The following is a 56314-nucleotide window of genomic DNA, read 5'->3' as shown; positions in this document are numbered from 1 at the left end:
CTGGCCCTGGATGTCGCGGTAGTCGCACAGCTTCAGCGTGACGCGGTCGGACAAGCCTTCGGCCTGCATCCGGTGGGCGGCGAAGTCGTGCTGGGCGCGCGAGACGGTGACGGCGGTGACGTTGGCGCCGTATTCCACGGCGGCGAAGCGGGCGAAGTCGCCCCAGCCGCAGCCGATCTCGAGCAGGCTCTGGCCCGGCTTCAGGTCCATGGCCTCGGCCAGGGCGGCGTGCTTGTTGCGCTGGGCGGCGGCGAGGCTCTGGCCCGGCTGGGTGAACAGGGCGGAGGAGTAGTTCATCCCCGCATCGAGCCAGAGACGATAGAAGTCGTCGCCCAGGTCGTAGTGGGCGTGGATGTTGCGGCGCGAGCCCGAGCGGCTGTTGCGGTTCAGCGCATGGGCCACCGCGTTCACCAAACGCACCGCCGGATTGCCGCCGAGCAGGCGCGCCATGTGGTCGTAGTTGGCCGAAAACGCGGTCAGCAGCTTGGCGAGGTCGGGGCTGTCCCATTCGCCGGCGATGAAGCTGTCGGCGAAGCCGATGTCGCCGGAGGCGAGCACGCGGCGGACGAAACGGGCGTCGTGGACCTCGATCCGGGCGTCCAGTCCGGGCGACGCCCCTTCAATACGGTGCGCGCGTCCGTTGGGGCCGACCATGGTCAGCGACCCCATGCCCCAGCAGCGGCCCAGCGCCGACACCAGGGTGTTGAAGCTGAAGGACCGTCTGCGGCCGAAGGCGGGGCGGATCGAGGCGTTGGGTATGGCGGACAGGCTGCTCATGGGATTAGGCGCCGATCTGCGGGGCGATGGCGCGGGTGATTCCCACCCCGGCGGCCGAGGCGACGGCGCTGGCGAAGCCGCCCCAGGCGAGATCGGCCAGCGTCACCTTCAGCGACCAGACGCGCATGACCGCGTGGCAGGTCAGGTCGTAGGCGCCGTAGGCGACCAGGCCCAGAACCAGGCCCGAGCCCAACGCCTTGCGCCAGCCATCGTCCAGGCCTGGCTGGACGCAGAAGTAGCCCAGGCCCGCCACGTACAGCAGGTAGAAGGCGATCGCTGGCCCGATCCTGATCTTGTCGGCGAGCAGGGCGTTCAAGTCGGGCCGATACAGGCGCGGCCCCACCAGCGCGAGCCAGCTTCCGTCCAGCAGCAGGAACACCACCCCGGTGGCGACATAGGCGACGACGAGTTTGACCATGGGGGTTTCCGTCCGCCTCCGCCTCAAGACCGCACGGGGCTCAGGCGATAGTGACTGACGCCCCACTCGCCGCCGTCCGCGTGTCCGAACAGGCCGGCGGTGGCCAGGAAGAACAGCCGCCAGCGCCGGCTCCAGAGCTTGGCGTCCGCGCCGTAGACCTGGCGCAGGATCGCGCCGATCTCCTCGGCGTGGCGGTCGTAGTTGGCGAGCCACGCCTCGGCCGTGTGGGCATAGTGCGCGCCGCTCCAGCGCCAGCCGGATTCCAGCGTGAACAGGTCGCCGAACTCGCGGATCAGACCGTGGCTGGGCATCACCCCGCCGGTGAAGAAGTGTTGGGCGATCCAGTCCGCCGGGTCGGTGACGTCGAACCGATAGGGTGTGGTGCGATGGCTGAACACGTGCAGGAACAGCTGGCCGTCTGGCCTCAGCCAGCCGCGGACCCGGCCGAGCAGGGCACGCCAGTTGGCCATGTGCTCGAACATCTCCACCGAGACCATCCGGTCGAACCGCAGGTCGGTGGCGAAGTCGTTCATGTCGGCGGTCACGACCGTCAGGTTGACTAGGCCGCGCGCCCGGGCCTCGCCTTCGATGAACCGCCGCTGGGAGGCGGAGTTGGACACGCTGACGATCCTGGACTTGGGATAGGTCTGCGCCATCCACAGGCTGAGCGAACCCCAGCCGCAGCCGAGCTCCAGCACGTCCTGCCCGTCGCGCAGGTCGGCATGGGCGCAGGTCTCGGCAAGGGCGGCGACCTCGGCCGTTTCCAAGGTCTCGCGGCCGGTCGGGAACAGGCAGGAGGAGTACTTCAGACGCGGTCCCAGCACGCGCTGGAAGAAGGCGGCCGGCAGTTCGTAGTGCTGATCGTTGGCGGCTTGCACATGCTCGGCGATCGGACGTTTCGTCATGGCCTCGGCGAACGCGGCGTCGACGCCGGGTTCGGTGATGGACAGGTTGCGGCGCGCATTGCCCACCAGCGCCCGCACGACCGCACGGCGCAGGACGTCGGGCACGGGCGCGCCCTCGAAAGTGCTGATCGCGGTGGAGATGGCGCTCATTTGACGGCGTCCTTTGGCGGTCGGGGCAGGAAGGTGCTGACCCGGGCTTGGTAACGGCGATAGGCGTCGCCTTTCGAGCGGACCATCGCGGCTTCCAGGGGAGGTACGCCTGTACCGAACCGAAGGATGCCGAACATCACCAAAGGCGCAATCACCGATGTCCAGCTCCAGGGATGGGCGGGGGCGATCGCGATCACCGGGTAGGCGATCCAGCCCAGGGCCTCGAACAGGTAGTTGGGATGGCGCGACCAGCCCCAAAGCCCGGCGTCGCATACCTTTCCCGTGTTGGCGGGGTCGGCCTTGAAGGCCTTCATCTGGCGATCGGCGAGCGTCTCGCCGGCGATGGCGCAGACGAGGATGGCGGCGCCGATCAGGTCGCTGGCCATCAGGCCGGGGTCGGGCCTGCGCGCCGCCAGCAGCACGGAGAGGCTCAACAGGGTGGTCGCGGGCGCCTGCACGATAGCCAGGCCGAACATGCGCCGTTGGAAGACGTCGCCCCATTCGCTTTTCAACGCCGCATAACGTGCATCCTCCGCCCCGCCGGAGACGCGCACGGCGACATAGGTCCCGAGCCGCAGCGCCCAGATCGCGACAAGGGCCGCCACCAAGGCTTGCCGCCAGCTGGGGAGTTCGTTCTGGCCGAACGGCGCCAGGGCGGCCAGCGCGCAGATGCCGCCCGTACCGTAGGTCCAGAACACGTCGGTCCAGCCGCTGTTGCGCGCCAGGCGCTGATAGGCCCAGGCGGTGGCCATGATCACAGTCATCCCCGCGAGCACGCAGAACAGGAGCAGAGTCATGCCGCCGGCGTCGTGGCGACGGTGTCGTCGGCGTGGGAGCGGATGAACCGCGTGGCGTCCTTCAACACGGGGGCGAGGAAACGCAACGGCGCCGCGATGGCGCCCACGACCAGGGCGTGGTTCAGGCCCTGGTAGTATCTCTCCTCCACCGGACCGCCTTCGGCGCGGACCTTGGCGGCGAGGCGGGTGGTGTTGGCGGGCTTCACCACCTTGTCGGCGGTGTCGGTAGCCAGGAACAGCGGCGGATTATGGCCGTCCACATAATTGATCGGCTGGGTCGCGGGTCGTTGATCCACCGGACCGAAGATGGTCCTGAGTTCGTTGCTGCGCAGGGGCAGGAAGTCGTAGGGTCCGGCCAGCCCCACCACGCCGCGCAGGTCGCGCCGAGGCTCCATTCCGACCGCGCCCAGCCACCGCCGGTCGAGCGCCAGCATGGCGGCGTTGTAGGCGCCGGCCGAATGCCCCATCAGGAACAGCTTGTTCGGATCGCCGCCGTATTCGCGCGCATGCAGCTTCACCCACGCCACGGCCTGGGCGTTGTCCTGCAGGAAGGTGGGCCAGCGGACCTCGGGGAAGATGCGGTAGTCCGGGATCACGGTGACGAAACCCTGGGCGGCGAGCGCCGCGCCCACGAAGGTGTAGTCGGCCTTGCGGCCCTCGTCCCAGCCGCCGCCATAGATGAACACCACCACCGGCGCCGATCCCAAGGCGCTGTTCGGCCGATAGATGTCCAGGCCGCCGCGCGGACCCTGGGCGTAGGCGAGGTCGCGGGTGATGGCGACGCCGCCCTTGGGCTCGATGGCGTTCAGGATGGCGACGCTGGAACAGGCGGTGAGCGCACCGGCCATGGCCGTCAAGGCGATCCAGGTCCGGGCGATATGTGACGAAGCGGTCCTCAACGGCTCTCCAACCTTCACGCAGCAAGTCTCTCGCTTCGAAATGCAGTTACGCGCGGAACGTCCATGTGGATGAACTCCGCATCTGGATTTCCGCTGCTTTCGTATATCGCTTTAAGGCGGGACTGAGCCGCCGTGACTTGGAGACGACAATGGCGGCTGCGAATGCTCCAGGACCTGCGCCGCTGAAGGTCGCCGTGATCGGATCGGGGATTTCGGGCCTATCCTGCGCCTGGCTGCTCGACCAGCGCCACGAGGTCACGATCTACGAGGCGGCTCAGCGTTTGGGCGGTCACGCCAACACCGTCGATGTCGTCGGCGCCGAGGGACCCACCCCGGTCGACACCGGCTTCATCGTCTACAACGAGGCCAACTATCCCAACCTGACCGCGATGTTCCGCCACCTCAGGGTCGAGACCAGGGCGGCCGAGATGTCGTTCGGCGTATCGCTGGACGACGGGGCGCTGGAATACGGCAGCAAGCACCCGCTGGCGATGCTGGCCCAGCCCGCGAACCTGCTGCGGCCGCGGTTCTGGTCGATGATGAAGGACCTGGTGCGCTTCTACCGCACCGCGCCGTCTATCCTGGCGGCGCCGGACACAGCCCTCATCACCCTGGGCGAGCTGCTGGACCAGGGCGGCTACGGCCGGGCCTTCCAGGACGACCACCTGCTGCCCCAGATCGGCGCCATCTGGTCCACCTCGGCGGTGGCCGCGCGGGATTATCCCGCCCAGGCCCTGATCCGCTTCTTCGAGAACCACGGCCTGCTCAAGCTCACCAGCCGTCCGCAATGGCGCACGGTGGCGGGCGGCTCGCGCGTCTATGTCCGCAAGCTCGCCAGCGGCTTCACCGGCCGCATCCGCACTGAGGCGCCGGTCAGCCAGATCCGCCGGACGGTTTCGGGCGTGCTGGTGCGCGACGCGAACGGGATCGAGGAACGATACGACCGGGTGGTGATCGCCACCCATGCCGACCAGGCCCTGCGCATGCTCGGCGATCCCAGCTCGGACGAGCGCACGGTGCTCGGCGCTTTCCGCTACAGCCAGAACCTGGCGGCGCTGCACGCCGATCCCTCGCTGATGCCGCGCCGGCGCGTGGCCTGGTCGGCCTGGAACCATCTCGGCCGGCGCGATGACGCCGACAGTTTCTGCGTCACCTACTGGATGAACGAGCTCCAGGGTCTGCCCAGGCAGCGCGACCTGTTCGTCACCCTCAACCCCTGCCGCCCGCCCAGACCCGAGACCGTGCTCGGCCGCTTCGACTACGACCATCCCCTGTTCGACACCGCGGCGCTGGATGCGCAGAAGCGGCTCTGGTCGCTGCAGGGCCACGGCGGCGTCTGGTTCTGCGGCGCCCACTTCGGGGCTGGGTTCCACGAGGACGGCCTGCAGTCCGGGCTGGCGGTGGCCGAGCAACTGGGCGGCGTGCGCCGGCCGTGGCGGGTCGCCGACGAGTCCGGGCGCATCCATCTGGAGCCTGTTCTGGCCCAGATGCAGGAACTGACGGCGTGAACGCGCCGGCCTCGGCCCTCTATGTCGGCCAGGTCGGACATGCGCGGCTGCGGCCTCGGCGGCACGCGCTGCGCTATCGCATGTTCATGCTGCTGCTGGACCTGGACGAGGCGCCGGCTCTGGCGAGGCGGCTGCGCTGGTTCTCGCTGAACCGCTTCAACCTGCTGAGTTTCCACCCCCGCGACTACGGCGATGGGTCGCCGACGCCGCTTCGCACCCAGGTCGAGGGCCATCTGGATGCGGCGGGGCTGTCGATCGGCGGCGGCCCGATCCGGCTGCTCTGCCTGCCGCGCATGCTGGGCTATGTGTTCAACCCGCTCAGCATCTACTTCTGCTATCGGCACAACGGCGAACTTCACGCCATCCTCTACGAAGTCAGCTCCACCTTCGGCGAGCGGCACAGCTATCTGATCCCGGCTGTCGCGGGCGCCTCGGGGACGATCCGCCAGAGCGCCGAGAAACGGCTGCACGTCTCGCCCTTCCTGGACATGGCGTTGCGCTACGATTTCCGCATCCAGCCGCCGGGCGACAAGCTCAGCGTGGTGATCGACGCGGTCGACGCCGAGGGCCTGATCCTGACCGCCAACTTCTTCGGCCGCCGTCGTGAACTCTCGGATCGCGAGCTGGTGAAGGCCTGGCTGGCCCATCCCCTGCTCACCCTGAAGGTGATCGCGGTCATCCATTGGGAAGGCGTGAAAATCCTGCTGAAGGGTATCGGCCTGCGGGCTGGGCCGCCCGCGCCCGAGGCGCCCGTCAGCCTGGGCGTGGCCGAGCCGGTTCAGGCCGAGCGGCGATATTCCAGGTAGGAGCCGTCCGGCGCCTTGCCGCGTAGCGCGGTCCACACGCCCTGGGCGTCGTACCAGTCCACCAGCTCCGCATCGCCGTCGAGCGCGTAGCGCGTGGCCGCGACCGCCCGGCCATCGGCCAGCTCGACGTGTCCATCGCTGCGCGAGACCCGCTCGTGGATCAGGGCGCCGGTCTGGGGGTTGAACAGGGGCGCTTCGAGCACGGCTGCGTTCCAGTGCGTCAGGGGGTGCGTGTCGGCCGAGGCGGTCACGGTGCGGCCCGCGCCAGTAGAGATGCTCACTCCGCTCGCGGTGCGGATCGCTGTGACCTGGTCGTGCTTGCCGTTGGCCACGGTGCTGGTCTCCAGGCGGGCGAAACGGCCGCCACGCCAGGTCTCCGTCGCCTGGTGGTGATAGTGGAACACCGGGATCGGCCCGAGCTTGACCAGCATGAGCGCCTCGACGGCGACGACGAGGTCCTGATCGCCGCCCCGGAACTCCACCGTGTGCCTGCCGATGTTCTGGCGGTTGCGCCAGATGTCGAAGCTCAGCCGGCGCCCCGTCATGCCGGTGGCCCCCGTCCCGTTGGATTGGGCGAGCGCCCAGGCGGGTGTCAGCACGCAAAGGCCCGCGCCCAACAGCCCGCGTCGCGTCGTCCTGAGAAGCTCACCCATTCGTCATTCCCGCTCGGCTGCCGACACCGCCAGCTACGGGCGCAGGGGTGAAGCGGATGTTACGAGCTCAGGTATCGGCCGTGTCAGGTCGATGTATCGGCCTCGAACAGGGCCCGCAGCTCGTCCGCCGCCTGGGTCGCCGTCTGCATCAATTGCTTCTCGTCGTCGTAGAAGGCGTGCTGGTTGATCAGCATCTGTTCGTCCCGTTCGCGGAACGTGGCCACCGTCCGGCGCGCCTCGGCCTCGCTGAAGTCGAGGCTGCGGAGCACCAGTTCCGTTAGCCGTAGGCTGGAGAAGAAGGTCTCGCGCACCAGGGCGTTGACGCCCAGGTCCATCAGCAGGTGGGCGTGGCGCCGGTTGCGGGCGCGGGCCAGCACCTTGGCCTGAGGGAAGTGCTCGCGGGCCAGTTCGGCGATCTTGAGCACCTGGGCGGGATCGGGCAGGGCCAGCACGATCACCTTGGCGGTGTCGGCCCCCACCGCACGCAGCAGGTCGAGCCGCGTGGCGTCGCCATAGTAGGCGATGTGGCCGAAGCGGCGCACCAGATCGATGTTTTCGGCCTCCGCGTCCAGGGCGTTGAAGGCGATCCCGCGCGCCACCAGCACCCGCCCCACGATCTGCCCGAAGCGGCCGAAGCCGCAGATCACCACCGGCGCCGGCGCGACGTTGCGCACGTCCGTCGTTTGCTTGGGCGTCTTCTTCAGCAGGCCGGGGATCAGGAAGCGCTCCGACAGGGCGAACAGCACCGGGCTGATCAGCATCGACAGCGCCACCACCAGGGTGGTCCGATCCGCCGTCGGATGGCCGAGCGCGCCCACCCCCACCGCCGCGCCGAACAGCACGAAGCCGAACTCACTGCCCTGGGGCAGGGCGAGGGCGAAGCGCACCGCCGTCGGCATGATCTGACCCCGGATGCGGCCGAGCCCGAAGGCGATGACGATCTTCACCGTCAGCAGCACCACCACGCCGATCAGGATGTTGACCGGCTCGCGGATCGCCAGGCCGATATTGGCCGACATCCCTACCGACATGAAGAAAAAGCCGAGCAGCAGGCCCTCGAACGGCTCCACGTCGGCCTGCAGTTCATGGCGATATTCGCTCTCCGCCAAGATCACCCCGGCGGCGAAGGCGCCCAGCGACAGCGGCAGGCCCGCCGCGCCCGCGATCGCCGCCGCGCCGGTGACCACCAGCAGGGCGGTGGCGGTGAACAGCTCCCGCGTCTTGGCCCCGCCGATGGCGGCGAACACCGGGCGTAGCACGAAGCGTCCGCCGACCAGGATCACCGCCACGCCGCCCGCGGCCTTCAGCACGGCCAGCCAGATCGGCCCATGGCTGTGCTGGCCGGCGAGCAGGGGCGTCAGCGCCACCAGCGGCACCGAGGCGATGTCTTGGAACAGCAGCACAGCGAAGGCGTCGCGCCCCGACATCAGCGACAGCAGCTGGCGCTCGCCCAGCATCGGCAGGACGATGGCGGTGGACGACAGTGCGAGGCCCGCGCCCAGGATCAACGCTGCGTTCCAAGGCGCGCCGGCCGCGTGCGCGATCAGCGTCAACACGGCGCCGGTTACAGCCATCTGCGCCCCGCCCAGGCCGAACACGGCGCGGCGCATGGCCCAGATGCGCGGCAGGCGCAGTTCGAGGCCGATGATGAACAGCAGCATCAGCACGCCGAGCTCGCTGATCTCGGAAATGCTGTCGACGTCGGTGACGACCCTCAGTCCCGACGGCCCGATCAGCACGCCCGCCAGCAGGTAGCCTAGGATGCTGCCGACCCCTAGCCGCCTGGACAGGGACACGAGCAGCACCGCTGCGGCCAACAGGGCGACGAGGGTGACGAGCATGAAGGCCAAGCTCGCATGGATGGCCGCGTGGGCCAACTCGGCGGGGGCGAACTGGGCGTCCGCCGCCGCGCCTCAGATCTTGGACAGGGCCGCCGTCGTCTCGGCGCCTAGCACGACGACAAGTTCCGCTGCGGGCAGGGACCGTGCGAGCGGCGCGCCCTGGCCGGCCCACTGTGCGCCGTACTCGCCGTCGCCCTTGGCTTTCGCAGCGGCGTTCAGCGCCTTTCCGGCGTCATAGGCGATCGGATAGGCGGGAGTGGGCGTATCGCGCAGGGTTTCGCCCAGGGCTGTGATCCGATTCGCCAGACAACGCGCCGGCCGGCCGGAGATCGCCGAGGTCATGGTCGTATGCCGAGCGCCAGGACCGAACAGGGCCGCGCGATAGGCGGCGTCCGCGCCGGATTCCGGGCAGCCGACGAAGGCGGTGCCAAGCTGGGCCGCGCTCGCGCCGAGCGCCAAGACGGCGGCGATCCCCGCGCCATCCATGATCCCGCCGGCGGCGATGACCGGCACGTCCAAAGCCTTCACCAGCAGACGGGTGAGCGCGAAGGTTCCGAGCCGGTCGTCGGGGGCGGCGGGATCGAACACGCCTCTGTGCCCTCCGGCTTCGAAGCCCTGGGCGACGATCGCGTCCACGCCCGCGCGGACGGCGGATTGGGCCTCGTCCAGGCTGGTGGCGGACGCGAGGAGAAGGGCGCCGGCCCCACGCAGGGCGGCGATGCGTTCGGGCGACGGCAGGCCGAAGTGGAAACTGACCACGCGCGGCCGGGTCTCGACCAGCATGGCGAGCATGGCGTCGTCGGTGACGAAGCTCCGATAGATCTCGTGCAGCGCGGGCGGAGGCTTGACGCCGAACGCGGCGAAGGCGGGCGCCAGCCGGGCGAGCCAGGCGGCTTCACGGTCTGGATCGGGCGTCGCCGGGGCGTGGCAGAACAGATTGACGTTGAAGGCCCGATCGGTCGCCACCCGAACCGCCTCGATCATGGTCCTTCCACCTTCGGCGTTGGTCGCGCCCAGCGCGATGGAGCCCAGCGCGCCGGCCTCGCACACGGCGGCCGCCAAGGCCGGGGTGGACGTACCGGCCATCGGCGCCTGCACGATCGGCGACTCGATGGCCAGACGCTGTAGAAAGGCGTTCATCGACAGCGTTCCTGTTGGGCGGCCTGGGCGCGTATCACGTTCTTCGATCCGTTCGACGCGTGGTTAACGCTTGTCATCGTCCGGCTGTAGGCTTGGTCCTAGTGTGATCTTCTACTTGAACAAGGCTTGGAGGAAACGGAAATGTCCAATCTGATATTCGTGAACCTGCCCGTCGTGGACCTCGGCCGCGCGACCGCCTTTTACGAGGCCCTGGGCGCGTCGAAGAACCCACAATTCAGTGATGACACCGCGTCGTGCATCGTCTTTTCCGATATCATCCACGTCATGCTGCTGACCCATGACAAGTACCGCGAGTTCACCCCCAAGACGATCGTCGACGCCAGGACCAGCAGCGAGGTGCTGATCTGCATCTCGGTCGAGACCCGCGAGGAGGTCGACGCCCTGGTCGCCAAGGCGGACGCGGCGGGCGGCAAGCTCGATCCGTGTCCCAAGCAGCAGTATGACTTCATGTACGGCCGCAGCTTCGAGGACATGGACGGCCACATCTGGGAAGTGATGTGGATGGACGTCACGACCATGACGGCCATGTCCGACAACGGCTGAAGGCGCTGGGCCGTTCGGAGACCGGTGTCGGCGTCGGTGGGCTGAAATGCGGCGGCCTGGGAACGCCAGCGCTGACATAACGTTCAGTCGCCAGCAAGACGTCGAACGGCCTTCCGCTGGATCGGCGCGTGTCTGCGCGACGGGGGCGGATGGCGACGGACGACAAGGCCAAAGGCGACGACGCCGACGCGGGCCCCAAGGACCCGCGAAGCTACGACGCCAACGCTTCGGGCGAGGGCTCGGACAAGGGTGGCGACGATAAGGGCGGCGAGCATAAGGACGATAAGGAGAAGCCGAAAAAAGGGCTGCTTCAGCGTCCGGTGACCTTGGTCGTCCTGATCGTGGTCGGGATCGCGCTGATCGTCCTGATCTTCCTCTATTGGCTGCACGCCCGCAATTTCCAGTCGACCGACGACGCCTTCATCGACACCCATATCGTCCGCGTCGCGCCGCGTATCTCCGGTCGCGTGAGCAAGGTGCTGGTGGACGACAACCAGATCGTCCGCGTCGGCCAGAAGTTGATCGAGATCGATCCGCGCGACCAGGAGGCCAGCCTCGACCAGGCGCGCGCCAGCGACGCCCAGGCTGACGCCCAGATCGCCCAGGCCCAGGCCCAGCTCGCCCAGGCCGACGCCCAGGTGAAGACCGCCCAGGCCACCTATGCGCAGAACCTGGCCATGGTGACCGGCGATCAGGCCCAGGCCACCAATGCGGCGCGCGACTACACCCGTTACCTGACGCTGAAAGGCGTGAACGCCTCGGCCGTATCGCAGCAGCAGCTCGACCAGTCCGAGGCCCAGGCCCACAGCACCGCCGCCCAGCGCGACGCCGCCGCGCGTCAGGCTCAGGGCGCACAGAGCCAGATCCGGGCCGCCCTGGCCCAGGGCAAGACGGCTATGGCCCAGATCGCCGCCGGGCAGGCGCAGAAGAAGAACGCCGAGGCGACCATCCGCTCGGCCCAGTTGAACCTCAGCTACACCGGCGTCGAGGCCTCGGTGAACGGCACGGTGGCCCAGAGCTCGGTGCAGGTTGGCAACTACCTGAACGCGGGCGCGCAGATCATGGCCATCGTGCCCCTGCGAATCTGGGTCACCGCCAACTTCAAGGAGACCCAGCTCGACCTGATGCGGGCCGGACAGTCGGTGGCGATCAAGGTGGATGCCTGTCCGCGCGCCCGGATCACCGGCCATGTGGACTCCATCCAACGCGGTTCCGGCCAGGCCTTCGGCCTGCTTCCGCCCGAGAACGCCACCGGCAACTTCGTCAAGGTGGTGCAGCGGGTGCCGGTCAAGATTCTGATCGACAGCTTCCCGCGCGACTGCCCTCTTGGACCCGGCCTGTCGGTCGATCCCAAGGTCCGGGTCCGCTAGGCGTGGCCGAGGCCGGCGCAGCGGCGTCAGGCGGCTGGACCCCCGCCCGTTCGGTCGCCGGGGGGCGCAATCCCTGGGCGATCCTGTCGGTGATCTCGATCGCCACCTTCATGACGACGCTGGACAGCTCCATCGCCAACGTCGCGCTCGACCATATCGCTGGCTCCACGGGGTCGAGCTACGACGAGGCCACCTGGGTGCTGACCACCTTCCTGGTCGCCCAGGCGGCGATCACGCCGATCAGCGGCTGGCTGGCCGACGTGGTGGGGCGCAAGCGCTACTACATGTTCTCGGTCTTCCTGTTCACCTTCGCCTCGTTCCTGTGCGGCATCTCCCAGGACCTGACCGTGCTGATCATGGCGCGCATCCTCCAGGGGATCGGCGGCGGCGGGCTGGCGCCGGTGGAGCAGTCGATGCTGGTCGACACCTTCCCGCCGGCCAAGCGCTCGCTGGCCTTCGCCGCCTACGGGGTGGTGGTGGTGGCGGGGCCGACCATCGGGCCGACACTAGGCGGCTGGCTGACCGACAATTTCGACTGGCACTGGGTGTTTCTGATCAACATCCCGGTGGGCGTCCTGTCGCTGATCCTGGTCCATCTTTTCGTGGACGAGCCCAAGGCTTTGGTCGAACAGCGCAAGAAGCTGACCAAGGCGGGATTGAAGTTCGATTTCGGCGGGTTTGGGCTGGCCGCCCTGTTCCTGGGCGCGCTGGAGATCACGCTGGACCGGGGCCAGCGGCTGGACTGGTTCTCCAGCCCGGTGATCCAGATCACATCGGTGGTCTGCGTGCTGTCGCTCTGCGCCTTCATCCCGTGGGAGCTGACCCGCAAGGACCCGGTGGTGAAGATCAGGCTGTTCTTCCAGCGCAATTTCGCGGTGGCTTCGCTGCTGCTGATGGTGGTGGGCTTGCTGATCTTCGGCACTACCCAGTTCATCCCCCAGCTACTGCAGCAGGTGCTGGGCTACACCGCCACCGACGCCGGGCTGGCGCTGACGGCGGGCGGGGCGGCGATCATGATCATGATGCCGGTGGCCGGCATCCTCGGCAACAAGGTCGACCCGCGCCTGCTGATCGCCTTCTCGCTGATCGTCCAGTCCTTCGCCCTGTGGAACATGAGCCACCTGGACACCCAGATATCCTTCGCGGCGGCGGCCAAGGCGCGGATGATCCAGGCGGTCGGCCTGCCGTTCATGTTCGTGCCGATCACCGCGGTCGCCTATGTCGGGCTGAAGCCGGAGGAGAGCAACCAGGCCTCGGCTTTGATGAACGTGATGCGAAACCTCGGCGGCTCGATCGGGATTTCGATGGTGCAGACCCTGACCGCCCAGCGCCAGCAGTTCCACCAGGCCCGTTACGTCGAGACCCTGAACCCGCTGAACCCCAGCTACGTCAACGGCTTGAACCAGATATCTCAGACCTTGCAGGCCAACGGCCAACCCTCGGCGTTCGCTCCGCAGCAGGCGCTCAGCCAAATCTATGGCAAGCTCACCCAGCAGGCGGCCATGCTGTCCTATATCGACGCCTTCCACGTGCTGATGCTGATCACCCTGGGATGCCTACCGCTGCTGCTGTTGATGCAAGGGCCGGGCAAGACCAAGCCGCCGGCGGGAGCAGGGCATTGATGAACCGCAGGGGAAGCAAGGGCGGATCGGCTGGCGTTCGGCTGGCGATGATCGGCGCAGTGGCGTCGCTGGCGGCCCTGTGCGCGGCCTGCGCGGTCGGCCCCGACTACCACCGGCCGGACCTGCCGACGCCGGCCGCCTATCAGGACACGGGCGATCGGACGAGCAGCCCGCTCAGCCAGGCCCTATCCACGCCAGCGCCCGAGGCGCAGACCGTCGCCTGGTGGACCCAGTTCGGCGATCCGGTGCTCGACGACCTGATCGCGCGCGCCCTGAAGGACAACCTCGACCTCCAGACCGACTACGCCCGTATCCGCGAGGCGCGCGAGCAGGAGGCGACGACCGCGGCGGCCAGCCTGCCGCACGTGGGCTCGAGCTTCAGCGTCGCCCGGATCAACGACAACGCCAGCACGTCGCCGCTGGGCGCTCTCCTCGGAGGCGGGGCCGCCGGCGGTGGAGCGGCGGCCGGAAGCGGCCCACCTTCGCACATCAACAGTTTCGCCGCCGCCTTCGACGCCACCTGGGAGCTGGACCTGTTCGGCGGGACCCGCAGGGGCGTGGAGGCGGCGCGCGCCAGCACGGAGGCCGCCGTCTGGGCCAAGCGCGACGGGGAGGTCTCGCTCACCGCTGAGGTCGCCACCGACTACTTGACCCTACGCGCGCTGCAGGCCCGCATCGCCATCGCCGAGCAGGAGGTGGCGCGCCAGAAAGACACCTTCCTGATCATCCACCAGCAGGCCCAGACGGGTTTCGTCACTCGGCTGAACGTCAACCAGCAGGACGCCCAGCTCCAGGGCGTCATCGCCTCCATCCCCGATCTGGAGGCCCAGGCGCGCGGGCGTATCCACGCCATCGGCGTGCTGCTCGGCGAAAATCCGGAAGCGCTTGAGCCGCAACTGTCCGTCCCCAGCGACAAGGCGTTGCCTGGCGTGCCGGCGGAGCTTCCGGTCGGCCTGCCGTCGGAGCTGCTGCGTCGGCGGCCCGATGTCCGCGAGGCCGAGCGGCGGCTGGCCGCCTCCACCGCCCAGGTGGGCGTGCAGGTCGCCAACCTCTATCCCAAGTTCAACATCCTGGCGCTCGCGCCCTTCGCCAGCAACACCTTCCAGGGCGTGTTCAACGCCAATAGCGCCACCTCCATCGGCGTCGGTGCGATCCAGTGGCCGATCTTCCAGGGGGGGCGGGTCCGCGCCGGCATCCGCAGCGCCCGGGCGGAACAGGACGAGGCCTACTTCGCCTACAAGAAGGCGGTGCTGGGCGCGCTGCAGAACGTGGAGGACGCGCTTTCGCGTTACCAGGCGGACCAACGTCGTATCGTGGCGCAGAAGGCCTCGGTGGCGGCGGCGGAGAATTCGCTGCTGATCGCGCGCCAACAATATGGTGTTGGCCTGGTCACCTTCCTGAACGTTCTCAATGCCCAGCAGACGCTTCTTAATGCGCGTGATCAGTTGACCCAGGCCCAGGGGCAGATCGCCACCGACCTGACCTCGCTCTACAAGGCGCTCGGAGGCGGCTGGAGCGCGAACGAGGGCAAGCTTCTGACGCCTGCGGGCCTTTCGGTTCCGTAGACCGGTCGGCGCTTCAGTGCAGGCGGCCCTGGCTGGCGGCGAGATAGGCGAGGGCGGCGGGGGTCAGCTCCAGGTCCCCCTGCTCCATCCGCTGCATTGTGCTCGTGGGCGCCATCAGGTCGCCGGCGGCGGCGTCCAGCACCCGCACGATCTGGTCCTGCTCGTCGTCCCAGATCACCGCGACGTCCCCGAGCCGGGAGGCTTCGCGGCCGAGGGCCTCGCAGATCACCGCATCGTCCATGCGCCGGGCGCTAAGGCGGAGCAGGGAGCGATTGCCGCCCAGGTCCTTGATCAGGTCCGCGTATTGGATGACCGCGTTGATCAGGTCGCCGGAGGGCGGCGCGGGCCGCGTCATGATCTGACGCCTGGGCGCATTGCGTTGGGCGCTGGTGGGGAAACGACGGCTCTGGGCGCGGGCGGCGGGCATGGGAATCCTCGTCGGCTTAGGACGAGATGGTTATGCACAGCCCATACGACATATTCGGACGTGTGCGTCTTGCTAGGGTCTGCATAGGCGCGACGCCGAGGTCGTGAACGAAAAAACCCCGCCGAAGCGGGGTAAGTTCATAGGGAAGAAACGCCCAGGAACTGGACGAGCCCTCACTTGGTCAGACCATCGACCAAAATCAAGGGGGCCGTCCGGAAGGGGGCGACGGCTTATGCGGCAGGCGTGGCTTTGCGGTTTTCGACGAACGGATCGGCTTCGGCCCGCCGATCGAACCGCTCTCTCGCGGCGTCGATCTCCGCCAGATGGGCCTGCGCCCACGACCCGAGCGCCAGAACCGGCTCCGACAGCGAACGGCCGAGATCGGTCAGCTCATAGTCCACGCGCGGCGGTATGGTCGGGAACATGGTGCGGGTGACCAGGCCGTCCCGCTCGAGGCCCCTGAGGGTCAGGGTCAGCATGCGTTGGGAGACGCCGCCGACCATGCGCTTGATCTCGTTGAACCGACGTGGCCCGCCCCGCAGCAACATGACGACGAGCACACTCCACTTGTCGCCGATCCGCGACAGGATCTGGCTCACCTTGCGGCAGTCGGTGTGGTCGATCAGCGGGCTCTCGGTAGTCACCTGGGTGTGCTCCGGTATCAGGAATGTGCCTTCTTGCGGCGCGATGGCAGGCACGTACTTAGTCCTGGTTACAAACCAGTACCAGGACGGTCTCCCATGAAACTGTTGCATATCGATACCAGCATCCTCGGCGCGAATTCGGTCAGCCGGCAGATCGCCGGCGCCGTCGTAGACCGCTTGCGCCAGGCCAATCCGGGACTTGAGGTCTCGACCCACGACCTGGCGGCCGAACCGCTGGCGCACCTGTCGCTTTCCAACCTGCCGAGCGACCACCCCATCGCGGCGTCGATGGGCGGCGCCCAGGACGAACGGGCCGCCAGCCAATCCGCGCTCGACGCCTTCCTCGCCGCCGACGTGGTGGTGATCGGTGCGCCGATGTACAACTTCACCATCCCCAGCCAGTTGAAGGCCTGGATCGACTGCATCCTGATCCCGGGCAAGACCTTCCAGTACGGTCCCGAGGGCGTGAAGGGGTTGGCCGGCGGCAAGCGTGTGATCATCGCCATCTCGCGCGGCGGTCTCTACGGCCCCGGCGCGCCTGCAGCGGCGGCGGAGCACCTGGAAACCTACCTGCGCACGGTGTTCGGCTTCATCGGCGTCGCCGATCTGGAGATCATCGTCGCCGAAGGCATCCAGATGGGCCCCGAGCATCGCAGCAAGGCCGTCGAGGCGGCGCTACGAGCGGCGACCGAACTTCGCGCCGCGTAGGACATACACCCTGTATTTGGGCGCGGCGGGGATGGACAGACCATCACCACCGCGCTCATGAACAAGCCGCCGTTTTCGCGGCGTCTTAGCTCACGACTGTGAGGCGGTATGTCCAGCTCGCGAGAGACTTCGGGTTCGGCGCCAAGTTCGAAGCGCACGAACGCCGCCAAGGTCCGTCGGGCCGCTGACCATCCAGACCGGCCCGGCGCCGGCTGCAAGGCGCCGCCTCGCACCTTCGCCCCCGTGATCGACCACGGCAAATGCGAAGGGAAGGGCGATTGCGTCGAAGTCTGTCCTTACGACGTGTTCGAGGTCATGCGGATCGCCGAGCCGGACTACCGGGCTTTGCCTTGGGTCGCCCGACTCAAGGTCAAGGTTCACGGGATGAAGACCGCCTACACCCCCAACGCCGATCTCTGCCTCGCCTGCGGCCTATGCGTGGTCGCCTGTCCCGAGGGCGCGATCCGTCTTGTCGAGCTGCCGGGGGCCTAAAGGGCGTAAAGGCCATATTAGAGGTCTACAACCCAGAAGGGCGGGCCGAACGCGAGCCGCCGATGTCCTCCTCCGTCCCGTCCCGACATTTTGTGCGAGACACCAACTGGAAAGTGATCGCGGGTCTCGGCTTGGCCGCCGCGATCGCGTGGCTCGCGCCTTTCGATCTGGCGTTCGGGGTCGCGACCCTTGGTGTCCCGGCGCTGCGCGCCTTGGCCATCATCGCGCTGGCGTTGATCGGGCTGTATGCCGGTGGACGCATCGGCCTGGGTCTTGAACCGCGCGGCTTGAAGAGACCGCTACTCACGCCGGTGCTTGTCGCGACCGCCGTGGCCTTGGCGTGCGCCTTGTCCGACTGGCTTATGCGCTCCTCGCTGCATGCGAACTACGCCCAGTCCATGGCTTCATCGCCGCTGGCGCCGCGCCTGATCGAGTACATCCTCCGGGCGTTCAACGAGAACATCATGTACCGGCTGTTCCTGGGCTCGCTCCTGGTCTGGGTGATCGGCGGCGTGTGGAAGGCGTCCGATGGATGTCCCGCCGCTGGCGCGTACTGGACCGGTTTCGCCCTATCGCAGGCGATCAACGTTTGGGTAAACGTGACGTCCCTCGCGCCGCTGACGCCTCTGGCCGTCCTGCACGACGGTCTGCGCTATTTCGCACCGGGCATGGTCTGGAGCTGGCTGTACTGGCGTCACGGTTTCCAGAGCAACGAGATCGCCTGCACCAGCGTGCACCTGTTCTTCCAGCCCCTCGTGACTCTGGGCCTGCGGTGACCGAGGCGCTGGCCGCGATTATTTGACGCTCTTTCGACATCAGCCCGCAATTTGAGTGTGCAATTGCGGCGAGATCGAAATGGGCTCCCGCACTGACCTTGACCGCCATGAGAGAACCAACGCAACGGCTGGCGGCGGCGCTGCGAGCGAAAGTGGGGCGAGTGACCTGGATGACGATAGACGCGACCCCGCGTGGCGACGGCGCACTGGGCAAGCTGTTGCGCAGCGGCGTCCATATCGCCCCTATCGCCGCCCTGCTGGCGGGCGTGTCGCCCACGCCTCTGATGGCGCAGACCGCGAGCGCGCCTCCCCCGGCGAAGGCGTCGGCTGCAAAGGCCCCCGCTCCGCCGCCCTCCGATGACGACGACGACAGCGCCGACAATGAGAACGTCGTTCCTGGGGTGACTGTCACCGCGCGCAAGCGTCCCCAGCCAGGGGCGGTGGTGGGCGATATCAAGCCGGAACTTCAACTCAGCCCCGCCGATATCCAGTCCTACGGCGTCAGCACGGTGACCGAGCTGCTCAACGAGCTGACGCCGGAGACCCGCAGCGACCGTGGCCGCGGCGGCGAGACGCCGGTGGTGCTACTGAACGGGCGGCGCATCTCCAGCATCAGCGAAATCCAGAACATCCCCACCGAAGCGATCCTGCGCGTCGATATCCTGCCCGAGGAGGTGTCGCTCAAATACGGCTACACCGCCGACCAGCGGGTGGTGAACATCGTGCTGCGGCGCAGATTCCACGCGATCACCGGCGAACTCCAGGGCGGTGGACCCACCGAAGGCGGCCAGGCGAGCGGGCAGGCGGAAGGCGATCTCCTCCGCCTGCGCGGCGACACCCGCATGAACTTCGACCTGAAATACCAGGGCAGCTCGAACCTCACCGAGGCCGATCGGGACCTGACCTCGACGGCGTCGGGCGAGCCGTTCGACCTCGCCGGCAATGTCCTGTCGGCCACCCCCGGCGGACAGATCGACCCGGCGCTCAGCACGCTCGCCGGACGACCCATCACGGTCGCGGGCGTTCCCGCCGGAGCGGGAGGCCGACCGCTGACCCTGGCGGATTTCGCATCCGGCGTCGCCAACACCACCAATGTCAGCGGCGACCGCACTCTGCTGCCAGCGACCCAGCAACTCACGGCGAACGGGGTGTTCTCCGAGCCGATCTGGGGCGGGATCAAGGCCACGGTGAACGGCACGCTGGGCGCCACCACCAGCGATTCCCTGCAGGGCCTGCCGGGGCTGAGCCTGCTGGTCCCCACCGGAAATCCGTTCTCGCCGTTCGGCACGAACACCCTGGTGGACCGCTACGCCAATAATTTCGGACCACTGCGCCAGAGCGTGAACGGCTGGACCGCGCACCTCGGCTCGACCCTCAACCGGGACCTGGGGGATTGGCGGCTGTCGCTGACCGACGCCTTCGACCACGCCGACAGTCAGACCAACAGCGACGTGGGGGTGAACGCGACGCCGCTGCAGACCCTGCTCACGGCGGGTTCAACCAGTTTCAACCCGTTTGGCCCGTTTCCGAATGCGTTGCTCACCGAGCTTCCACAGAACAAGGCGCGGGTGCTGTCCAATTCCGGCAACATCCAGATTCTGGCCAACGGCCCGTTGCTGGATGTCCCCGCCGGCCAGCTCTACGCCAGCCTCAAGCTGGGCGACACGCAGAGTTCGCTCAGCTCCAATTCCCTGACTCAGGGCATGTTCCAATCTGTCGCCTTGTCGCGCAACGACGCCAACGCCCAGATCAGCCTCGACCTTCCCCTCGCCAGCCGCGACCATCACGTCTTCTCGGCGGTTGGGGAGTTGTCGATCAACGTCAATGTCGCGGTGGACGAGCTGTCGGACTTCGGCCTGCTCACCACCTTAGGCGCGGGCGTGAATTGGACGCCGATCACCGGCGTCAACCTGATCGTCTCCGACACTCACGACCACGCAGCCCCGACCATCCAGCAGCTTGGCAATCCGCTTGTCTCGACGCCGGGCGTGCGGGTGTTCGACTACATGACCGGACAGACGGTGGACATCACCCAGGTCTCCGGCGGCAACACCGCCCTGGTCGCCGACACCCGCAACGTGTTCAAGGTCGGGCTGACCCTGAAGCCGTTCTCGGAAGAAAATTTCACCTTCACCGCCAACTATATCGACAGCCACATCGACAACCCGATCGAGACCTTCCCAGCGGCCAGCGGGCCGATCGAGGCCGCCTTTCCGGATCGGTTCCTGCGCGACGCCGAAGGCGACCTGATCGAGGAGGACGAGCGGCCGGTCAATTTCGCCAGCCAGGAGCGCAAGGAACTACGCTGGGGCTTCAACTATTCGCGCCCGATCGGTCCGCAGCCGACCCAGCGCTTTCCTCGCCGCGTGCCCGGCCAGGCCCGCCGCCCGCGCGGCGTTGGAACTGACGGACAACAGGCTGCAGCGGCGGGGGACGCCGCGGGCGCGCCCGGTGCTTCGCCGCCCGATACGGACCGCGCAAATGCGACACCGACGACACCGGCGACTCCCGACGGTGCGGGCTCCGACGGCGGGCGTGGGCGCGGCGGCGGCGGAGGTGGCGGGGGTGGTGGTCGCGGCGGGTTCGGCGGCGGGCGTGGTGGGGGAGGCGGCGGCTTCGCAGGCGGCGGCCGGTTCCAGATCGCCGTCTACCATACGGTCTACTTCCAGGATCAGATGCTGATCCGGCCGGGCGTGCCCGTGCTAAATCTGCTGGACGGTGCGCCCCTGGGGAACACGGGCGGCCAATACCAGCACGAGATCGAGGGGCAGGTGGGCTTCACCCTGTATGGTTTGGGCGCGCGCATCAGCGCCGACTGGAGAAGCGCGACATCGGTGCAGGGCGGCGCCGATTCCTCCACGGGCAATCTGGCGTTCTCCGACCTGACGACGATCAACTTTCGCCTGTTCGACAATCTGGGTCAGCAGCGCGAGGTGGTGCGGCGCTATCCTTGGCTGCGGGGCGCGCGCGTGACCCTCAACATCACGAACCTGTTCGACGACCGCATCAAGGTGCGCGACACGGCTGGCATGACGCCTGTCAGCTACCAATCCGCCTATCTCGACCCCGCTGGCCGCACGGCCCTGCTCAGCATACGCAAGCTGTTCTACTAGCTCTTTTTGGGGACGTGCTCGCCGGCGTCCAAGGGGATGTCCGGGGACGACAGGTATTTGTCAGGTTGAAGCGGCTACGAGTTCAACATAGTGCGTCGGCGTGGGCTCCACCGACGCCCCCAGGGGAAGCGGCGTCAGATGCGGAACACCTCGGACGATTTGAGCGGCGATTACGATCCGATCACCATCCGATTGCATTGGGCGACGGCGGCGCTGATCGTGGTGCTTTGGATCATGGGCCGCACCACGGGCTGGATGCCTCGCGGCCCGCTTCGGGTCGATGTATGGTCCGTGCACGTCTTGCTGGGGTTCGCGCTGGCGGTCGTGCTGGTCGCGCGCATCGCATGGCGGACGACGCGTGGGCGCCGCCTGCCGCCGGTCGAGCATGGTGTTCTGCACCTTGTGGCCAAGGCGGTGCACGGCCTGCTCTACGTGCTTCTGGCGACTGTGGTCGTGCTGGGCCTGATCAACGTCTTCGCGCACGGGTTTCCCATGTTCAACGTCCTCAAGTTCCCCAAGGTAGGCGACAAGGCGTTCACCAAGACCGTCAATCACTGGCATGATCTGGCCGCCAACACGATCGCGGCCGTCGCCCTGTTCCATGCGATCGCAGCTCTGTTCCACCACTATGTCCGCAAAAACGTCGTACTGATCCGGATGGCGCCGCTGTTCAAACGCCGTTTCGCCTGATCCCGCAGGTGCCCTGGCGGGACGCCTATCTATCCCAGACGGCTATTTGAGGAAGTTGTCGCTCAGCAACTCCATGACATCGCTACCGCGACCTCCCAGCACCGCCCGGGCGGAATAGAGCGCGGTGCCGAACACCTGATTGGCCTCGACCTTGGGCGGCGTCACCAGCTCCATGCGATCGGTGTGCACGTCGAGCAGGGCCGGGCCGGGCTGGTTCAGCCAGTCGTGCACCGCCGCGTCCAGCAGTTCGGCGTCCTTCACCGTCCGCCCCCAAAAGCCCAGGGCTTCGGCCACGCGGCTGAAGTCGGGGTTCTTCAGGTCGGTGTAGGCGTCCAGCAGGCCTTCCACCTTCTGTTCCAGCTCGACGAAGCCCAGGCTCCCGTTGTTGAACACCACCACCTTGATCGGGATGTCCTCCTGGATCGCGGTGATCAGGTCGCCCAGCATCATGGCGATGCCCCCGTCGCCGGACATCGAGATCACCTGACGATGGGGTTGCGCCTTCTTGGCCCCGAGCGCCTGGGGCATGGCGTTGGCCATGGTGCCGTGGCTGAGGCTGACGATGGTGCGGTTCTGGCCGGTCGCCGGGATATGGCGCAGCGTCCAGACCATGGGCGAGCCGCCGTCGGCGGTGAAGATCGCGTCCCGGTCGGCGTGCTGGGCGATCAGGCTGGTCAGGTATTGGGGATGGATCGCGCCGCCGCGGCCGAGCTTGGCCCTCTTGTCCAGGGTGGTGGTCGCCTTGGCGTGGCGTTTGAGGCATTCGCGCAGGAAGTGGTCGTCGCTCTTGGGCGTCAGCCGCGGGGCCAGAGCCTGGAGCGTCGCCTTCACGTCGCCGACCGCGCCGAGATCGATGGGATGGCGGCGGCCTAGATGGGCGCCCTCGATGTCGATCTGGATGATCTTCGCCTTGCTCGGATAGTACTGGCGCCAGGCGAAGTCGCAGCCGAGCAGCAACAGCGTGTCGCAGGCCATCAGCGCATGATAGCCGGACTCGATGCCGAACACGCCGGTCATGCCGACGTCGTAGGGATTGTCGTATTCCAGGAAGTCCTTCGCCCGCGAGGTGTGCGCGACCGGGGCCTTCAGCGCTTCGGCGATGGCCATGACCTCGGCATGGGCGCCCTGGCAACCCGAGCCGCCGTAGATCGCCACCTTGGAGCCGGCGTTGAGCAGGGCGGCGATCTGGTCGAGTTCGGCTTCGTTGGGCCGCACGATGGGGTGGGCGGTGTGGACCGCAAAGCCGTCGTCCTCGACCTCTTCCTTGGAGACGTCCACCGGTAGGATCAGCACCGCCACGCCACGCTTGGACAGCGCCGCCTGGGCGGCCAGTGCGGTCTTGCGCCGAGCCTGCGCGCCGGTCCGGATCTCGTCGCAGAAGACGCTGCAGCCTTGGTAGACGGCCTTGAAGTCGACCTCCTGCGGGAAGTCGAAGCCCAGCTCGTCGCGGGTGATCTGGCTGGCGATCAGCACCACGGGCGCGCGGTTGCGGTGGCTCTCGTACAGGCCGTTGATGAAGTGCAGGCTGCCCGGACCGCAGGAGCCGGCGCAGGCGGTCAGGTCGCCGGTGATCATCGCCTCCGCCCCGGCGGCGAAGCCCGCCGCCTCTTCGTGACGGACGTGGACGAATTCGATCTCGCTGCGCCGGATGGCGTCGGTGACGTAGTTCAAGGTGTCGCCGGGCACGCCCCAGCAGTGCTTGACGCCTGCGGCTTGCAGGGTCTCGACGATGACATCGGCGACCATCTTGCGACGCATGGGAGGCCCTTCGGTTCGTTGGAGGCGGAGATTCCCTGGAACAACGAAGGGGAGGCGATTTGGATCAGTCCGCCAAGCGCATATTCGCTTCCGCCGCCCTACCAGCCGTTCATGCGCGGCCAGACGGCGCGGATCTCTCCATGTGCATCCAATAGTTGATAGGCGTCGTGCTGCGCGGCGGTGGCGCAGGCATGGTTGGGCAGGATGCGCAGGCGGGCGCCGAGGGGATAGGCGTCTGGGCCGAGTGGGCCGCCGTCTCTGCGGGCGATGACGCCATGCTCCTGGTTGGCGGAAACCACGATCAGGTCGTGCAGGACCTCGCCATCCTCCGTACAGACCAGTCCGTAACCTTGATCCAGGTCTTGGGCCGCCGTGCCGTGATCGCGCGAAAGCGCCATCCAGCCCGCATCGACGATGATCCAGTTCTTCGACGTCTGGTGGCCGATCACGGTGGTGAGGACGGAGAGGGCGATGTCCTCAAGCGTGCAGACGCCGAGGCCCGCCATCACCAGGTCGAACATCATGTAGACGCCGGCCCGGAGCTCGGTCACGCCGTTCAGCTCGCGTGCGGACAGGGCCGTCGGCGTCGATCCGACCGAGACGACCGGAGCGGGATGGCCCGCGTCCCGCAAACGTTCGGCCGATCGGACCACAGCCTGGCGCTCCTGTTCGGCCATGGCGATCAGGGCGGCGGGGGTGCGGCAGTCATAGGACCCTCCCGCATGGGTCATCACCCCGCGGAGGGGCGACCAGGTCGGATCGAGACGGGCGGCGATCTCGATCAGCATGGGATCGTCCGGGCGAACGCCGGCGCGGTGGCCGTCGCTGTCGATCTCGATCAGGAAGGGCAGGGACTGATCGAGGTCCCGCGCCGCCGCTGCGGCCGCGGTCGCCGCTTCGGGACTGTCCAGGATCAGCGTCAAATCTACGCCGCGGCGTCGAATGCTGGCCGCGTGCGCCAGCTTTCCGGGCGCTATCCCGATGGCGTAGAGGATATCCTTGAAGCCTGCCGCGGCGAAATACTCGGCTTCTTTCAAGGTGGAGACGGTGATGCGCTCGGCGCCGACACGCTGGGCCGCCATGATCGACTTGGCGGTCTTCATATGGGGTCTGAGGGCGACTCCCAGTGCAGCGGCCCGATCGCGCATCCTGGCGAGGTTGCGCTCGAAGACCGGTTCGCTCAGCAACAGCTTGGGCGTCTCGAGATCGGCGAACCGCGTTCTGATCATGGGTGTGATCGAGGTCCCAGACGGCGCCGGCATGTTCGCCAAGTGCGACCGCCACGCCGTTTCCAGCCAGCGTTCATCCGCATCGTCAGAGTTCAAAGTCATGCCGGGCGGCCGAAGCCGCCCGGCCCTATTCTTTAGGCGGCGACGGTCTTCTTGGCGCGACGCACGGGCGCCTTGGCGGGCGCGGCTTGAGCGGTCGGTTCGGCCTTGCGGCCCAGGCCCAGGCTCTTGGCCAGGCTGGAACGTTGCGCCGAATAGTTGGCGGCGACCATCGGGTAGTCCTTCGCGAGGCCCCACTTGGCGCGGTATTCGTCAGGCGACATGCCGCGGGTGTTGAGGTGGCGCTTCAGCGACTTGTAGGACTTGCCGTCTTCCAGGCTGATCAGGAAATCCGGGGTGACCGACTTCTTGATCGGCACGGCGGGGGTCAGCGTAGGCGCGGGCTCAGGTTGCGGGACACCGGCGTTCTGCAACGCGCTGTGCACGCTGGAGATGAGGGCAGACAGTTCGACCACCGTCAGCTTGTTGTTGGTGACGTAGGCGGCGACGATGTCGGCGGTCAGGGCGGCGGTTTCCAAGGATTCGGTCATGATTTTTTGAGAAGCTTCGATAAGGGTGTCGGAGAATGACAACTTGGGCCCAATAGGACTGTCCCTGGTCTTTGTCCAGACGTGAAATCAAATAATCGCGCGATTAAAAAGATGAATCACAACCTAAATTCTTACAAAGATGGATGGCTGCGCCTTTTGGGCTTCCCCTCGTAGGCGTTGTCCGTATGAGAGGAGGGGGTGACACGGCTCTCCGGCTTGTGCAGCGTGGAACCCTCGATTCGCTTTTGGAGACAGATGCAATGAATACCGCCGAACTCGTCGACGTGATCGTGGCCAAGGACGCCGGCCTGACCAAGGTCCAGGCCAAGCAGGTCGTGGACACCCTGCTCAACGCCATCCGCGACGCCGCCGTGAAGGGCGAGGAAGTTTCGCTGCCGGGCTTCGGCAAGTTCAAGGTGCAGGACAAGCCGGCCCGTCAGGCCCGCAACCCCCGTACCGGTGAAACCATCGAGGTCGCGGCGACCAAGAAGGTGGTCTTCACGCCCGCCAAGGTCCTGAAGGACGCCGTCGCCGGCTGATACCTGGCGGCCTGATGTCGGGCGGGTCTTTCCCGCCCGACATTCAGTCTTGTCGGCGCTCGATCACGATCAGCCCGATGGCGCGTCACACGTCTGTAGACCTGTTGTGTGATCAAGGGTTGTGGCGAGCCGGCGACCCTCGGGAACACCTCGAAAAACTGGTTGCGTCATCATGCTAGGCTGACCTCATGCCGGGACGCGATGTGGATTCGGATCGATGATGGGCAGGGGGCGACTACGATCCTGCAGACGGGGCGGCGCCTGGGCGCGCCTTCGCCGGCCCTGGATAGGTGGTCTGCTCCTGCCTCTGCTGGCGGGATGCGCCGTCGGCCCGGACTTCCATGCCCCCGCCGCGCCTTCGGACGCCGGCTTCACCCATTCCGCCTTGCCTGACCCCACAGTCTCTTCGCCGGTGAAGGGCGGAGAGGCGCAAAGCTTCACTACAGGCGCCGTCCCCTACCGTTGGTGGGAGCTGTTCCGATCCCCCGAGATCGACCGCCTAGTGGAGCAGGCCCTGCGCGCGAATCCCGATCTGCAGAGCGCCCAGGCCGCGCTTCGATCGGCGCGGGAGAACTTCTACGCGGCAAGGGGCGCGCTTTATCCACAGGTTTCTATCGACCTGAACGCCAGCCGGCAGAAGAACCCGGTCGTGTTGGCTTCACCGTTGAGTTCGAACGCTAACTACTTCGGCTTGAATACCGCCCAGCTCGACATCTCCTATTCGCCCGATCTATTCGGCGGCGTGCGGCGCCAGATCGAGGCCAACGCCGCCCAGGCCGACAATCAGCTGTTCACCAGCGAAGCGACCTATCTCAGCCTCACTACCAACGTGGTCCTGGCCGCCTTGCAGGAAGCCTCGCTGCGGGAACAGATAGAGGCGACCCGCCGCTCCATCGCCATCGCCGAGACCCTGTTGGCCGACCTCCGGTTCGCGCGCAAGGCTGGCCAAACCGCGGAGGGCGATGTCGCCGCCCAAGAGTCTGTCTTGGCCCAGGCGCGGTTGCTGTTGCCGCCGCTGGAAAAGCAACTGGCCCAGCAGAAGGACCTCTTGGCGGTGCTGACCGGCGGTACGCCAAACACCATGCCGGACGACACGGTAGAGTTGGACGGCGTGACCTTGCCGACCGACCTCCCGCTCAGCCTGCCGTCGCAGATCGTGGCCCAGCGGCCCGACATCCGGGCGGCGGCGGCCAACCTGCACGTGGCCAGCGCCCTGGTCGGCGTGGCTCAGGCTAACCGGCTGCCCAACATCACCTTGACCGCGTTGCTGGGCGGGACCTCGAACGGGTTCGACAACCTGTTCACCGCCGACAACAGCCTCTACACTCTTGGCGCCGGCCTGACCCAGCCGATCTTCCAGGGCGGCGCGCTGCTGCATCGCAAGCGCGCCGCGCAGGCGGCCTATGCCCAGGCTCAGGCGGTCTATCGCAGCACGGTCCACCAGGCGTTCCAGAACGTGGCCGACACGCTGCAGGCCTTGGATCAGGACGCCCGCAACCTACAGGCGGCCGTCCAGGCCCAGACGGCGGCGGCCCGGAGCCTGGCGCTGCTACGCCAGGCGTTCCAGGCCGGAGAGGTGGGATCGGTGGCGGTGCTCAACGACGAGCAGGCGTATGAGAGCGCGGTGGCGGTCCTCGTGCAGGCTCGCGCGGCGCGCTATGCCGATACGGTCGCTCTTTTCCAGGCGCTTGGCGGCGGCTGGGGTGATCGCGCGGGGCTGGATATCGCCTCGGCCAAGTAGGCTAGATGGCGGTTCCGCCGCCCGTCTCCGGATCGGGCATGGCTGCTCTTGCTGTCCGGGGACGCCAGGCGCGCGCCACGATGGCTGGCGACAGCAGCAGGCTCATCAGGGTCGAGGTCGCCAGGCCGCCAAGGATGACCAACACCATCGGGCCGAGGATCTCGTGACCCGGCTGTCCGCTCCGGATAGCGAATGGAAGCAGCGCGGCGGTGATCATCACCGCACTGATCACGATGGGCGAGAAGCGGTCGCGGGCCGCGCGACGCACCAGCTTCGCCGACCAGGGCTGCCTGCGCACCGAAACCAGTTCCTCGACCCGGCTGATCAACAGGGCGGCGTTGCGGGCGGAAAGGCCGAACAGGGCGAAGAAGCCCATCACCGCGCCCAGCGACAGCACCCCGCCCATCAGCGCGATCGCGATGACGCCGCCGACCATGCCGAACAGGGTCGAGGCCAGGATGATGGCGCACGACCTCGCGTCGCCGAACGACAGCAGCAGCAGGACGATGACGCCAGCGCCCGCCAGCAGGGCGTTGGTTAGTAGCCGGTGGCTGGGGTCGAAGCCGTTCTTTGGGGTGATGAATTCCAGGAAGACGTTCGGCGGCGGCGACACCGCCTTGGTGATCCGGCTTTCGAGGCGGTGCAGCGCGTCGGGGCTGGCGTCCGACAGCCGGGCCAGGACGGTTTCGCTGCGGAGGCCGCCGTCGTGTTCGATCCGCGCACGGCCGTCGGTCAGGTAGACATTGGCCACGCTGTTCAGCGGCGCCGAAATCCCCGAACTGGAACGCAGCAACAGATCGCCCACGCTTTCCGGGTCGGTGCGGATGCTGGCCTGGGCGGTGACGGCGATGTCGATGGCGCGGCCGTTCTCATAGACCTGGGCCGCGCGACGGCCTTCGAACGCGGTCTGCACGGTGTTGAGGACATCGGCCGCCGACAGGCCGTAGATGGCCAGGCGCTGGAAGTTCAGGTCGACGCGCACGACCGGGGCGGCGGCCGGGGTGGACGGGCTCACGTCGCGGACGCCGGGCGTAGCGCTCAGAGCCTGGGCCACACGGTCGGCGGTGGGGTCGAGGGCGTCCAGGTCGTTGCCGTAGACGCGCACCTGCAGCCTGCCGTCGTTGTTTTGTCCCAGCGCCGAGACGCCGATACTCGACCGGACTTCTGGGCGCAGACCGGGATAAACGTCCACCAGCCGCCGCACCCGCCCTTCGACGGCGTCCTGGGCAGGTGAACTCAGCCCCGGCTTCAGGCTTATGTCGAAGCGTGCGCGATCGGGACCCCAGGCCTCGGCGCCCGTCTCCGCCCGTCCGATCCGCTGCGAGACGCCCGCCACGTCTCGGTCGGCCAGCAGGTCGCGGGTGATGCGTTCGCCATAGCTCTTCATCACGGCCATGGAGGTGGAAGCGGGAGCCCTGATCTCGGCGGTGAGTTGATCGCCGTGGAAGCCCGGCAGGAACTCGGGCTTGAACGTCGCCGCGAGGACGGCTGTGACGACCAGGGCGGTCACCCCCACGCCCAGGGCCGCCCACGGCGCCCGGTCGATCCGGGACAGCAACCCCTCGTATCGGGTCTTGACGCCGACCAGCAGACGCGGCTCGGCGTCCGGCCGAATGTGCTTGAGGAACAGCAGGGCCAGCGGCGGAGTGAAGACGATCGCCACCACCAGCGACGCCAGCGAGGCGATGACGATACTGACCGCCAGCGGTCTCAGCAGCGCGCCCTGGACGCCGCCCATGAGCATGACCGGGACCAGGGCCACGCCCACCATCAAGGTGACGTAGATCACCGGCGCCCTGACCGCTAGCGAGGCCATCAGCACGGCGTGTGGACGCGATGCATGATGCGCCTCGGCGTCGCGCAGGCGGCTGACGATGTTCTCCACATCGATCACCGCGTCGTCGACGATCAGGCCGAGCGCCACCGCCAGGCCGCCCAGCGTCATAGTGTTCAAGGTCCATCCCAGCCCCTCGATCGCCACGACGGCGGCCAACAGGGCGAACGGGACGCCGACGATCGAGATCAGCGCGGCGCGCCAATCACGCAGGAACACCGCCAGCAATATGGCCAGCAGCAGCACGCCAACCAGCAACTCGCCGATGATCTCGCGCACCGCGCCGTCGATGAAGCCGGCGGGACGGTCCAGCTCGGCGCGCACGACCACGCCCTGCTTTTGCAGGCCCGGCGTCAGCGAGGCCAGGACCTCGTCCACCGCGTGGATGGTGTCGATGGTGTTGGCGCCGTAGCGCTGGGCGATGCTGACCAGGACGCCGGGCCTGCCGTCGATCAGGGCGTCGCCGAAGGCGGGGGCCGGGGTGTCGACCACGTCGGCCACGTCGCTGATGCGGACCGGCGCGCTGCCGACCACCTGGATCTGTCCCGCCGCGACGTCGGTCGCCGTCAGCGCCTGGCCGTGGGGCTCGATCTGGATACGCTGGTTGGGGGTGTCGATGAAGCCGGCGCCGGCGACGCCAGTGGCGATGCGCACAGCGTTGAACACGTCGGCATAGCCCAGGTCGCTATCGGACAGGTCGCCGGCCCGCGCCCGCACCTCGATCCGTCGCGTCTCGCCGCCGAACACCCGCGCGTCCGCAACCCCCGCGACCGACAGCAGGCGCGGCCGCACCGTCCACTCCACCAGGTCGCGCAGCGCCATGGGAGTCAGGTTGGCGCTGGTGAAGCCGATGTCGAGCGCCTGTCCCTGGCCCGAGGTCAGCGGCGACAGCCGAGGCGCCCCGACGCCGCCGGGCAGCAGGCCGGCGGTCTGGGCTAGGCCTTCCGAGATGGCCTGGCGGACCCGCTCGGGCGCCGCGCCCTCCTGGAAGTCCAGCGTGATGATAGACAGGCCCTGGACCGACTGGGAATGCACGGCCGCGACGCCGCGCGCGCCGATCACCGCGTTCTCGATCGGGCGGGTGACAAGCTGCTCGACCTGTTCGGCCACCATGCCCGGCGCCTCGGTCTCAACGGAGGCCTGGGCTGGCGACAGACTGGGAAAGGTTTCGAGCTTTTCCGTGCGCGCGGTCGTCGCGCCATAGACCAGCAGGACCGCACCCACCGCCACGATCAGGCGGGGATGATGCAGCGTCCCCCGGATGAGCCTGGAAAGCACGCCTACTTCGCCGGAGCTTGGCTGAGTTCGGCGGCGAACAGGCCGGCCGCGCCCGCCGTCACCACATCCTCGCCCGGCGAGAAGCCGCTGGCGACGAACAGGCCGCCTTCCTGTGGCGCGCCGTTCTCCACCAACCGCCGTTCGTATCCGGCGGGATGGCGGACATAGGCCCAGGTCGAGCCGCGATAGCGGATCAGGGCGCTGCGCGGCAGGACCACGCCCGGCTGGGGGCTGCCGCTGTCGATATGGGCGCTCTGGGTCAGGCCGATCGACAGCAGGATGGCGGAGGGGCCCGTCACCTCCACGATCAGGCCGGAGGACTGCAGCCGCGGTTCCGAGGTCCGGGCCGGTCCCAGCACCACGCCCGGCACGCTGCCGGAGCCGACGTCGACCCGCACGGTCTTGGCGCCGTCCTGGCCCTGGTTGGAGGGGGTGTCGACATGGACCAGCGCGGCGCGGCCGGCGGACAGGGCGGCTATGAGGTCCTGGCGGCGCCGGTCGCTCAGCCTTGCGATCCCGGGACCCCACTCCAGGCCGACGCGATGACGCAGGAAAGCCACATGGGTCGCGTCGGAACGGCCCTGGGCCTCGGCGGCCTCGGCGTCCTTGGCGGAGACAGTCCCACCGTTGGCGTGCAGCAGCTTGGAACGGGCGGCCTCGGCGCGCGAAGCGGCCGCCGCGGCGATGGCGGTGCGCAGGTCGGAGTCCAGGGCGACCAGGGGCCCGGGATCGAGCACCTTGGCGAAGGCGTCGACCTCGGCCTTGCGCTTTTCGGCCGTCAGGGTCGCGCTCTTCACGCCGAGGCGGCGCTGGACATCGATGGGAAGGCTGAGCGAACCGCCGGAAGCGGCTGCGTGCGCCTGTCCGGCGACCGAGAGCGCGGTGATCAGGACCAGGCCCCACGCCGTTGCTGGTCTATGCGTCGGCATCGGTCTGTTCATCGCCCCTGAACCCGCTGCTATCTCGATTAGCTCATCTGCGCCGGATGGCGAGGCCTGGTATGGAATTGCTCAAGATTTCTCGCTCCGTGGGCCGAGGGCGACGGACTAGACGGCGGGCGGCGGAACGTCTCGCTCCTTGAGCAGAAACAGGCTCAGCTCGTTGACCGCCTTGGTCAACATGAGCACTTCCTTCTCGCGCATCTCGTCGATCTTCTGGTGGAGGAGTTCGATCTCGAGCTCGGCCTTGATATTGATCTTGTAGTCGTTCTCGGCCTCCTTCCGGTCGATGTCCTGCTGGCGGTTCTGGCTCATCATGATGAAGGGCGCGGCGTAGGCGGCCTGGAACGACAGCGCCAGGTTCAGCAGGATGAAGGGATAGGGGTCCCAGTGCTGGATGAAGGCGGTGATGTTGACGATGATCCAGAAGAACAGGATCGTCGACTGGATGATGATGAAGCTCCACGACCCCATGACCGCCGCGACCTTGTCGGCGATGTTCTGGCCGATGGTCAGGCGCGGGGAGGGCGGAACGATCGAGTCGCTTGCACGGGCCTTGCGGCGCTGAGTCCGAAGTTCGCCCAGGAGCCGTTTTTCGGTTTCATGGAATTCATGCTTGAGCGCTTCGAGCATAGGTCTTGGCTCCCGCCGGGTGTCGATCGAGCTTAGCTGTTCCGCTACGCGTTTTTGCGACACCCGGCTAGCCCCGCACGCCTGCCGGTCGATCCCTTACGCAAAGTGGGCGCGCACCAGATCTGGGGGCGTTTTCGAGGCGGCTCGAACGCTGTGGTTCAGGCCGGATGAGGCGCGACCCTGTCGATGCAGGTAAAGCTCTCGGCCTTCGACGTATCGCCGCCGATGTACTTCGTGGTCTTGGGATAGGCGCAGAGCGGCCGCTGGAACTGCACGTCGCCGCCGGGGACGTCGTCCTTGTAATGGGTGGCCACCAGGATCTCCGGTGCGCGGCCGTGCTCGACCCAGTCCTCGAGCGCCAGGGCCATGTCGTGGCGGGCGTCGGAGATCGGCGGGGTGGAGTCGCGGGTGGCGGTGGACATGTTGGTCGCGCCCGGGCCGCCGGCGCAGTGACCCATGCCGGGGACCATGAACAGCCGGGCGAAGGATTGGGTGGCGCGCCGCTTCGCTTGGAGCGTTGAGCCCGCGCCACGATCGGTCACCTGGTCGTAATAGTCGATGGCGTCCTGCGCCGCCCCGACCGGGTCCTCCCAGCCCATGAACATGATCAGCTTGCCGCCGTGGGCCCGAAAGCCGTGCAGGTCGGGGTTGGTGGCGTCCATCAGCGGCGCCAGCCGGGTTCTCACGGTGTCGACGTCGTGGCCCCAGTCGAATGTCCACCAGTTCCAGGACGGGTCGTGCAAGGCCCAGCGACGCAGGATGTCCACCCGGTCGGGTTGGTCCGGATGATGGGTGTCGGCCCAGTAGTCGCTCCAGCCCGGCAGGCGCTGGTTGGGCTCCGTCTGTACGCCCTCGCTGCCCAGGGTGAAGCCGGGAAAGATCTGACGGCCGGTGCGTGCGTCCTGCGGACCGGCGTAGATGGCCTTGAAGGCCGAGACCTGGGCGTCGGTCAGGCAGTCGTCGGCCTCCCTGTCGGCGCAGTGCAGGGCGGCGACATCGAAGCGGCAGGCGCGAGGATCGTTGATCACCCCGTCGACCACTCCGTCCAGCGCGTCGCAGGCATGCACCACCTGGCGGTTGACCATCAGCAGCTTGGCGATCGGGATGATCGGATGGGCGTCGTCGCCCGGCGGATGGTTGTGCTGGTAGTTCCAAAGGAACGACAGGGTCAGGTTGGTGCGGTTGCTGCCGGGATCGCCGGCGATCACGCCGTCGAAGTCGTCGGGATAGGTCTGCACCTCCGACAGCGCCTGCATCCCGCCGGTGGAGCAGCCGCTGAAGTAGGCCCATTGCGGAGTCGAATGAAAATAGGCGCGGGTCACCTGCTTGGCGGCGACGACGCTTTCGTGCACGGCGAGCTTGGCCCAGACCTTGACCCCTTCCGGGTTGTCGAAGCCGAAATCCAGCTTGGAGCCCTGGTGTCCGGTGTCGGTGGCGACCGCGACGTCGTGGGCGCGGATACGCTGCGCCATCTGGGCGTAGTAGATGCTGGAGGTGTAGGCCCCGTTGCCGACCATGTGCAGCCGCCGGCTCCAGCCCTGCAGCGGTAGCCAGACCTCGAACCCGATGTGCGAGCCGGGCGTGGGGCTCGAGACCCCCACCGCGCGACAGAAGGCGGGCAGGTCTTCGTGGGCCTTGCCGGTCTTGCCCGGATCGGCCGGCTCGACGAACCGCCCGCTGTCGACAGTCTCGGCGTGCAGGATCGCAGCATGGTCGAGCTTGGCGCCGGTCAGATCGCTGCAGGCGTCGGCTCTGGCTTGCGACGCGACCCCGCCCGCCGCCAAGGCCAACAGCGCGCCGAGAAGCGGCAGTCTTGCGTTCGGCATGTTCGTGGCCCTCAGGCGTAGGTCTGGTCGGTCAGGCCGGCGGCGAGCCTGCGCTTGGACAGCCAGCCGGCCCACAGCACGCCCAACAGGCCCATCAGGGCGGCGGCGGCGGCCCAGGCGCCGGGAATGGCCTTGTCATGAGTGGTGTGGATCAGGGCGGTGCAGATCGCGGGCGTGAAGCCGCCGAAGATCGCGGTCGCCAGGCTGTAGGCCAGCGAGAACCCGGTCGCGCGCACCTTGGCCGGGATGAACTCGGCCAGATAGACCACCATCGAGCCATTGAAGCCGGCGAACAGGAACGACAGCCACAGGTCCACTGTCAGCAGGCGGCCGAACGAGGGCGCGCTCACCAGCCACATCATTGCCGGATAGGTGATGGTCAGGCCCAGCAGGGTGAAGATGAACAGGCCCGCGCGCCGTCCGATCCGGTCCGAAAGCGCGCCCATCACCGGCAGCCACAGGAAGTTGGAGACGCCGGTGAACAGGGCGATGACCATGGTGTCCATGGCGCTGAGGTGCAGTTCGTTGCGTCCGAGCGTGGGGGTGTAGGCGGTGCTGAGATAGAAGGTCACCGTGGTCATGGTCACCATCATCATGCCGGCCAAGATCATCGGCCAACTCTTGGCCAGGGTGGACAGCAGTTCCGCGGTCTTGGGCGGAGCGGGGCGCTTGAGGAAGGCGTCGGTCTCCTTCAGCGAGCTGCGCAGCAGGAACAGGAGCGGGATGATGGCGCAGCCGATCAGCAGCGGCACCCGCCAACCCCATTCCTCCATCTGGGCGGCCGGTATCAGCGAGTTCAGGATCACGCCCAGTCCGGCGGCGAAGACCACGGCGAGCTGCTGGCTGGCCGATTGCCAGCTGACATAGAAGCCGCGGCGGTTGGGCGGGGCGATCTCGGCCAGGTAGACCGACACATTGCCCAGCTCCACGCCCGCCGAGAAGCCCTGCAGCAGCCGCCCGGCCAACACCAGCAGCGGCGCGGCGATCCCGATGGTCTTGTAGCCGGGGGTCAGGGCCAGCGAGGCGGTGCCGACCGACATGATCGCCAGGGTCAGGATCAGCCCGGCGCGCCGGCCGAGCTTGTCGGTGTAGGCGCCCAGGATCACCGCGCCCAGGGGCCGCATCAGGAACCCCGCGCCGAAGGTCATCAGCGACAGCATCAGCGATGCGAAGGGGTTGTGCGAGGGGAAGAAGGCCTTGGAGATGCTCGAGGCGTAGTAACCGAACACCATGAAATCGTACATTTCCAGGAAGTTGCCGCTGCAGACGCGCACGACGTCCTTGTAGCTGACCTTGGTCGCGGCCTTTCCGGTCGAGGCGGCGAGAAGATCGCCGTCGGAAACCGCGCGGTCGAATGGCGTTGCAGCGTGCGGCGTGGCCGGGACGTGATTCATTTCAATGTACGCTCATGTTGCGCCGCCAGTCCTTGATCAGGCGGGCGCGGTTCTGCTGGTCGAGGTCGGCGAGCAGGCTGGGGCCGAGACGGATGGTGCGTACCCGGTCGGGATCGGAGGGGTTCCATCCAAGGCTCGCGGCCATGTCGAGGCGCACGGGTGTGAACTTGTGGCGCGCGAGGATGGACTGGCCTTCCCGCGACAACAGGAAGTCCAGGAAGAGCTTGGCCGCGTTGGGGTGCGCCGCCTCCGCCGGGATCAGGGCCACGGGCAGGGCGGTCAGCAGGTAGTCCTTGGGAAACACCACGCCGATGTTCGGATCGCGCGCCTGGTGCTCCAGCGCCGAGGAGCCGACCAGATTGTAGCCGATCAACACCTGGCCGCTGGAGATGTCGTCCAGCATGACCGCCGAGGTTTGATAGAAGCGCACATGCGCGACGCCGAGCGCCCGCACGAGGTCCCAGGTGTCATGGGTGGCGCGCAGGTCATGGAAGAGCGTCAGGCGGCCGAATTCGCTGACGGCGTCGTCATAGGTCGCCACCTTGCCCTGGTATTGCTTCGCCTTGACCTGCAGCAGGCGGGTCAGGTCGAGGTGGCTGTGCGGCACGTCTGCGGGAGGGACCAGTCTGCGGTTGTAGGCGATCACGATGGGCTCGAAATTGACGCCATAGCCTTGGTCTTTCCACACGGCCAGGTTCGGTAGGTTGGGTTTTTCCGGGGAGCTGTAGACTTGGGCATAACCGTCGTTGATCAGCTTCGCTTGCAGATTTACCCCCGAACTCCAGATGAGGTCGGCGGTTGGGTGGTGTTGGGCGACTTCGCGGACGAGGCGATCATTCAGGGAGTCAGCCGTTCCATCGACATAAGTAATGTTGATGCTTGGATATAGCTTTCGAAAAGCTGAAAATAGATCGTATGCAACCTTCCTGTGGGTGTTTGCATAGATGACTATTTTTCTTTCCTTGTTGGCTTGCTCCACAATTCTGTCATAAGATCGCGGATAACCTGCGGGTCGGCCGTAGGCGTGCAGAGGGAAGGCCAGTGCGAGCGCCGCAGCCCAGGCCGGAGCCGAACGAATGACGCCGTTTCCTCCCGGCCTTTGCTTGGGTCGCATGGTCGACCTCCTTGGCGTTCAGCCTATGGGTTCCACCTTTCGCCAACCTGTCGCAAGTCGTTTGCACGCGGGCCGCGCGACGAGGATCGCATGCGGGTCCTGATCGTCGAGGACGATGCGGCCCTGGCGCGCGGCCTGATCGAGGCCTTGCGCGCCGCCGGCCTGGCCGTGGACCACGTCACCGACGGCGCCGAGGCGGTCGAGCTGGTCGGGGAGGAGCCCTACAGCGTGGTGATCCTCGATCTAGGCCTGCCGGATATCGACGGGCTCAAGGTGCTGCGGATGATGCGCGGGCGGGGCGTACGCACGCCGGTGCTGATCCTGACCGCGCGCGATTCCCTGAACGACCGCGTCTGTGGCCTCGACCAGGGCGCGGACGACTACCTGGCCAAGCCGTTCGAGCCGGCGGAGCTGGCGGCGCGGGTACGGGCCCTGATCCGGCGCGGGCAGGGCGCGCCCGATCCGGTGCTGACGGTGGGTGCGCTGCGCCTCGATCGCAACAGCGGCGACGCTTATCTGGACGGCCAGCCGCTCGACCTGCGTCGGCGCGAGCTCGCGGTGCTGGAGGGGTTGATGGTGCGCGCGGGCAAGCTGACGCCCAAGGAGCGGCTGGTGTCGGAGGTGTTCGGGCACGAGGAGCCGGTCGGCACCAACGCGCTGGAGGTCTACATCGCCCGGCTGCGGCGCAAGCTGGAGGCCGGCGGGGTGCAGATCCGTACGGTGCGGGGTCTCGGCTATATCCTGGACATCGCCTCGCTTCCCGTTCCGGCGTCCGACGCTTCGTGAGCGCGCGCCCGGCGTTCGCGCCGTCGCTGCGGCGACGGCTGTTGCTCGTGTTGCTGATTCCCTTGGTGTGTCTGGCCATGTTGCTGGGCGCCGGCGGGGCGTGGTTCATCCATCAGGTGGTGGAGCACGCCAACGACCGGGTGCTCAGCGGCTCGACCCAGGCGATCGCCGAGACCCTGGCGCTGGAAGACGGCGAGCTGACGGTGGACCTTCCGCCAGCAGCCCTCGGGATGCTGGAGAACGCGGACCGCGACAACGTCTTCTACAGCGTCTGGCACGATCGCCAGTTGGTCACGGGCTATGCCGAGTTGCCGCCGGGCGCGCCGTCCCCGGTGGAGGACGCCTCGGGGGTGAGCTTCCGCTACGGCGTGGTGCGGGGCGACCCCGTCCGCATCGCCCAGGTCGCCCGCCAGGTGCCGCGTCTGGCCACGCCGGTCTATGTGCAGGTGGCCGAGACGCTCAGGACCCGTGAGGCCCAGCAACAGAACATGCTGGCCGCGCTCGGCGGGGTGGAGGTGGCGTTGGTGGCCTGGGTGGCGCTCTTGGTCTGGCTGGCGCTGAGCTGGGGCCTCGATCCGCTGGCCGAGCTGAAGCGCGAGGTCGAGGCGCGGGTGGGCGCGGCGGCGGCTGACTTCCGCCCATTGCCGGTGTCCAAGGCGCCGCGTGAGGTCGCCCCATTCGTCTCCGCCTTCAACGTGCTGCTGGCCCAGCTGGAAGGGTCGGTTGAGACCACCCGCCGGTTCACCGCCGACGCCTCCCACCAGATGCGTACGCCCCTGGCGGTGCTGCGCGCCCATCTGGACAGCCTGACCCGCCACAGCTCGGAATCGCTCGAGGGGCGGGCGGCGCTCGCGGACATCGAGGGGGCGGTGCGCACGCTCGGACGCCTGCTGACCCAGCTGATCGCACTGGCCCGCGCCGAGGACCAGGGCCAGGACGTGCGCGGCGGCGTGGCCTTCGACCTGGTCGAGACGGTGGCGGAGGTCGCCCGCGAACGGGCCCCCGACGCGCTGAAAGCGGGGCTGGAGCTGGCGTTCGAGCGGCCGGATGCGGCCGTGCCCTTGAACGGCGAGCCGATCCTGGTGCACGAGATGGTGGCCAACCTGCTCGACAACGCCATCCGCTACAATCGTCCTGGAGGGGCGGTGACGATCCGGGTCGTCCAAGGGGCGGAGGGAGCCCGGCTTGAGGTCGAGGACGACGGGCCCGGCATCCCCCAGCCGGAGCGCGAGCGGGTGTTCGAGCGCTTCTACCGCATGACCCGCGACGCGCGTCGCGATGGCAGCGGCCTTGGCCTGCCCATCGTCCGCGCCTTGGCCCAGCGTCTCGGAGCGGAGGTCCGCCTGGACGTCGGTCGGAATGGCTCGGGACTGAAGGCGACGATCCAGTTCCCCGTGACGGCCGAAGCTCAGCCGGTGGAAGCGTAGAGCCTCACCACCCGATAGAGGAACTCGCGGCTGTCGTAGAGCGAACGGATGCGGATGCGCTCGTTCAGCCCATGGATGCCGTCGCCGTCCGGATCGCGGAAAATGCCGCCCAGGCCATAGGTCGGGATGCCGGCCGCATTGGTGAAGGCGCCGTCGGTTCCGCCCGTCGCCATTGTCGGTATCAAGGGGACGCTCGGCCAGATCTGGTTGGAGACCTGGCGGGCTGGCCCAAGCACCGCATCGGTGAGCGGCGGCGCTGGCGACTGGGGGCTGGGCTGGGCGGCTAGGCTGACGACGACGTCCTTGTCGTCGATCGCCTGTTCCAGGGCGAGGCGGGTCTGCTCCACCGTTTCATCGGGCAGGATGCGGCAGTTGACGTTGGCCTCGGCGTGTTGGGCTAAGGCGTTGGGCGCATGGCCGGCGTTGACCTGGGTGGCGACGCAGGTGGTGCGCATCGTGCTGTTCCAGGCCGGGTCCTGGGCCACCCGCGCCAGCACGTCGGCTGGCGGCAGGTTCGGGCCGCCCATCGCGCGCAGGTCGGCGGCGAGCGGATCGGGGGTCAGCGAAGCCATGGCGGTGAAGTAGGCGCGTGTCACCGGGCTCAGGCGCACCGGGAAGGGCGAGGCCTCCAGCCGCACCAGGGCGTGGGCCAACTGGTAGACCGCGTTGTCCTTGCGTGGGCGCGAGCTGTGGCCGCCGGGGTTGGTCACGACCAGCCTGTAGTCCTGGTAGATTTTCTCGCCCGCCTGGATGGCGTTGGCGAGCGGTCTCCCCTGATCGTCCAGCAGGCCTGCGCCGCCTTCGTTCAGCGCCATGCCCGCCTGCACCGCCCAGCGATCGTGCTCGGTCAGATACTGCGCGCCGTCGAACTGGTCGGACGTCTCCTCGCCGCAGGTGAGCGCCAGCTTGATGTCGCGCCGGGGCTGAAAGCCCTCCTGTCGGTAGCGGATCAAGATGTCGGCGAACGATGCGGCCATGGCCTTGTCGTCATTGGTCCCGCGTCCGTAGTAGTAGCCGTCCTCTTCGATCAGCTTGAACGGGTCGCGCTTCCAGTCCGAGCGCTTGGCCTCGACCACGTCGATGTGGGCCAGCAGCAGCAGGGGCGGTGCGGTCTTGTCGGTTCCGTGCAGGATCGCCGCCAGCGCGCCGAAGCGCGGCTTGCCGTCTGGGACAAGCACATGGACGTCGGCGTCGGGGAAACCTGCGGCCTTCAGCCGGGCCGCCACCTGTTCGGCGGCGAGGGTGCAGCTTCCGACCGAGTAGGTGGTGTCGGTCTCCACCATTTCCTTGTAGAGCGCGAGGAAGCGGGCGCGGCTCGGGTCGGTCGGTTTCTCGGCCGTCTGGGCGTGGCTGGCGGCCGGCGCCGTCAGGGCGGAAGCGGCTATTAGTATGGCGAGGTGTCGTCTCATCCGCGCGCCTTCCTTGTCCTGCGCATCTTGGCGCTTCGGGTCGCCCATAGCCAATAGCCTGTGCCGCCCAGCCCGATCAGGCTCAGCGCCGCCAGCTCGTCGAGCACGCGTCCTGGCGTGTTCAGCCACTCGCCCGAATGGATCGGCAGGAGCCAATCGTAGAAGGCGTCGCCGCCACTGGCCTTGGCGGCCTCGCGCACGCTCAGAACCTGGGCGGTGCAGGTGTCGACCATGACCTGGTCGGTGGCGCGCGGGCGGGTCAGGCGGGCGTGCAGCAATACGTTCAGGGTGCGCGATGTCTTGCCCGGGTAGCGAAGGCTGCGCACCGCTTCCCCGCTTTCGCGCGCCTGAGCGGCGGCGACGACCTGATCGAGCGGCAAGGGCTTCCGGCAGTCGCCCTTGGGCGGCTTCGCCTTGGGTCCTGGATGCATGGGCGCGACGGCGGAGACCAGGGGCTGCAGCCACGGCCGCCACGCCATGTTGATCCCGGTGAAGGCGATCACCCCCAGCACCAGAGCGATGCAGATGCCGAGCAGCCGATGCAGGTCGCGGGTGGTGCGATAGGCGTTGACCCCGGTCTCGACCTTGAAGGCGCGCTTCAAGCCGCGCGTCCCCGGCCACCAGACCAGGGGTCCGGTGACGGCCATGAACAGGATCGCCAGCCCGGTCAGCCCGACGACCCGCTCGCCGATCTCGCCTGCGACCAAGGTGTAGTGGAGTTGGTAGATCAGCTCCACCGGCCAGGCCCAGAAGCCACCCTGGCGCAGCACCTGCGCCGTGGAGGGGTCGACCGTGGCCAGCACCACGCCGCCCTTGCCCTCGAGCCGGGCGAAATAGGCCTCGTCCGGTCGGGTCGGATAATCCAGCCGCGTCAGCCGTGCGCCGGGAACCGCCGCCTTGAGCGACTTGATCACGGCCTGCACCGGGGCGGCGGGGCGGTTCGGCGCCACCACCAGGGCGGAGGCGTGCACCAGCCGGTTCAACTCGTGGCGAAAGGCGGTGACGCTGCCGGTCAGGCCCTGGAGGATGATCATGAACCCCAGGCAGACGCCGACCCAGCGGTGGATTTTGAGCAGAGTCGGCCGGGCGCGCAGGATCGCGGGGTTCAAGGTCGGCCCTTCAGATGAGACCTGTTCGCATTAGCATCAGGCGGCGGCTTGGGCGCGTGGAAATGTGCGAGCCGCTTCGCCGAGCTTGGCGATGGCTTCCTCGATGTGCTGCGGCTCGATGATCAGCGGCGGCAGGATGCGCACCACATTGTCGCCGGCCGCCGCCGTCAGCAGGCCGTAGGTGCGGGCGTGGGCGACAAAGGCGCGGCTGTCGCCGTTCAGCTTCACGCCCAGCATCAGGCCCAGGCCCCGCACCTCCAGGAACAGGCCGGGGACCTCGGTCGCCAACGTCTCCAGCCGGCCGCGCAAGATCGCGGACGTCTCGCGCACCTGGGCGAGGAAGGCCGGCTCGGCCACCACGTCCAGCACCGCTTCGCCCGCCGCCATCGCCAGCGGATTGCCGCCGTAGGTCGAGCCGTGCATCCCCGCCGTCATGCCGGAAGCGGCGTTTGCGGTCGCAAGACAGGCGCCGAGCGGAAAGCCCCCGCCGACGCCCTTGCCGACCGCCATCACGTCCGGGGCGACGCCGTACTGTTCGTAGGCGAACAGGGTCCCGGTGCGCCCGATCCCGCTCTGCACCTCGTCGAAGGCCAGCAACAGGTTGTGGTCATCGGCCAGCCGCCGCAGTCCTTGCAGGAAGGCTGGGCTGGTGGGACGGATGCCGCTCTCGCCCTGGATCGGCTCGACCAGGATGGCGCCGATATTTCCCGCGTTCACCGCCGCTTCGGCCGCCGCCAGATCGTCGAAGGGGACGGTGACGAAGCGCTCCAGGACCGTGCCGAAGCCGTTGCGCACCTTGGGCTGGTCGGTGGCCGAGATGGTGGCCAGCGTGCGCCCGTGGAAGGCGCCGGAGAAGGTCAGCACCTTGGCCTCGCTGCGCCCGTCCGCATCGAGCCAGCGCAGGCAGGTCTTCAGCGTCGCTTCCAGCGCCTCGGCCCCCGAGTTGGTGAAGAACACCGTGTCGGCGAAGGTCAGGGCGGTCAGCCGCTCCGCCAGCCGCTGCTGGCCCGGCAGGGTGTAGAGGTTGGAGGTGTGCATCAGCAGCGCCGCCTGCCGTTGGATCGCGCCTACCAGATGCGGGTGGCTGTGGCCGAGCGCGTTCACCGCGATGCCGCTGGCGAAGTCGAGCCAGCGCCGGCCGTCCGCATCGAACAGGTGGGGACCTTCTCCCCGCACCGGCGCGACTTCGCTGCGGCCGTAGACGGGCATCAGCACGGGGGTCATGGCGTAGTCTCCTTGGGAAGCGAAGCTCGTCGGGGCGGCGATCAGGCCGCCAGGCCGTGGGCGATGGGCGGGGAGGGGGCCAGGGCCTCCAGGCTCGCCACCGGATAGGCGCAGGCGTCGGCGGCGTAGTAGGCGGCCGGGCGATGATTGCCCGAAGCGCCGACCCCGCCGAACGGGGCGTTGGACGAGGCGCCGGTCATCGGCCGGTTCCAGTTGACCACGCCCGCGCGCACCCCAGTCCAGAACCGCTGGTAGAGCGCCTCGTCACCGCCCACCAAGCCGGCCGACAGGCCGAAACGGGTGGCGTTGGCGGCGGCCAGGGCGGCGTCGAAATCGGGCACGCGTACGAGCTGGAGCAGGGGACCGAACCGTTCCTCGTCGGAAGGGTCGGCGACGTCGGTGACGTCGATCAGCGCCGGCGACAGGAAGGGAAGGCCGGGACGCTGCGCGGCCAGTTCACGAATGCTCTTCCCACCGCGCCCGACCAGATCGCGGAAGGCGTGCGTCAGGCCGTTCGCCGCGCGCATGTCGATCACCGGACCCATGAAGGGTTGGGGTTGGTCGAACGGGTCGCCGACGATCAATCGGTCGATCACCGCCACCAGCGCCTCGATCGCCGACCTAGCCAGGTGCTCGGGCAGGATCAGGCGTCGGGCGCAGGTGCATCTCTGACCGCTCGACAGGAAGGCGGACTGCACCACCACCTGGGCGGCGGCTTCAAGATCGTCGCCGTCCCACCAGATCAGCGGGTTGTTGCCGCCCATCTCCAGCGCCAACACCTTGTGCGGCGCATCGGCGAACTGGCGGTGCAGGGCCGCGCCGGTCGTGGCCGAGCCGGTGAACAGCAGGCCGTCGAGATCGGCGTGCCCAGCCAAGGCCTTGCCGATACGCCCATCGCCTTGGACCACGCTCAGCACGCCGTTCGGCAAGCCGCTGTCGCGCCAGCAGGCGGCCATGAACGCGGCCGAGGCCGGGGTCAGTTCCGAGGGCTTGAACACCACCACATTGCCGGCCAGCAGCGCCGGCACGATCTGGCCATTCGGGAGGTGGGCGGGAAAGTTGTAAGGGCCGAGCACGCCCAGCACGCCGTGCGGGCGGTGTCGCAGCGCCTGGCGCAGGCCGTCGGCCTCCTGCGTGCGGGTCCCGGTGCGCTGGTCGTGGGCCTGGATCGAGATGTCGACCTTGGCGGCGACCGCGTCGACCTCGCCCTTGGCGTCCCATAGCGGCTTGCCGGTTTCGCGCGCGATCAGCTCGGCGAAAGCGTCGGCCCGCTCGCGCACCTTGGCCTGGAAGGCGCGCAGCCGCTCAATCCGGTGATCCAGCGACGTGGAAGCCCAGGCTGGGAACGCCTTGCGCGCCTTAGCCATCGCCGCATCGACGCCGGTCGACGAGGCGCTCTCACCACTCCAGAGCACTTTGCCCGTGGCGGGTTCGTAGGAGGTCAGGATGTCGGCCATCGTCGTCAGCCCTGCGCTTGCCGAGGTGCGTCCACGCGGCCGGCATGGGCGCGGGTGGGCGAGACGCGCACCGGGCCGCCAATCGACAGCTCCAGGGCGCGCTGGGCCACGTCCGGCAGTTCCAGCACGTGGTCGCCGGGGTGGGCCGAGGTCTGGACCACCCGGAACGCCTCCAGCTCCAGCGTCGACACCAGAACCGGCTGTCCGGCGCGGCCTGACGCACGCTGCAGCCGGGTCAGGCGACTGTCGGCGACGGTGTGGATGCGGTCGCGCTCGGCGTGGACCTGGGGCCCGGCGTCGAACACGTCCACGTGCTGTTCGTAGCGGAAGCCTTCATCGAGCAGCATGGCCATGGCGGCGGCGCTGGAGGCGTGGGGGCGACCGATGGCGCGGCGCGCGTCGTCGGGCAGGATGTCGGTGTAGATCGGGTGCTTGGGCATCAGCTCGGCGATGAATTCCGCGCCCTCCACCGCGCTCAGCCGGTCGGCCTCGGCGAAGTCCATGTGGAAGAAGCGTGCGCCAACGGCATCCCAGAACGGGCTGCGGTCGTCGGCCTCCTGCCAGCCGCGCATCTCGGCCATCACTCGGGTGGCGAACAGCTGGGGGAAGGCGGCGATCAGCATGTAGCGCGAGCGCGCCAGGAACCGCGCGGCGCCGGTCCCCCGCAGGGTCGGCCGCACGGCCAGGGTGCCGACCTCGGTCACGCCGGTATAGTCGTTGGCGATGGTCAGCAGCTCGATGTCCACCCGCCTGTTCAGCGACCGCGAGCGCTGCACCAGCCGGTTGACCTTGTAGGAGAAGAAGCCGTACGGCCAGCCGACGCTGGGGTAGAGCGCCGCCACCCCGTCGACGCGACTGGCGTCCAGGTCCTCCAGCACCAGCAGGTACTGCGCGTCCTCGGGCTCGGCGCGGCCGGCGAAGGTGGTCAGCGAGGCCTCGACCTTGCGGGCGATCGCTTCGGGATCGGCGGGAAAGGTGGTCATGCCCGCGCCGAGCGCTTCGGCCAGTTCGACCAGCACGCCGATATCGGTCGCGCGGACGGGCCGCACCACCCAACTGGACGCGTTCGCGGGCGACAGTGCTTGGGCCATGACCTATCCCCGCGCCGCCAACTTCGCGTGCAGGGTCGGCCTGAACAGTTCGGCGGAGTTGACGTTGACGCTGCGGTCGAACGTCAGCGTGTCGTCGTCGAAGCGGCAGATCACGGTGTCGCGAAAGGCGCTCTCCACGAACTGCCAGGTCATCTTGAGCAGGTCCGACTCGATCCATTCCGCCCCGGCCACGACAGGCATGGAGTCGGGCTCGTACTCGTGGTGCAGCTTGGCGCCGGTCATGGTGGTGGTCCCCTCGACCCAGTCACGCAGGCCCACCTGGATCGTGTGCGTTCCGCGCTCGTCCTCCTGGGTGAACAGGCAGCGTCCGTCCGCGAAGCTGAAGCCGAGCGCCTTCACCCCATCCTCGTTGGGCGCCACCTCGAAGCGGCGGCCGGAGATCTTGCTCTCAAGCGGCGAGGTCGTCGGGATGATCGGCGCTAGCAGGTTCAGGCGGCCGATCCGCTCGCGCAGGCCGAGGTAGGCCGCATCCTTGCGCGGGATCGGCCCGGCGGCGAAGGCCGAGGGGAAGTGCTTCCAGACATAGGGCAGGATCAGCCGGCTGCCGTCGATGGCGGCGGTGAAGCTGAGCACCGCGTCGTGATGGGGGAAGACCAGGCCCACCTGGCAGAACAGGCCCAGGCAATAGTAGGCGTCGCCCGGCCCGATCCACCACTGGAAGCCATAGTCCGCGTCGCCGTCTTCGCGGCGGGTGGCGGCGGCGACCCAGTCGGCCGGCAGCACCTGGCGGCCGTTCCAGCGTCCGCCCTGGGCGTGCAGCATGCAGAGCTTCTGGATGTCGGCGGTGCGCCAGCTCAGTCCGTTGGCGCCCGGGTTGATGTTGTCGGGGCCCAGGTCCCAGTGGACGTCGGTGATCCCCAAGGGTTGGAACAGGCGCGGCTCCAGGTAGTCGCGCAGGCGCATCCCGGTGGTCTTGGTGATGATCGCCGACAGCATGTAGGTGGCGGCGCTGGTGTACTGGAAGTGGGTGTTGGGTTTGTAGACCACTGGGATCTTGAAGAACTCGGCCACCCAGCTGGTCTTCAGCGGACGCCATTCCGCGCCGGACGTCTCGATGGCGTGGCCGGTGCGCATGGTCAGCAGGTCGCGCACGGTCATGGCGGCGAGGTTCCCGCTGACCACGGGCGGCAGGTGTTCTGGGAAGAAGGAGATCACCTTGTCGGTCATGGCGAAGCGCTTCTCCGCCAGGGCGAGGCCGACGGCGCAGGCCGTCACGCTCTTGGTCAGGGAGTGCATCATGTGCGGACGCGGCGCGCTGTAGGGTCGCCACCAGCCTTCCGACACCACCTTGCCGCCCCGACTCAACATGAAGCTGTGGAGTTCCAGCTTGGCGTCGGCCAGGTCGTCCAGGAAGGCCTGGATTGCGGCCGGATCGACGCCCTGATCCTCGGGACGGCTACGGAGCAAGCCGTCGTCAGCGCTAGTCGCGAAAGCCGGGAGCGAGCGCGCCAGGGCGGAGGCGGCGATCCCGCCGGCCAGCATGGAGCCAAGGCCGCGCCTGGAAACGCCATAGTTCAAGTGCGCCGTCATCGCCCCTCCACGCCCGGCGTCACCGCGCCGCGATAGCGGCCGACGCTTCCCCGCCGACCGATCGTTCAGACCAGTGTCACTGGTAGTCGTGGTTTGCTTTCACGAGCCTGACATATGGCGCTGGCTCCAGCGCAACGACTTGCGTTTGCATCGCAAGATCAGATGTGGGCGCGCCAGCTTCGCGACAGGTGCAATCAAGCGCCCGCTTATCTGGGAAGGTGAACTTCGACGCAGTTGGCGGCGAAGCCTTCGCGTCCAGGCTATCGCGCGTCCCCGGCCTGCAACCGCCGCCACACGCTGGTGGCGATGGCGAGGTCCTGGATCGCCACGCCCGTCAGATCGGCGACGACGGTGTCGCTATCGCCAAAGGCCCGCGGCGTGGTCAGCAGGGCGCCGAGCTCGATCAGCGAAGCCGGTTCGATCAAGCCCGCGCGCACCGCCCAGCCCGTCTCGCCGTGGTCCAGGCACTGTGCGGGGGAATCGACCACGACGTGGCCTAAGGCGAGGATGCGAGGATCGAGTTCCCGCTTGCCGGGACTGTCTGCGCCGACCGCGACGATGCGCGCCCCGGAACGGATCATCTCGACGCCGATCAACGGCTCGGTCGAGGGCGTGGCGGTGACGATCAGGTCCGCGCGCGCGCAGAGTTCGGGCAGATCGACCGCTCTGGCCCCGATGTCGCTCGCCAAGGCGGTCGCGCGGGAGGGATCACGCGCCCAGATCAACACCTCGTCCAGGCCGAGGCGGCGTCCGATCAGGTCGGCCTGCAGCCGCGCCTGGATGCCCGCGCCCACGATACCGAGCGTGCGCGATCCCGGCCGCAGGATGCAGCGCGCGGCGAGGACGCCAGCCATCGCGGTGCGCGTGTCGGTCAGGCGGCCCTGGTCGTGCAGGATGGCGAGCACCTCTCCCGTCCGCGCGCTCATCACCGCCATGAAGCCGGTGCTGGAGGAAAGGCCGCGCTCGGGGTTGCGGTAGAAGCTGCTGGCCAGCTTGACCACGAACACCTCTTCGCCCGCCATACGCGCGCCCTTCACATGGCAGTCGCCCGGCGGATCGGTGAACCCGAGGTGTCCGACGGCGGTCAGTTGCGCCTGACCCGTGGCGAAACCGCGAAAGGCCGCCCCCACCGCCGCGAGGGCGGCGTCCTCGTCCAGTGCGGAGAGGATTTGCGGCAGTTCGAACACCTTCATGCGGCGACGGCAGCCTTCAGGCGGGCGAGTTCGTTGTAGATGGTGGCGCGGCTGACCCCCAGCATCTTGGCGACATAGGCCGGCGCCCGGCGTCCCTCGAAGCCGCCGCTCCCGTGGAGCGCTTCGATCAGAGCGCGGCGCCCCTCGCGGTCCAGGCGGTCCAGCGTCGTGGCCCGCTCGGCCGTCCAGGCGGCGACGAAGCGGTTGATCCGTTCGTGCCAGTCGTCCTGGAAACGGGCCTCAGCCTCGGAGCGGGGCTCGACCGTTCCGAGGAAGGCCTGCAGCATCCGCCGTACGCCCTCGAATTCGGTCACGTCGGCGTTGACGCACAGCATGCCCACCGGCCTCCCGGCCTCATCGCGCAGCACGATCGAGACCGACTTGATCCGACGTCCGTCCCAGTTGGTCTTCTCGTAGGGGCCGATCACCCGGGCGTCCGGCGCCAGGACGACATCGCGCATGTCCGAGGGATCGCCGATCTCGCGAGGCGAAAAGGGATTGGCGACATGGGCGACGCTATCGGTGTTCAGGTCGTGCACCACCGCCTCGACGAAAGGCTTGAACAGGGCCGCCAAGCCGTCCGCGACTGCGAAATGGGCGGTGAGGGGGTGGGTCATCCGACGGCCCTTTCGATTTAACATCTGGTCCAAATTGGAATTATCGTCTAATCGAGCGTCCTGCAAGGGAGTTGGCGATGTTGGACCTGTTCGAGCGGATCATGGACGCGCACTCGGCGATCCGACCCCAGGTGATGGTGACGCCGCTCGAACGAAGCGCCGTCCTGTCCAAGGCGCTGGGGTGCGAGGTGCTGCTGAAATGCGACCACCTGCAGCCTACCGGGTCGTTCAAGCTGCGCGGCGCCACCAACAAGGTGCGCACGTTGAGCGAGGCGGCGCGTCGTGCGGGGGTGACGACCGCCTCCACGGGTAACTATGGCCAGGCGGTGGCGCGCGCGGGCGCCCTGGCCGGCGTGCATGTCGTCGTCTATGTCGCCGCCTCGACCGTCCCCTCCAAGATGGACGCCATCCGCGCCCTGGGAGCTGAACTGGTGGTGGTGGACGAGCCGCCGATCGAAGCGGAACTGTTGGCCCGCCAGCGCGCCGGGGAGCAGGGCAAGACCTATCTCCCGCCCTACAACGACCTGGACGTGGTCGCCGGCCAGGGCACGCTCGGGGCGGAGCTGGCGGAGCAGGCTGACGACCTCGACGCGGTGTTCATCTCGGTGGGCGGCGGCGGCCTGATCTCGGGCGTCGGGACGGCGCTGAAGCGGCTGAGCCCGAAGACCCGCATCGTCGGCGTCTGGCCGGAGAATTCGCCCTGCATGCTTCGGGCGCTGGAGGCCGGGCGCATCGTCGACGTCGAGGAGCGGGATACGCTTTCCGACGGTACGGCCGGGGCCGTCGAAGCCGGCTCCATCACCTTTCCTCTGTGCCAGGCGGTGATCGATGCGCGCGTGACCGTCACCGAGGCGGAAATCGCAGCCGCGATGCGCTGGATCGCCGAGACCGAGCGCTGGATCGTCGAGGGGGCCGCCGGCGTGGCGATGGCTGGCCTGGTGAAGACGGCGGAGGTGTACAGGGGCGGCAGGGTCGCTGTCGTCCTGTGCGGGCGCAACATATCTTTCAAGACGTTTCGAGCTGCAATGGATCTGACGCCGGGATGACGCCCGCTCTTCGCCGGAGAGGCTGGTTTGTTTTGCGAATAATTTTAGTCGAAATCTGCGACTAGATTTGGTCGCATTTTGGGACGCCACATTAAAGTGGCTTAGTTGTTACACAAGGGAACAATCTAGGCCTTACTCGCGTCATTGGTGGAGGTGCACGCTGCATTAAGCCTCTGAGACGGAGTCACACATGGCCAACACCGCCCGCAAGCCCGCTTCCCATCTGCGGATCGCGCAGACCAACGATCCAGCGCCCACACCGGCGGCTCCGCCCGCCGCGGTCCTGATCGACGATCCCAAGGCGCCGGAATTCTTCGCCAGTGCATGTTGCGGGTTTTCGATCGGGCAGGGGAACGTCACCCTGACTTTCGAAACGGCGCGCTGCAACCACTTCGATCCGAACTCGACCATGAGCCGGGTGGTCGTCGGACGCATCGTGCTGCCCGTGCAGGCCGCCCAAGCCCTTGTCCTTCAATTGAACTCGGCCTTACAGCAGAGCGGCTTGAGCCCCAGTCAGGCGGTCACAGCGGGAATGGTGGTGCAGTAGTCCCGACGGCCTTCGCCACGGCTCGCCTGGTCGTGGGATAGCGAGCGGGCATTCGCGGCGGCATAGCGACTTGTCGCGCGTGGGGATTCCAGCCCATTATGCTCCGCATGAGTGCTCAACGGCCGAAGGTCGTCATCCTGGCAGGCGGTAAGGGCACGCGGATCGCCGAAGAGACGGCGGTCCGGCCCAAACCGCTGGTGGAGATCGGCGGCCAGCCGTTACTTTGGCACATCATGAAGACCTACAGCGCCTATGGCCTGAATGATTTCGTGATCTGCTGCGGTTATCTCGGTTCCCGGATTCGAGAGTACTTCCTCAGCTACGCCTATCAGAACGCCGACCTGACCATCCTTCCGTCCGGCGCGGTCGAGGTGCATCAAAGCTATTCCGAGCCGTGGACCATCACCCTGGTCGACACCGGGCTGGAGACCATGACCGGCGGGCGGGTCAAGCGGGTGGCGCGATACATCCAGGACAGCCCCTACTTCTGCCTGACCTATGGCGACGGCCTTTCCGATGTGAACATCACCGACCTGATCGGCTTTCACGCGCAGCACGGCGCGCTGGCGACGGTGACTGCGGTGACGCCCCTGGCGCGCTTCGGCGCCTTGGACATCAACGGCGACACGGTGGAACGCTTCATCGAGAAGCCGCAGAACGAGGGCGGCCTGATCAACGGCGGCTTCTTCGTGCTTTCGCCCAAGGTGCTGGATCATATCGAGGGCGACGACACCGTGTTCGAACGGGAGCCGCTGGAGGCGTTGGCCCGTAGCGGCGAACTCAGGGCTTTCCGCCATACGGGGTTCTGGCAGCCGATGGACACCCTGCGCGACAAGCTGCACCTCGAGCAGCTCTGGGCGACCACCGCGCCTTGGAAGATCTGGTAGCGCAGGCTTATCGGGCTGAAGGCGGTTCGCAGCCCAGCGCCGTGACCACCGCCACCGCGTGGCTGGCGATCGTGGATGCTACGCCGCTCAAGCGATATTCTCGGACGTCGGCCAGTAGCGCAGCTTGCCGGCCACCGCCGCCTCGCCGGCGCCGACGTGTTTCTCGCCGTCGCCCAGCATCGCCGGCAGCGCCCGCAGGCGGCTGACCAGCTGGGTCAGCTCGTGGGGTTCGAGCGAGGCGGACTGGTCGGAGCCGTACATGCCGCGGTCCAGGGTCAGGTGCCGCTCGATGGCCACGGCGCCGAACATGGCGGCCATGACGCTGGGTTCGATGGACGCCTCATGTCCGCTATAGCCGACCGGCGTGGCGTAGCGGCGACGCAGCGTCTCGATGGCGGCCAGGTTCAGCTCGGTCTCCGCCGTCGGATAGGTGGAGACGGTGTGCATCAAGATGACGGGGCAGGCGTGCCGGCTGAACATCGCCATCGCCGCGTCGATCTCCTCCAGGGTGGACATGCCGGTGGAGACGAAGCTCAGCCGACCCTCGGCGGCCACGGCCTCGACGAAGGCGCGGTTGGTCAGCATGGCCGAGGCGATCTTGTTGTAGCGGAGTTCGTAGCGGCTCAAGAACTCCAGGCTGGGGACGTCCCAGGCCGAGGCGAACCAGTCGATGCCCAGCTCACGGCAATAACGGTCGATCTCGGCGTATTCGGCCTCACCGAACTCCAGCCCCTCCTTCTGCGCGCGTTGGGTCGATCCCCAGGGGCTGGTCCTGGGCTGGGCCAGCACCTCTGGGGTGTAGACCACATCGATGGTGCGCTTCTGGAACTTGACCGCATCGCAGCCGGCTTCATGGGCGGCGGCGATCAGTTGCTTGGCGACGCCCAGGTCGCCGTTGTGGTTGATGCCGATCTCGGCGATCACGAACATCCGTGCGGCCACGGGCCAGGGCAGATAGGGCGTGGGGCGCACGGAGAAGGTCGTCTCCGTGGGGACTTGGCGCATGTTCATTCGGCCCCGCCTCTGAAGACTGTCGAAAGCGCCGAGGCGTGGTGCAATCAACTTGTAAATCTACGTCAAGAGTTGGAAGATCTTTGATGCACGTGATATTTAAAAGAGATTGCTATTTAATATCGCCCAACTCCAAGTTTGAATGTCTAGACCGGAATCGGCAATGGCGCCTAGCCGAAAATTTGTCACGTGGTTAGCCGATCCGAACGCGAAGATCGCCGTCATCGGCGCGTCCGGCTGGATCGGACGCGCGGCGGTCCAGATCGCGCTCGACGCCGGGCTGGACCCGGCGGGCGGGCGGCTGAGGCTGTTTGCCTCCCGACCCGGCGCGGTCGAGATCGCCGGCCGCCACCTATCCGTCGAGGCGCTGGAGGGCGCTCCAGCCCTGGGAGACGGGGAGTGGCTGGTGCTGCATCTCGCCATCGTCGGCCCGGATAGGATCGAGGGGGCCGACCCCGAGCGAGCGCGGCCGGTCAACGACGCCCTGCTCGTCGCCGCCATGCGGTTGGCGGAAACGGGCGCGACGCGGCGGTTCGTGTTCTCGTCTTCCGGCGCAGTCTATGGCCGGCCGGGCGCGGACAGGACCGCCTACGGCGAGATGAAGCTCGCCCATGAGGCGGCGTTGCGGGACTGGGGCGAACAGACCCGCCGGCCCGTCTCGATCGCCAGGGTGTTCAACATCGGCGGCCCTTACATCAACCACGTGGCCAACTACGCGCTGGGCGACTTCATCCAGAGCCTGAGGCGCGAGGGCCGCATCCGGATCGCGGCCAGCCATGGCGTCTTCCGCTCCTATGTCCACGTGCTCGAACTCGCCCAGGTGATCTTCCACACCGCGCTGGAGGAGCCGTCCGGCGTGCTCAGTTTCGACACCGCGGGCGGTCAGGTGGTGGAGATCGGCGAACTTGCTCAGGCGGTCGGGGCGGCGATGGGACGGCCGGATGTCGAGATCCTGCGTCCGCGTATCGGCGATGGGCGCATGGACCGCTATGTCGGCGACGGCCAAGCCTATCAGGAAGCGCTGCTCCGCTCCGGCGCGACGCCGATCGATCTGGAAACGATCATCCGCGATACGGCGCGTTACCTGGAAACCGCCGACTAAGCGGCGGCAGGCGCGCGCAGCTCCCCGTCCAGCAGCCCCGCGTCCATGGCGTGCTTCAGTTGCTTGAGGCGGATGAACAGGCGCGAATCGAAGGCTGCGTCGGCCAGGCCCTTGGCGCGGACCCAGGCGGCGGACTCGGCCACGCCGCGCTCCAGCGTCCATTGGGGCGTAAAGCCGGGCAGGCCGGTCAGGGCCTTGTCGAAGTTCACCCGGTAGGAGCGGGGATCGCCGCCAGTCTGGCCCGTGATCTCCAGCTCGGCGTGCGGGAACGCCTGGGCGACCATGCCGGCGATGTCGCGGACCTGGTAGTTGGCGTCGGCGGCGCCGATGTTGAACGCTTGGCCATGAACGCTGTCGCGCGGGGCGGCAGCGGCGCAGAGGGCGGCGTGGGCGATGTCCTCGATGTGCACCAGCGGTCGCCATGGGGTGCCGTCGCTCATCACCATGATGCGGCCGGCCGTATAGGCCCAGCCGATCAGGTTGTTCACCACCAGGTCGAAGCGGGGCCGCGGCCCGACGCCGTAGGCGGTGGCGTTGCGCATGAACACCGGCGAGAAATCCGCATCCGCCATCTCCGTCAGGGCGATCTCCGCCTCGGCCTTGGACACCGCATAGGCGGAGACGGGCTGGAGCGGCGCCGTCTCGTTCAGCGCCGCCTCTCCGCCCGCAGCGCCGTACAGGGAACAGGAGGAGGCGAATACGAACCGCGAAACCCCTGCAGCCTTGGCGGCCTGCGCTACGCGCACCGTGCCGCCCAGGTTGATCTCCTGGGTCAGGATCGGGTTGAGCTCGCCCATCGGGTCGTTGGACAGGCCGGCGAAATGCAGCACCGCATCGACGTCCTCCAGGTCGTGGGGCGTCACGTCGCGGACGTCGCGGACGATCTGGACGTCGGGGAGCGTCTCGGCTTTGACGGCCGGGCCGCAGTCCTTGAAATAGCCCGTATCGAGGCCCGTGACGTGGTGGCCCGCCAGCTTGGCCAGGCGCGTGGCCACCGGGCCGATGAAGCCCTGGTTGCCGGTGATGAGCAGGCGAATGGCGAGCCTCCAGGCCAGGTTTATCGAGACGGGGCGAATCGTGACAATCGTTCACACCCCTGCGGGCGATGGCAAGGCGCGACCGCGCATCTGTCCCTGGGTCAGCACGCAAGGACAAGGGGAGCCGGTGGCCTCAGACTCGATATCGCATGAGGCCGAGGCGCTCCGGGAACAGATCCTCACCCTGGTGGAGCGCTATCACGCCCTGGCGCATGGCCCGAAGCCATTCCAGCCCGGGATGTCCGCCGTACCCGTTTCCGGTCGGGTGTACGACGCCAGCGACATGCGCAGCCTGGTGGACTCATCCCTGGACTTCTGGCTGACCACCGGCCGGTTCAACGATGCGTGGGAGGCTCGCCTGGCCGCCCGGCTCGGCGCCAGGTACGCGATGACGGTCAATTCCGGCTCGTCGGCCAACCTGGTGGCCTTCTCGGCCCTGACCTCGCCCAAGCTGAAGGCGCGCCAGCTCAAGCCGGGCGACGAGGTGATCACCGCCGCGACCGGCTTTCCGACCACGGTCAACCCGATCCTGACCTCGGGCATGGTCCCGGTGTTCGTCGACATGCTGCCGGGGACCTACAACTTCGATCCGGCGAAGGTGGCCGAGGCGATCGGGCCGAAGACCCGTGCGATCATGGCCGCGCACACGCTCGGCAATCCGTTCGACCTCGCGGCGATCAAGGCGCTCTGTGTCGAGCACGACCTGTTCCTGGTCGAGGACTGTTGCGACGCCCTGGGATCGACCTATGACGGCGTGCAGGTGGGCCTGTTCGGCGACCTCGCCACGCTGAGCTTCTATCCCGCCCACCACATCACCACCGGCGAGGGCGGGGCGGTGTTCACTAATGACGAGTTCCTGCGCCGTTTGGCGGAATCCTTCCGCGATTGGGGCCGCGACTGTTTCTGCGCGCCCGGCAAGGACAATACCTGCGGGCGGCGGTTCGACTGGAAGATGGGGGGGCTGCCCAAGGGCTACGACCACAAATACACCTACTCCCATCTCGGCTTCAATCTGAAGATGACCGACATGCAGGCCTCCATCGGCCTGGCCCAGATGGACCATCTCGACGGCTTCATCGCCGCGCGGAAGCAGAACTTCGGCCGGCTCAAGGCCGGGCTCGCGCATCTGCAGGAGTTCCTGCACCTGCCCGAGGCGACGCCGCGCAGCGATCCCGCCTGGTTCGGCTTCCCGATCACCGTGGCCAAGGACGCGCCCTTCACCCGCGACGAGCTGACCCGCCATCTGGAGAGCCGCCGCATCGGCACGCGGCTGTTGTTCGGCGGCAACCTGGTTCGCCAGCCTTACATGGCCGGCCGCAATTTCCGGGTGGTGGGCGAGCTGACCCAGGCCGACACCATCATGCGCGATACGTTCTGGATCGGCGTCTATCCGGGCCTGAGCGGGGAACACATCGCCTACATGCTGGAAACCATCGACGCCTTCTGCCGGGCGCGCGCCGCCGGCGGGTCCACCTGACACAGGCTCGCGCGCCGTCGAAGTCGCCTGGCGAATCGTGGCAGGTTGGCCCCATGAATGAAAGGATTGCGTCCCGGTGTGTCTGCTGCGGCTCGGCGGACCTGAGCCGATCCCCAGCCATCCTGATGCCATTCGTCGCCAGCCGCGCCTTCAACTGGACGCCCGTCGAGATCACGCCGGAGTGGGGCCTTCGCACCATTCGGACCGGAATGGCTTATCCGCTGTGCAACTCGCTGCAATGCCAAGCCTGTGGGCTGCTGTTCCTCGATCTCCGCTTCAGCGAAGCGGAGATGGCGGCCCTTTACTCGAATTATCGAGGGGAGGAATACGCCGCTCTGCGCGAAAGCTTTGAGCCCGGTTACGCCAAGCTCAACGCCGAAATTCTGGTTTACCCGTACGACACATCCGAAGTTGAAGCTTTCCTCGCTTCTCATGTCGTTTCATCGCCCAGGGTGCTCGATTGGGGCGGGGATACGGGCGCCAATACTCCATTTCGCAACACCGCCGCCGGTGTCGATATATTCGACATCTCCGATCGGCCACTGACTCGGGGGGCACGCCGCGTGGGGTTGGGCGAACTCCAAGGCGCCCATTACGACCTCGT

50 protein-coding genes (1 of these 50 cut by a window edge) are annotated in these 56314 nt (G+C 67.8%); 21 read left to right on the top strand and 29 right to left on the bottom strand.

The genetic code is table 11. The features are described 5' to 3' along the window. The 5 genes in view from GSQ87_RS11220 to GSQ87_RS11200 are tightly spaced (at most 23 nt apart) and all read right to left on the bottom strand, a layout consistent with a single transcriptional unit that may run on beyond the window. On the bottom strand, positions 1-777 hold the 5' portion of the coding sequence (locus tag GSQ87_RS11220) for a cyclopropane-fatty-acyl-phospholipid synthase family protein (protein ID WP_158915523.1). Its footprint begins 456 nt before the window's first position; only the first 777 of its 1233 coding nucleotides appear in the window; the start codon lies at positions 775-777; its stop codon lies off the left edge, out of view. Between the two features lie 4 nt (positions 778-781). Beyond that, positions 782-1195 (bottom strand): DUF2177 family protein, encoded by a 414-nt coding sequence (locus GSQ87_RS11215; protein WP_158915522.1) that lies wholly within the window; start codon positions 1193-1195, stop codon positions 782-784. 23 nt (positions 1196-1218) lie between these two features. Beyond that, positions 1219-2250, bottom strand: a complete 1032-nt coding sequence (locus GSQ87_RS11210) for a cyclopropane-fatty-acyl-phospholipid synthase family protein (protein ID WP_158915521.1) — start codon at positions 2248-2250, stop codon at positions 1219-1221. Beyond that, on the bottom strand, positions 2247-3047 hold the full coding sequence (locus tag GSQ87_RS11205; RefSeq protein ID WP_158915520.1) for a DUF1295 domain-containing protein: 801 nt from the start codon (positions 3045-3047) through the stop codon (positions 2247-2249). The genes GSQ87_RS11210 and GSQ87_RS11205 overlap by 4 nt, the downstream gene beginning before the upstream one ends. Beyond that, a complete protein-coding gene (locus GSQ87_RS11200; RefSeq protein ID WP_254062887.1) occupies positions 3044-3946 on the bottom strand; it encodes an alpha/beta hydrolase in 903 nt (300 codons plus the stop codon). The genes GSQ87_RS11205 and GSQ87_RS11200 overlap by 4 nt, the downstream gene beginning before the upstream one ends. Positions 3947-4095: 149 nt before the next feature. On the opposite strand from GSQ87_RS11200, the gene GSQ87_RS11195 reads away from it, so the two are divergent. Together GSQ87_RS11195 and GSQ87_RS11190 are read left to right on the top strand one after the other, a co-directional pair. Beyond that, positions 4096-5454, top strand: a complete 1359-nt coding sequence (locus GSQ87_RS11195) for an NAD(P)/FAD-dependent oxidoreductase (RefSeq protein WP_158915519.1) — start codon at positions 4096-4098, stop codon at positions 5452-5454. Then, on the top strand, positions 5451-6260 hold the full coding sequence (locus GSQ87_RS11190) for a DUF1365 domain-containing protein (RefSeq protein ID WP_158915518.1): 810 nt from the start codon (positions 5451-5453) through the stop codon (positions 6258-6260). The genes GSQ87_RS11195 and GSQ87_RS11190 overlap by 4 nt, the downstream gene beginning before the upstream one ends. Here GSQ87_RS11190 and GSQ87_RS11185 read toward each other — a convergent pair. The 3 genes from GSQ87_RS11185 to GSQ87_RS11175 all read right to left on the bottom strand — a co-directional run bounded on the left by GSQ87_RS11185 (position 6233) and on the right by GSQ87_RS11175 (position 9894). After that, positions 6233-6913 (bottom strand): DUF6134 family protein, encoded by a 681-nt coding sequence (locus tag GSQ87_RS11185; RefSeq protein WP_158915517.1) that lies wholly within the window; start codon positions 6911-6913, stop codon positions 6233-6235. The genes GSQ87_RS11190 and GSQ87_RS11185 overlap by 28 nt on opposite strands. An 83-nt stretch (positions 6914-6996) precedes the next feature. Further along, on the bottom strand, positions 6997-8754 hold the full coding sequence (locus GSQ87_RS11180; protein ID WP_158915516.1) for a monovalent cation:proton antiporter-2 (CPA2) family protein: 1758 nt from the start codon (positions 8752-8754) through the stop codon (positions 6997-6999). 72 nt (positions 8755-8826) lie between these two features. Continuing rightward, positions 8827-9894, bottom strand: coding sequence for a nitronate monooxygenase family protein (locus GSQ87_RS11175; protein ID WP_158915515.1), 1068 nt, complete (start codon positions 9892-9894; stop codon positions 8827-8829). A 141-nt stretch (positions 9895-10035) separates the two neighbouring features. Between GSQ87_RS11175 and GSQ87_RS11170 the strand changes: the two genes are divergently transcribed. The 4 genes from GSQ87_RS11170 (at position 10036) to GSQ87_RS11155 (ending at position 15015) form a co-directional block, all read left to right on the top strand. Next, the gene (locus tag GSQ87_RS11170; RefSeq protein ID WP_158915514.1) at positions 10036-10458 is read left to right on the top strand and encodes a VOC family protein; all 423 of its coding nucleotides are present in this window, start codon (positions 10036-10038) and stop codon (positions 10456-10458) included. A gap of 128 nt (positions 10459-10586) precedes the next feature. Beyond that, on the top strand, positions 10587-11828 hold the full coding sequence (locus GSQ87_RS11165) for an HlyD family secretion protein (RefSeq protein WP_158915513.1): 1242 nt from the start codon (positions 10587-10589) through the stop codon (positions 11826-11828). 2 nt (positions 11829-11830) lie between these two features. Further along, a complete protein-coding gene (locus tag GSQ87_RS11160; protein ID WP_158915512.1) occupies positions 11831-13450 on the top strand; it encodes a DHA2 family efflux MFS transporter permease subunit in 1620 nt (539 codons plus the stop codon). Beyond that, positions 13450-15015 (top strand): efflux transporter outer membrane subunit, encoded by a 1566-nt coding sequence (locus tag GSQ87_RS11155; RefSeq protein WP_158915511.1) that lies wholly within the window; start codon positions 13450-13452, stop codon positions 15013-15015. Before GSQ87_RS11160 ends, GSQ87_RS11155 begins: the two co-directional genes overlap by 1 nt. A gap of 13 nt (positions 15016-15028) precedes the next feature. Here the strand turns inward: GSQ87_RS11155 and GSQ87_RS11150 are convergent, their stop codons facing one another. Continuing rightward, positions 15029-15442, bottom strand: coding sequence for a hypothetical protein (locus GSQ87_RS11150; RefSeq protein WP_158915510.1), 414 nt, complete (start codon positions 15440-15442; stop codon positions 15029-15031). A gap of 230 nt (positions 15443-15672) precedes the next feature. Continuing rightward, entirely contained in the window at positions 15673-16140 is a 468-nt protein-coding gene (locus GSQ87_RS11145) for a helix-turn-helix domain-containing protein (protein WP_254062886.1), read from the bottom strand. A gap of 42 nt (positions 16141-16182) precedes the next feature. Here GSQ87_RS11145 and GSQ87_RS11140 point away from each other — a divergent pair, with 42 nt between their 5' ends. The 5 genes from GSQ87_RS11140 to GSQ87_RS11120 all read left to right on the top strand — a co-directional run bounded on the left by GSQ87_RS11140 (position 16183) and on the right by GSQ87_RS11120 (position 21865). Continuing rightward, on the top strand, positions 16183-16794 hold the full coding sequence (locus tag GSQ87_RS11140) for an FMN-dependent NADH-azoreductase (protein WP_158915508.1): 612 nt from the start codon (positions 16183-16185) through the stop codon (positions 16792-16794). Positions 16795-16902: 108 nt separating this feature from the next. After that, the gene (locus tag GSQ87_RS11135; protein WP_158915507.1) at positions 16903-17286 is read left to right on the top strand and encodes an ATP-binding protein; all 384 of its coding nucleotides are present in this window, start codon (positions 16903-16905) and stop codon (positions 17284-17286) included. Positions 17287-17417: 131 nt separating this feature from the next. Further along, entirely contained in the window at positions 17418-18062 is a 645-nt protein-coding gene (locus GSQ87_RS11130; protein WP_158915506.1) for a hypothetical protein, read from the top strand. A gap of 170 nt (positions 18063-18232) precedes the next feature. After that, a complete protein-coding gene (locus tag GSQ87_RS11125) occupies positions 18233-21175 on the top strand; it encodes a TonB-dependent receptor (RefSeq protein WP_158915505.1) in 2943 nt (980 codons plus the stop codon). Positions 21176-21313: 138 nt separating this feature from the next. Continuing rightward, positions 21314-21865, top strand: a complete 552-nt coding sequence (locus GSQ87_RS11120; RefSeq protein ID WP_158915504.1) for a cytochrome b — start codon at positions 21314-21316, stop codon at positions 21863-21865. A 42-nt stretch (positions 21866-21907) separates the two neighbouring features. Here the strand turns inward: GSQ87_RS11120 and GSQ87_RS11115 are convergent, their stop codons facing one another. The 3 genes from GSQ87_RS11115 to GSQ87_RS11105 all read right to left on the bottom strand — a co-directional run bounded on the left by GSQ87_RS11115 (position 21908) and on the right by GSQ87_RS11105 (position 25442). Beyond that, positions 21908-23623, bottom strand: a complete 1716-nt coding sequence (locus tag GSQ87_RS11115) for a thiamine pyrophosphate-dependent enzyme (protein WP_174241427.1) — start codon at positions 23621-23623, stop codon at positions 21908-21910. A gap of 98 nt (positions 23624-23721) precedes the next feature. Further along, a complete protein-coding gene (locus GSQ87_RS11110; RefSeq protein ID WP_158915503.1) occupies positions 23722-24852 on the bottom strand; it encodes an alanine racemase in 1131 nt (376 codons plus the stop codon). Positions 24853-24986: 134 nt separating this feature from the next. Next, a complete protein-coding gene (locus GSQ87_RS11105) occupies positions 24987-25442 on the bottom strand; it encodes a MucR family transcriptional regulator (RefSeq protein WP_158915502.1) in 456 nt (151 codons plus the stop codon). Positions 25443-25702: 260 nt separating this feature from the next. Here GSQ87_RS11105 and GSQ87_RS11100 point away from each other — a divergent pair, with 260 nt between their 5' ends. Both GSQ87_RS11100 and GSQ87_RS11095 read left to right on the top strand, forming a co-directional pair. Continuing rightward, complete coding sequence (locus tag GSQ87_RS11100) at positions 25703-25981, top strand: HU family DNA-binding protein (protein WP_158915501.1); 279 nt, start codon at positions 25703-25705, stop codon at positions 25979-25981. 217 nt (positions 25982-26198) lie between these two features. Further along, a complete protein-coding gene (locus tag GSQ87_RS11095) occupies positions 26199-27722 on the top strand; it encodes an efflux transporter outer membrane subunit (protein ID WP_216839227.1) in 1524 nt (507 codons plus the stop codon). Between the two features lies 1 nt (position 27723). Here GSQ87_RS11095 and GSQ87_RS11090 read toward each other — a convergent pair whose 3' ends face one another. The 6 genes from GSQ87_RS11090 to GSQ87_RS11065 form a co-directional block, all read right to left on the bottom strand. Further along, positions 27724-30834, bottom strand: coding sequence for an efflux RND transporter permease subunit (locus GSQ87_RS11090; RefSeq protein ID WP_158915500.1), 3111 nt, complete (start codon positions 30832-30834; stop codon positions 27724-27726). Between the two features lie 2 nt (positions 30835-30836). Then, on the bottom strand, positions 30837-31763 hold the full coding sequence (locus tag GSQ87_RS11085; RefSeq protein ID WP_158915499.1) for a hypothetical protein: 927 nt from the start codon (positions 31761-31763) through the stop codon (positions 30837-30839). Between the two features lie 117 nt (positions 31764-31880). Continuing rightward, complete coding sequence (locus GSQ87_RS11080; protein ID WP_158915498.1) at positions 31881-32405, bottom strand: DUF1003 domain-containing protein; 525 nt, start codon at positions 32403-32405, stop codon at positions 31881-31883. A gap of 158 nt (positions 32406-32563) precedes the next feature. Then, entirely contained in the window at positions 32564-34231 is a 1668-nt protein-coding gene (locus GSQ87_RS11075; protein WP_158915497.1) for a tannase/feruloyl esterase family alpha/beta hydrolase, read from the bottom strand. A gap of 11 nt (positions 34232-34242) precedes the next feature. Next, positions 34243-35625 carry an MFS transporter gene (locus GSQ87_RS11070; protein WP_158915496.1) on the bottom strand — a complete coding sequence of 461 codons (1383 nt, stop codon included), beginning with the start codon at positions 35623-35625 and terminating at the stop codon, positions 34243-34245. Between the two features lies 1 nt (position 35626). After that, positions 35627-36739 carry an ABC transporter substrate-binding protein gene (locus GSQ87_RS11065; RefSeq protein ID WP_158915495.1) on the bottom strand — a complete coding sequence of 371 codons (1113 nt, stop codon included), beginning with the start codon at positions 36737-36739 and terminating at the stop codon, positions 35627-35629. 90 nt (positions 36740-36829) lie between these two features. Here GSQ87_RS11065 and GSQ87_RS11060 point away from each other — a divergent pair, with 90 nt between their 5' ends. Together GSQ87_RS11060 and GSQ87_RS11055 are read left to right on the top strand one after the other, a co-directional pair. Next, the gene (locus tag GSQ87_RS11060) at positions 36830-37525 is read left to right on the top strand and encodes a response regulator (RefSeq protein WP_158915494.1); all 696 of its coding nucleotides are present in this window, start codon (positions 36830-36832) and stop codon (positions 37523-37525) included. 47 nt (positions 37526-37572) lie between these two features. Continuing rightward, positions 37573-38952, top strand: a complete 1380-nt coding sequence (locus GSQ87_RS11055; RefSeq protein WP_254063137.1) for a sensor histidine kinase — start codon at positions 37573-37575, stop codon at positions 38950-38952. Here the strand turns inward: GSQ87_RS11055 and GSQ87_RS11050 are convergent. From GSQ87_RS11050 to GSQ87_RS11015, 8 genes are all read right to left on the bottom strand, one after another. After that, positions 38934-40361 (bottom strand): M20/M25/M40 family metallo-hydrolase, encoded by a 1428-nt coding sequence (locus GSQ87_RS11050; RefSeq protein WP_158915493.1) that lies wholly within the window; start codon positions 40359-40361, stop codon positions 38934-38936. The two genes, GSQ87_RS11055 and GSQ87_RS11050, sit on opposite strands and share 19 nt — an antisense overlap. Then, positions 40358-41470, bottom strand: coding sequence for a PepSY domain-containing protein (locus GSQ87_RS11045; protein WP_158915492.1), 1113 nt, complete (start codon positions 41468-41470; stop codon positions 40358-40360). Before GSQ87_RS11045 ends, GSQ87_RS11050 begins: the two co-directional genes overlap by 4 nt. A gap of 36 nt (positions 41471-41506) precedes the next feature. Next, positions 41507-42694: an aspartate aminotransferase family protein gene (locus GSQ87_RS11040; protein WP_158915491.1), complete on the bottom strand. Its 1188-nt coding sequence runs from the start codon at positions 42692-42694 to the stop codon at positions 41507-41509. Positions 42695-42735: 41 nt separating this feature from the next. After that, positions 42736-44151, bottom strand: a complete 1416-nt coding sequence (astD, locus tag GSQ87_RS11035) for a succinylglutamate-semialdehyde dehydrogenase (RefSeq protein ID WP_158915490.1) — start codon at positions 44149-44151, stop codon at positions 42736-42738. Between the two features lie 5 nt (positions 44152-44156). Further along, complete coding sequence (locus GSQ87_RS11030) at positions 44157-45242, bottom strand: arginine N-succinyltransferase (protein WP_158915489.1); 1086 nt, start codon at positions 45240-45242, stop codon at positions 44157-44159. Positions 45243-45245: 3 nt separating this feature from the next. Further along, positions 45246-46793, bottom strand: a complete 1548-nt coding sequence (locus GSQ87_RS11025) for a serine hydrolase (RefSeq protein WP_158915488.1) — start codon at positions 46791-46793, stop codon at positions 45246-45248. A gap of 260 nt (positions 46794-47053) precedes the next feature. Then, positions 47054-47986, bottom strand: a complete 933-nt coding sequence (locus GSQ87_RS11020) for an ornithine cyclodeaminase family protein (RefSeq protein WP_158915487.1) — start codon at positions 47984-47986, stop codon at positions 47054-47056. After that, positions 47983-48603, bottom strand: coding sequence for a transcriptional regulator (locus tag GSQ87_RS11015; RefSeq protein WP_158915486.1), 621 nt, complete (start codon positions 48601-48603; stop codon positions 47983-47985). Before GSQ87_RS11015 ends, GSQ87_RS11020 begins: the two co-directional genes overlap by 4 nt. A gap of 77 nt (positions 48604-48680) precedes the next feature. Between GSQ87_RS11015 and GSQ87_RS11010 the strand changes: the two genes are divergently transcribed. The 3 genes from GSQ87_RS11010 (at position 48681) to rfbF (ending at position 51083) form a co-directional block, all read left to right on the top strand. After that, a complete protein-coding gene (locus GSQ87_RS11010; RefSeq protein WP_158915485.1) occupies positions 48681-49649 on the top strand; it encodes a threonine/serine dehydratase in 969 nt (322 codons plus the stop codon). Positions 49650-49839: 190 nt separating this feature from the next. Continuing rightward, positions 49840-50196 (top strand): hypothetical protein, encoded by a 357-nt coding sequence (locus GSQ87_RS11005; protein WP_158915484.1) that lies wholly within the window; start codon positions 49840-49842, stop codon positions 50194-50196. A 98-nt stretch (positions 50197-50294) separates the two neighbouring features. Then, on the top strand, positions 50295-51083 hold the full coding sequence (gene rfbF / locus GSQ87_RS11000) for a glucose-1-phosphate cytidylyltransferase (protein ID WP_305764186.1): 789 nt from the start codon (positions 50295-50297) through the stop codon (positions 51081-51083). A gap of 87 nt (positions 51084-51170) precedes the next feature. Here the strand turns inward: rfbF and GSQ87_RS10995 are convergent, their stop codons facing one another. Next, positions 51171-52094, bottom strand: coding sequence for an N-acetylneuraminate synthase family protein (locus GSQ87_RS10995; RefSeq protein WP_216839223.1), 924 nt, complete (start codon positions 52092-52094; stop codon positions 51171-51173). Positions 52095-52257: 163 nt separating this feature from the next. Here GSQ87_RS10995 and GSQ87_RS10990 point away from each other — a divergent pair, with 163 nt between their 5' ends. Next, positions 52258-53196: an NAD(P)-dependent oxidoreductase gene (locus GSQ87_RS10990; protein ID WP_158915483.1), complete on the top strand. Its 939-nt coding sequence runs from the start codon at positions 52258-52260 to the stop codon at positions 53194-53196. Here the strand turns inward: GSQ87_RS10990 and GSQ87_RS10985 are convergent. Continuing rightward, the gene (locus tag GSQ87_RS10985) at positions 53193-54221 is read right to left on the bottom strand and encodes an NAD(P)-dependent oxidoreductase (RefSeq protein WP_256375901.1); all 1029 of its coding nucleotides are present in this window, start codon (positions 54219-54221) and stop codon (positions 53193-53195) included. The two genes, GSQ87_RS10990 and GSQ87_RS10985, sit on opposite strands and share 4 nt — an antisense overlap. Before the next feature lie 139 nt (positions 54222-54360). Between GSQ87_RS10985 and rfbH the strand changes: the two genes are divergently transcribed. Together rfbH and GSQ87_RS10975 are read left to right on the top strand one after the other, a co-directional pair. Beyond that, positions 54361-55710, top strand: a complete 1350-nt coding sequence (gene rfbH / locus GSQ87_RS10980) for a lipopolysaccharide biosynthesis protein RfbH (protein ID WP_254062884.1) — start codon at positions 54361-54363, stop codon at positions 55708-55710. A 125-nt stretch (positions 55711-55835) separates the two neighbouring features. Then, positions 55836-56314, top strand: a 479-nt coding sequence (locus GSQ87_RS10975) for a hypothetical protein (protein WP_216839220.1), incomplete at its 3' end; no start/stop codon positions are given.

Source organism: Caulobacter sp. S45, assembly GCF_009765965.1.
GTDB lineage: Bacteria > Pseudomonadota > Alphaproteobacteria > Caulobacterales > Caulobacteraceae > CAHJWH01.
Note: the sequence above shows the minus strand (reverse complement) of the source record. Positions and strands in the feature narration are given on the sequence as shown.

Excerpts from the sequence above, each read along its gene's own strand:
- GSQ87_RS11020 (WP_158915487.1), bottom strand. The coding sequence starts at position 47,986 with ATGAAGGTGTTCGAACTGCCGCAAATCCTCTCCGCACTGGACGAGGAC.
- GSQ87_RS11140 (WP_158915508.1), top strand. The coding sequence starts at position 16,183 with ATGAAACTGTTGCATATCGATACCAGCATCCTCGGCGCGAATTCGGTC.
- astD (WP_158915490.1), bottom strand. The coding sequence starts at position 44,151 with ATGGCCGACATCCTGACCTCCTACGAACCCGCCACGGGCAAAGTGCTC.
- GSQ87_RS11050 (WP_158915493.1), bottom strand. The coding sequence starts at position 40,361 with ATGAGACGACACCTCGCCATACTAATAGCCGCTTCCGCCCTGACGGCG.
- GSQ87_RS11110 (WP_158915503.1), bottom strand. The coding sequence starts at position 24,852 with ATGATCAGAACGCGGTTCGCCGATCTCGAGACGCCCAAGCTGTTGCTG.
- GSQ87_RS11065 (WP_158915495.1), bottom strand. The coding sequence starts at position 36,739 with ATGCGACCCAAGCAAAGGCCGGGAGGAAACGGCGTCATTCGTTCGGCT.
- GSQ87_RS11030 (WP_158915489.1), bottom strand. The coding sequence starts at position 45,242 with ATGGCCCAAGCACTGTCGCCCGCGAACGCGTCCAGTTGGGTGGTGCGG.
- GSQ87_RS11175 (WP_158915515.1), bottom strand. The coding sequence starts at position 9,894 with ATGAACGCCTTTCTACAGCGTCTGGCCATCGAGTCGCCGATCGTGCAG.
- GSQ87_RS11170 (WP_158915514.1), top strand. The coding sequence starts at position 10,036 with ATGTCCAATCTGATATTCGTGAACCTGCCCGTCGTGGACCTCGGCCGC.
- GSQ87_RS11015 (WP_158915486.1), bottom strand. The coding sequence starts at position 48,603 with ATGACCCACCCCCTCACCGCCCATTTCGCAGTCGCGGACGGCTTGGCG.
- GSQ87_RS11155 (WP_158915511.1), top strand. The coding sequence starts at position 13,450 with ATGAACCGCAGGGGAAGCAAGGGCGGATCGGCTGGCGTTCGGCTGGCG.
- GSQ87_RS11115 (WP_174241427.1), bottom strand. The coding sequence starts at position 23,623 with ATGCGTCGCAAGATGGTCGCCGATGTCATCGTCGAGACCCTGCAAGCC.
- GSQ87_RS11095 (WP_216839227.1), top strand. The coding sequence starts at position 26,199 with ATGATGGGCAGGGGGCGACTACGATCCTGCAGACGGGGCGGCGCCTGG.
- GSQ87_RS11075 (WP_158915497.1), bottom strand. The coding sequence starts at position 34,231 with ATGCCGAACGCAAGACTGCCGCTTCTCGGCGCGCTGTTGGCCTTGGCG.
- GSQ87_RS10990 (WP_158915483.1), top strand. The coding sequence starts at position 52,258 with ATGGCGCCTAGCCGAAAATTTGTCACGTGGTTAGCCGATCCGAACGCG.
- GSQ87_RS11210 (WP_158915521.1), bottom strand. The coding sequence starts at position 2,250 with ATGAGCGCCATCTCCACCGCGATCAGCACTTTCGAGGGCGCGCCCGTG.
- GSQ87_RS11150 (WP_158915510.1), bottom strand. The coding sequence starts at position 15,442 with ATGCCCGCCGCCCGCGCCCAGAGCCGTCGTTTCCCCACCAGCGCCCAA.
- rfbF (WP_305764186.1), top strand. The coding sequence starts at position 50,295 with ATGCTCCGCATGAGTGCTCAACGGCCGAAGGTCGTCATCCTGGCAGGC.
- GSQ87_RS11085 (WP_158915499.1), bottom strand. The coding sequence starts at position 31,763 with ATGCCGACGCATAGACCAGCAACGGCGTGGGGCCTGGTCCTGATCACC.
- GSQ87_RS11040 (WP_158915491.1), bottom strand. The coding sequence starts at position 42,694 with ATGACCCCCGTGCTGATGCCCGTCTACGGCCGCAGCGAAGTCGCGCCG.
- GSQ87_RS11125 (WP_158915505.1), top strand. The coding sequence starts at position 18,233 with ATGACGATAGACGCGACCCCGCGTGGCGACGGCGCACTGGGCAAGCTG.
- GSQ87_RS11205 (WP_158915520.1), bottom strand. The coding sequence starts at position 3,047 with ATGACTCTGCTCCTGTTCTGCGTGCTCGCGGGGATGACTGTGATCATG.
- GSQ87_RS11195 (WP_158915519.1), top strand. The coding sequence starts at position 4,096 with ATGGCGGCTGCGAATGCTCCAGGACCTGCGCCGCTGAAGGTCGCCGTG.
- GSQ87_RS11100 (WP_158915501.1), top strand. The coding sequence starts at position 25,703 with ATGAATACCGCCGAACTCGTCGACGTGATCGTGGCCAAGGACGCCGGC.
- GSQ87_RS11070 (WP_158915496.1), bottom strand. The coding sequence starts at position 35,625 with ATGAATCACGTCCCGGCCACGCCGCACGCTGCAACGCCATTCGACCGC.
- GSQ87_RS11060 (WP_158915494.1), top strand. The coding sequence starts at position 36,830 with ATGCGGGTCCTGATCGTCGAGGACGATGCGGCCCTGGCGCGCGGCCTG.
- GSQ87_RS11080 (WP_158915498.1), bottom strand. The coding sequence starts at position 32,405 with ATGCTCGAAGCGCTCAAGCATGAATTCCATGAAACCGAAAAACGGCTC.
- GSQ87_RS11120 (WP_158915504.1), top strand. The coding sequence starts at position 21,314 with ATGCGGAACACCTCGGACGATTTGAGCGGCGATTACGATCCGATCACC.
- GSQ87_RS11185 (WP_158915517.1), bottom strand. The coding sequence starts at position 6,913 with ATGGGTGAGCTTCTCAGGACGACGCGACGCGGGCTGTTGGGCGCGGGC.
- GSQ87_RS11135 (WP_158915507.1), top strand. The coding sequence starts at position 16,903 with ATGTCCAGCTCGCGAGAGACTTCGGGTTCGGCGCCAAGTTCGAAGCGC.
- GSQ87_RS11005 (WP_158915484.1), top strand. The coding sequence starts at position 49,840 with ATGGCCAACACCGCCCGCAAGCCCGCTTCCCATCTGCGGATCGCGCAG.
- GSQ87_RS11025 (WP_158915488.1), bottom strand. The coding sequence starts at position 46,793 with ATGACGGCGCACTTGAACTATGGCGTTTCCAGGCGCGGCCTTGGCTCC.
- GSQ87_RS11215 (WP_158915522.1), bottom strand. The coding sequence starts at position 1,195 with ATGGTCAAACTCGTCGTCGCCTATGTCGCCACCGGGGTGGTGTTCCTG.
- GSQ87_RS11105 (WP_158915502.1), bottom strand. The coding sequence starts at position 25,442 with ATGACCGAATCCTTGGAAACCGCCGCCCTGACCGCCGACATCGTCGCC.
- GSQ87_RS11010 (WP_158915485.1), top strand. The coding sequence starts at position 48,681 with ATGTTGGACCTGTTCGAGCGGATCATGGACGCGCACTCGGCGATCCGA.
- GSQ87_RS10995 (WP_216839223.1), bottom strand. The coding sequence starts at position 52,094 with ATGAACATGCGCCAAGTCCCCACGGAGACGACCTTCTCCGTGCGCCCC.
- GSQ87_RS11180 (WP_158915516.1), bottom strand. The coding sequence starts at position 8,754 with ATGCTCGTCACCCTCGTCGCCCTGTTGGCCGCAGCGGTGCTGCTCGTG.